This window comes from Streptomyces sp. CG 926 (genome assembly GCF_003148825.1).
Taxonomy (GTDB): Bacteria; Actinomycetota; Actinomycetes; order Streptomycetales; family Streptomycetaceae; genus Streptomyces.
The window spans coordinates 399978-455089 of the sequence record NZ_QGGZ01000006.1 but is presented as its reverse complement, the minus strand read 5'-3'; the positions used below and the strand labels follow the sequence as shown (position 1 = coordinate 455089).

The window sequence follows — 55112 nt, the reverse complement described above, 5'->3', positions numbered from 1 at the left end:
ATGGCTGGATGCAAGCGTCAGGGAGAAATGCCGGACTGGGCCTGGCCCTCGTCTCGGCGTTCGCGTTCGGTGGTTCCGGAGTAGCGGCGAAGCCGCTGATCGAGGCGGGTCTGGACCCCCTCCACATGGTCTGGCTCAGGGTGGCCGGGGCGGCGCTGGTGCTGTCCCCGCTGGCCTGGCGCCACCGTGACCTCGTGCTGCGCAGGCCCGCGCTGCTCGCGGGCTTCGGGCTGGTCGCCGTCGCGGGTGTGCAGGCCTTCTACTTCGCCTCCCTGTCCCGCATCCCCGTCGGCGTGGCCCTGCTGCTGGAGTACCTGGGGCCGGCGCTGCTGCTCGGCTACATCCGCTTCGTGCAGCGCAAGCCCGTGACGCGCGGCGCCGCCGCGGGCGCGGCCGTGGCCGTCGTCGGCCTGGCCTGCGTGGTCGAGATCTGGGCCGGGCTGAGCCTGGACCTGCTCGGCGTGCTCTTCGGCCTCGCCGCCGCCTGCTGCCAGGCCTTCTACTTCGTCTTCGCCGACCAGGGCGCCGACGGCGACGACGCTCCCGACCCGCTCGGGGTGATCGCGTACGGCATGCTCGTCGGCGCCCTGGTGATGACCGTGATCGCCCGGCCCTGGGAGATCGACTGGGCGGTGCTGGGCGGCGATGTCTCCGTGGGCGGCACGATGGTGTTCGCTCCCGTGCTGCTCGCGTGGGTGGTGCTGATCGCGACCGTCTTCGCCTACCTGACCGGTGTGGTCTCGGTACGTCGGCTCTCGCCCCAGGTCGCAGGCGTCGTGGCCTTCCTGGAGGCGGTCGTCGCCACCGTGTTCGCCTGGATCCTGCTCGGTGAGCACCTCTCCACCTGGCAGATCGTCGGTGGCGGTCTGGTGCTCGGCGGCGCCTTCATCGCCCAGTCCTCCCGCCCGGCGCCCGCGACCGCACCGGCCGCGGCGGTGGCGGCGACGACCGCACCCGATCCCCTCGACCTGGACCGCGAGCCGTCCCCGGCCGCCAAGGGTTAGGGTGGCGACCATGTACCTGACTGTGCTTTCGCCGCCGGCCGCCTAGCGCGGGCGGCGCCACCTCGTAGAAACCCGGCCCGGGGTCTCCCGGGCGGGTCCGTGCTGCCCGCGAAGCGATGACCTGCTTCTTTCATCCTTCACGCATGCGCGGAGACATCTCGTGTCGAACCATTCGCCCGCTGCCGGGCGCAGTCTGCTGTACCTCGTCGTCGCCGGAGCCGCCTGGGGCACCGCCGGGGCGGCCGCCTCCCTCCTCTTCCTGGCCAGTGACCTCGGCCCGCTCGCCCTGTCCTTCTGGCGGTGCGCGGGCGGGCTCGTGGTGCTGCTAGGCGTGCTCGCCGTACGCGGGTCCAGGCCCGTCCCGGGGCGGGTGCGGCCCTCGGCGGCTTCGCTGATCGGGACCGGGCTCCTCTTCACCCTCTTCCAGGCCGCGTACTTCGCCGCCGTGCGCGAGACCGGGCTCGCGGTGGGCACCGTGGTCACCCTCGGCGCCGGGCCCGTGATCATCGCGTTGGGGGCCCGGTACTGGATGGGCGAACGGCTCGGCCGCGGTGGCGTGACCGCCGTCGTGGGGGCGCTGGCCGGGCTCGCCGTACTGGTGCTGGGCAGCGGTGGCGGCGAGGTGCGGCCGCTCGGCGTCGGCTGGGCCCTGCTGTCGGCCGCCGGGTACGCGGGGATGACCCTGCGGGCCCGGTGGCTCGGGCAGCGCGGGGCGGGCGGGGACCCGCTGGTGACCACCGCCTGGTCGGTCGCGGTGGGCACGGTGTGCCTGCTGCCGCTCGCCGTGGTGGAGGGGCTGCTGCCGCACACCGCCGAACTCGGCCGGGTGCTCTGGCTGCTGGTGTACGTCGCCACCGTGCCGACCGCGCTGGCGTACGCGCTCTACTTCACCGGTGCCGCCGCGGTACGGGCCGCGACCGTGTCGGTGATCATGCTGATCGAGCCGGTGAGCGCGGCGGTGATCGCCGTCCTGCTGCTCGGGGAGCGGCTGACCGGCGCCGTGGTGCTGGGCACCGTACTGCTGTTGACGGCGGTGGGTGCGCTGATCGTGGCCGAGGCCCGTGGGCCGGTGACCGCGCCCACCCCCGAGCGGCGCACCCCTCAGAGCGCGCTGAGGTAGTCCGGGACGGCGGTGCCGGGGGCCAGGTCCGCGTCCGGCACCGGGGTTCCGTACGCGGGGGCCACCGGGACCACGCCCGCCCAGTGGGGGAGGTCCAGGTCCTCGGCGTCGTCGTTCACCGGGCCACTGCGGATCTTGGCGGACACCTCGGCGAGATCCACGCGGATCACCGCGGTGGCGGCGAGTTCCCGGGCGTTGGCGGGCCGGACGTCGGCGGAGCGGCCGGGGACGACGGCGTCGACCATGGCGTCCAGGGCGATCCGGCACTCCGCCTCGTCGGTGACCTGGTGGGCGGTGCCGTGGACGACCACAGAGCGGTAGTTGAGCGAGTGGTGGAAGGCCGAGCGGGCCAGGACCAGTGCGTCGACGTGCGTCACGGTCACACAGACCGGCAGCCCCGGGTCGCTGCGGCGGGCCGCGAGCAGGGGGCGGGAGCCGGTCGAGCCGTGCATGTAGAGCGATTCGCCGACCCGGGCGAACAGCGTCGGCAGCACCACGGGCGCGCCGTCGCGGACGAAGCCGAGGTGGCAGATGTAGGCCGCGTCGAGTATCGAGTGCACCGTCTCGCGGTCGTAGCGCGCCCGGTCGCGGGAGCGGCTGGGGACGGTGAGGTCGGTGGGCTCGTAGCTCCCGGTCCGGGTCGTGTCGGTCGACCCGGTCATGTCGGTCTTCTCGGCCGTCGTCCCGGGCGTCTCCGTGGCAGGCGTGGCGGTCATGATGCGAACTCCATTGCACTAGTGCATAATATTGTTTGTGCTAGGAGACTATCGGATCACAGGACGTCGTGCAGCTGACATCGCGGCCGGCGTGGAGGCGGGCGTGGCCTCGGGCGCGCTCCCGCCCGGTTCACTGCTACTGCCTATGCGGGAGCTGGCGGGCGATCTGGGGGTCAACCCCAACACCGTGGCCGCCGCCTACCGGACCCTGCGCGAGCGCGGGGTCATCGAGACCGACGGGCGGCGCGGCAGTCGCGTGCGGGCCCGCCCGTCGAGCACGCCGCGGGACGCGCTGCGCATGGCGGTGCCCGAGGGCGTACGGGACCTCGCGGAGGGCAGCCCGGACGTGTCCCTGCTCCCGTCGCTGGAGGGGCCGCTCGCGGCGGCCGCCCGGCGGTATGCGCAGGCGCCGACCCTCTACGGGGCGGGCCCGGTCGCCCCGGAGCTCGCCGAACTGGCCCGGGCCGGTTTCGACGCGGACGGGGTGCCGCCGGGGCAGGTGGCGGTGACCTCGGGCGCGCTGGACGCGATCGAACGGGTGCTCACCGCCCACCTGCGGGCGGGTGACGCGGTGGCGATCGAGGACCCGGGCTGGGGCGGGGCGCTGGACCTGGTCCCGGCGCTCGGCCTGCGCGTGCTGCCGGTGGCCGTGGACGACGACGGGCCCCGCGTCGACGCGGTGGCCCGGGCGTTGGAGGCCGGGGCGCGGGCGCTGGTGGTGACCTCGCGGGCGCAGAACCCGACCGGGGCCGCGGTCGGCGCGGAGCGGGCGCGGGAGCTGCGGGCCCTGCTGGCGGACCACCCCGAGGTGCTGCTGATCGAGGACGACCACGGGAACGGGTTCGTCGACCTGCCGTTGCATCCGCTGGGCGGGGTGACCCGGCACTGGGTGCTGGTGCGCTCCACGGCGAAGGCGTACGGGCCGGACCTTCGGCTCGCGGTGCTGACCGGCGACGCGGTCACGCTGGACCGGCTGCGGGGGCGGCAGCGGCTCGGGCCGGGCTGGGTGAGCCGGCTGCTGCAGTACGCGGTGGTGGAGCTGTGGACCTCGGGCGCGGTGGATCCGGCGACGGTCGCCCGGTCGTACGCGGCGCGACGGGACGCACTGGTCGAGGCCCTGCGGCAGCGGGGGGTCCGGGCGCACGGGCGTAGCGGCCTCAACGTCTGGGTGCCGGTGGTCGACGAGACGGTGGTGGTCACGCGGCTGCTCGCCGCCGGATGGGCGGTGTCGGCCGGGGCGATCTTCCGGGTCGAGTCGGGCCCCGGGGTGCGGCTGACGGTGTCGCAGCTGGCGGCCGAGGAGGTGCCGAGCCTGGCCGACGCGGTGGCCGCGGCGGTCAGCGTGGGTGCGGCGGGCGTGCGGTACGAGTGACCGCGGGCGGGGTCCCTTGCGGGGCCGTGGCCTACGGGTGACCGCGGGCGGTGGGGCCTTGGCGGGGCCGGGGCCTGCGGGTGACTGCGGGCGGCGGGCCCCTGGCGGGGTCGGGGTACATGGGCGACCGCGACGGTGGGGCCCTGGCGGGGCCGGGGCCTACGGGTGACTGCGGGCGGTGGGGCCTTGGCGGGGCCGGGGCCCACTGGTGACCGCGGGCGGCGGGGCTCCTGGCGGGGCTGGGGCACGTGGGTGACCGTGGGCGGTGGGGCCCCTGGCCGGGCCGGGGCCCACTGGTGACCGCGACGGTGGGGCCTTGGCGGGGCCGGGGCGCATGGGCGACCGCGACGGTGGGGCCCTGGCGGGGCCGGGGTCTACGGGTCGACCCGGCGGGCCCGCCGGGCCCGGTTCGGTCCTGTCCCGGTGACGGGACGTGGGGCCCCGGTCGGAGGCCGGGCCGGGTCCTGGCCCGGCCCGGCGCGGGTCAGGCGGGCTCGAGCAGGCCGCCCAGGGAGGACGATCCCGCAGAGGGCGATGACGGTGCCCGCGAAGCGGTAGAGGGCCGCGGGAGCCGCCCGACGGGCCGGGCCGAGGTCTCCCCGGGCGTGCGCCATGGGCTCGGCGTCGGAGGCCGCCCGGTGCTCCGGCGCGCGGGCGGCGCCACGGATGTTCCGGATGTTCAGCGCGACCCAGCCTCCGGCGAGGGAGGCGGCGGGTCCGGCGGTGAGCAGAACTGCGGCCGAACCACGGGGGTTCCTCCAGGCGTGGTGATGATCGCCCGGAGGTTATCGGGCCAGGTCAGGCGGGTCTACGGGCCCCGGGCCGGGTCTGGGTGAGGGCCGCGCCGGCCAGGACGATCGCGGCGCCGACCGGGGTGTTCCAGTGCAGCTGTTCGCCGAGCACCAGGACGCCCGCCGTGGTGGCGATGACCGGGATGAAGTACGTGACCATCTGGGCGGTGGTCGGACCGACCTCCGTCACCAGCCCGTACTGCATCTGCAGGGCCATGCCCGTGCCCAGGGCGCCCAGCGCGATCACCGACAGGGTCGGCCAGAGCGGGAACGAGGTCGGCGCCGAGGTGAAGGCGGCGCTCACGAGCGCCAGCTGCAGCGTGGAGATCATGAGCTGGCCACCGGTCAGGGCCACCGGGGAGCCGGGGGTCCCGGCCAGCGTACGGCGGACGTAGATCCAGCCGATGGGGTAGCAGAGGGACGCCAGCAGGGCGAACGCGGTGCCCTTGGCGTCGACGCCGGAGAAGCCCTGCCAGGCGCCGAGCACGGTCAGGACGCCGAGGAAGCCCAGGCCCAGCCCGGCGAAGCGGCGGCGCGTCGGGCGGTCCTCGGACAGGGCGACCAGCGACAGCGCCATGCCCCACAGCGGCGAGGTGGCGTTGCAGATGCCGGCCAGGCTGGACGGGATGCTCAGCTCCGCGTACGCGAAGAGCGAGAACGGGGCGGTGTTGAGCAGGAGCGCCGCCACGGTCAGATGGCCCCAGGTGCGCAGGCCCCGGGGGAGCGGCTCCCGGCGGACCAGCAGCACGGTGAGGAGGGCGAGCGCACCGAACAGGACCCGGCCCAGTGCCACCTGGAAGGGCGCGTACGCCTCGGTGCCGACCTTGATCAGGAGGAAGCTGAAGCCCCAGATCACCGAGAGGATCGCGAACCGGACCCGCCAGTCCAGCAGGCCGGCCCGGCGCCGGCCCGGGGTCGGGGCGACCGTGGTGGCGGCGGTGGCCGTGGCCGGGGCGGGGGAGACCGGGGAAGCGGAGGTCGGGGAAGGGGAGACCGGGGAGGGGGCGGCGGCCGGGAGGGTCGGCCCGGGGGTGGTCGGTGCGCTCATGCCCTTTACTGTGCTCGTATCAACTTCGTAGGACAAGCGAAAGTTTCTCTGGGTGACGCCGTAGCATTGCTTACATGTTGAACCTGGAGCGCCTACGCACCCTGGACGCCCTCGCCCGCCACGGCTCGGTCAGCGGCGCGGCCGACGGCCTCCACGTCACCACCTCCGCCGTGTCCCAGCAGCTGGCCAAGCTGGAGCGCGAGGTCGGACAGCCGCTGCTGGCCAGGAACGGGCGCGGGGTCCGGCTCACCGATGCCGGGCGGCTGCTCGCCGACCACGCCGCCCGGATCATCTCGCAGGTGGAACGCGCCCAGGCCGACGTCGAGGCCCAGCGGGGCTGCGCCGTGGGCGAGTTGCGGATCGGCGCCTTCCCGACCGCCATGCGCGGGCTGCTGCCCCAGGCCTTGGCCGCGCTGCGGGCCGGCCATCCGGAGCTGCGGGTGCGGGTGCGCGAACAGGAGCCCGAGGAGAGCATGGCGGCCGTCGTGCGCGGAGACCTCGACCTGGCCCTGGCGATCGACTGGAACAACAAGCGGATGCCGGTGCCCGCCGAGCTCACCCGGACCCACCTGCTCGACGACACCGTCGACATCGCCGTCCCGGCAGGCCACCGGCTGGCCGACCGGACCGCGAGCCCGGGCAGGGCCGGGATCTCCCTCGCCGAATTCGGCGACGACGACTGGATCTCCTGGAACGAGGGGCAGTTCTGCCACGAGTGGCTGGTCTTCACCCTGCGCGGGACGGGCATCGAGCCGCGCATCGCCCACATCGCCGAGGAGCACCACACCCAGCTGGCCTTCGTGGAAGCCGGTCTCGGTGTGTGCGTGGCGCCGAAACTGGGTCGCGGTCCGGTGCCGCCGGGCGTACGGCTGCTGCCGGTGTGCGACAGCGTACGCCGCCACGTGTACGTCGTATGGCGCGCGGACGCCGACCGTCGGCCCTCCGTCCGGGCCGCGGTCGACAGCCTGCGGCAGGCGGCCGCCGGCCTCCGCTGAGGGGGTCCGCTACAGCTTTCGGAAGTCCCAGGAGACCACCGACTCCGGGGTGAGGCGGATCCAGGCGTGCCGGCCGTCGTGCGGCATCTCCTGGATGCCGAAGTTCTTGACCGGGAAGATCCGCTCGGCCTCCGCGAGCTCGGGGCAGGGCTCGCCGGTGCGCGGCGCCTCACCCACGAAGACGGCGCTGCCGGACAGCTCCACCCCGCGCAGTTCGTCGTAGGACTCGCCGGAATCCACGACCACCGATATCCGAGGATCCTTGCGCAGGTCGGACCAGCGGCGGCTGCGTGTGATCGAGTACAGCCACAGCGAGTGGCCGTCCCACGCGAACCACAGGGCGCCCACGTGCGGGCGCCCGTCGGGGGAGACCGTCGCGACCCGGCAGGTCTTCTGCTCGCGCAGGAAGGCGTCCACCTCCGCGTCGCTCATCATGATGCGCCGGCCCCGCCGCTGCGAGGTTCCGGTTCGTGACTCGTCCAGGTCCATCCGTCCTGCACCCCTTCACATCTGACTGTGTGTCAGGAATCATGAGGGCTCTTCCGTCGCCACGCCAGGGGGAGCCATGCCCGATCTCGATCCCGCCACCACCGCGCTGCTCACCGTCGAGTGCCAGAACGGGGTCGTGGGCGAGGAGAGCGCGCTGCCCGAACTGGCCAAGGAGGCCAGGGACTCGGGGATGCTGGAGCGGGTGGCCGCACTGGTCGACGCCGCGCGCGGGGCGGGCGTCCAGGTGCTGCACGCGGTCGCCGAACGGCGGCCCGACGGGCTCGGCGCGAACGCCAACGCCCGGCTGTTCCGGGCCGCGGAGAGGCTGCCGGTGCGCCAGCTGACCGGGAGCCGCGCGGTCGAGGTCGCCGCGCCCATCGTGGTGGCCGAGCAGGACCTGGTGGTGCGCCGGCTGCACGGGCTCTCCCCGATGGCCGGCACCGATCTCGACGCCCTGCTCCGCAACCTCGGCATCCGCACCCTCGTCGTCACCGGGGTCTCCTCCAACATCGCCATCCCGAACACCGTCTTCGACGCCGTGAACCTCGGTTACCAGGTGGTGGTTCCGGCCGATGCCATCGCGGGTGTGCCCGCCTCCTGTACCGCCGAGGTGATCCGCAACTCCCTCGCGCTGGTGGCGTCCGTCACCACAGCCGAAGAACTGCTCGTGCGGTGGGCCCCCGCGACCTGACCGCCGTAACCTGGGCGGATGCTGTCCGAAGTGATCGCGACCCGCTATGTCACGCCTCTGCGCGAGGGCGGCTCGCTCCCGGGGATCGTCGAAGCCGACGACCTCGGTACCTACGTCATGAAATTCACCGGTGCCGGCCAGGGCCGCAAGACCCTGGTCGCCGAGGTCATCTGCGGCCGTCTCGCCCAGCGGTTGGGGCTGCGGGTCCCACGGCTGGTGCAGATGCAGCTCGACCCCGTGATCGGGCTCGGCGAGCCCGACCAGGAGGTCCAGGAGCTGCTCAAGGCCAGCGGCGGGCTCAACCTCGGCATGGACTACCTGCCCGGCTCGATCGGCTTCGATCCGCTGGCGTACCAGGTGGATCCGGTCGAGGCGGGGCGCGTGGTCTGGTTCGACGCCCTCATCAACAACGTCGACCGATCCTGGCGCAACCCGAACATGCTGGTCTGGCACGGGGACGTCTGGCTCATCGACCACGGCGCCACCATGATCTGGCACCACAACTGGCCCACCGCGGCGGCCGCGGCCGCCAAGCCCTACAACGCCTCCGACCACGTACTGGCCCCCGTGGGACCGGACATCGCCGCGGCGGCCGCCGCACTCGCGCCGCTGGTGACCGAGGAACTGTTGACGCAGGTCGCGGCCGACGTCCCCGACGAGTGGCTGGTCGACGAGCCGGGCTTCGACTCCACCGACGCGCTGCGGCGCGCCTATGTGGAGGCGTTGCTGCCGCGCGCGGCCACGATCCACGAGAGGATCACGATGGAGGCCGAGGTGAAGGTCAGGACGGGTCCGCCCGGCTGGCTCGCCGACCGCCTCGACCCCCGTCCCCGGAAGATGAAGAGCGACAGCGAGTGACCAAGCGGGACGTGTTCGAGTACGCGCTGGTGCGTGTGGTGCCCCGGATGGAACGGGGCGAGTGTTTCAACGCCGGCGTGATCGTCTACTGCCGGGCGCACACGTACGTCGCCGCGCGCACCCACCTCGACGAGGCGAAGCTCCTCGCGCTGGACCCCGGCGCCGATGTGGCCGGGGTACGGGCCGCCCTGCGCGGGGTCGAGGGCGTGTGCAGCGGCGGGGCCGACGCGGGGCAGGCGGCGGGTGACGACGCCGGGCGGCGGTTCCGCTGGCTGATCGCACCGCGGAGCACCGTGGTGCAGCCGGGCCCGGTGCACACCGGGCTGACGGCCGATCCGGCGGCGGAGGTGGAGCGGTTGCTGGACCTGCTGGTCCGCTGACAGGGGTCCGGGGCCGCGCCCTCGGGCCGTCGCCCCGGACCCCCGCCCCGGGCCCCGGCGTCTTCGACGCCGACGGGGTCGACCCGCCTGGCGTTGACACCGGGTGCCAGGGCTCCTAGCGTCTCCTCAGCTGAAGCTACTAAGCGGTTGCTCACCTCCGGGCGACCGCCTCTCAAGGGCGAGGAGATCCAGCATGTCCACCACCGAGCAGCGCGTCGCGATCGTGACCGGAGGGGCCCGGGGCATCGGCGCGGCCACCGCCGTACGGCTGGCCGCCGAGGGCCGTGCCGTCGCCGTACTCGACCTCGACGAGGCGGCCTGCAAGGACACCGTGGAGGCCATCACGGCCGCCGGCGGCAGGGCCCTGGCGGTCGGCTGCGACGTCTCCGACGGCGCCCAGGTGGAGGCGGCCGTCGCGCGCGTCGCGAGCGAGCTCGGCGCCCCGACCATCCTGGTCAACAACGCGGGTGTGCTGCGCGACAACCTGCTGTTCAAGATGACCGAGAACGACTGGGACACCGTCATGAACGTGCACCTGCGCGGTGCCTTCCTGATGTCCAAGGCCTGTCAGAAGTACATGGTGGAGGCCAAGTTCGGCCGCATCGTGAACCTCTCCAGCAGCTCGGCGCTCGGCAACCGCGGTCAGGTCAACTACTCCGCCGCCAAGGCCGGACTGCAGGGCTTCACCAAGACCCTGGCCATCGAGCTCGGCAAGTTCGGCGTCACCGCCAACGCCGTCGCGCCCGGCTTCATCGCCACCGAGATGACCGCCCAGACGGCCGCCCGCGTCGGCATGGGCTTCGAGGACTTCCAGGCGGCCGCCGCCACCCAGATCCCGGTCCAGCGCGTCGGCCGTCCGGACGACATCGCCAACGCCATCGCCTTCTTCACGGGGGAGGCCGCGGGCTTCGTCTCCGGCCAGGTCATGTACGTGGCCGGCGGCCCGCTCAACTGACGGTTCCCACGAGAGGCAGGGCGTAGGACATGACGTACAGCGGTATCGACAGCGGGAAGGTCGCGCTGATCACCGGGGCGAGCCGGGGCATCGGCTACGGCGTCGCCGAGGCGCTGGTCGCCCGCGGCGACCGGCTCTGCATCACCGGCCGTAACGAGGAGGCCCTCAAGGAGGCCGTCGAGCGGCTCGGTGCGGACCGGGTGATCGGCGTCGCGGGCAAGGCGCACGACGAGGCCCACCAGGCCGTCGCCGTCGAGCGCACGATGGAGGCCTTCGGCCGCGTCGACTTCCTGGTGAACAACGCCGGCACCAACCCCGTCTTCGGGCCGATCGCGGACCTGGACCTCGGGGTGGCACGGAAGGTCTTCGAGACCAACGTGATCTCGGCGCTCGGCTTCGCCCAGCGGACCTGGCACGCCTGGCAGAAGGACAACGGCGGCGCGATCGTGAACATCGCGTCCATCGCCGGGGTCTCCGCCTCGCCCTTCATCGGCGCCTACGGGATGAGCAAGGCCGCCATGGTCAACCTCACCCTCCAGCTCGCGCACGAGATGGCGCCCGGGGTGCGGGTGAACGCGATCGCGCCCGCGGTCGTCAAGACGAAGTTCGCGCAGGCGCTCTACGAGGGCCGGGAGCAGGAGGCCGCGGCGGCCTATCCGCTCGGCCGGCTGGGGCTCCCGGAGGACATCGGCGGGGCGGCCGCGTTCCTGACATCTGCACAAGCGGAATGGATCACCGGGCAAACTCTCGTCGTCGACGGCGGGATGTTCCTCAATGCCGGGGTCCACTGACCGATAATCGGACGTATTTGCCTCCGAAAGGGAGGTAAATGCATAACGAATATGCACGGAACCGGTCAAGTGCCTCACGAAACCAACCCATTGGATTCGTGGGGCACTGCGGTAGGGTCTGCCGCACCCCTGGCTGATCGAGGAGCGTGCACGTGTTCAACCGGACCAGATGCCTGCAGATCTCTGCGGCCCTTGCGTCCATATCCCTGCTCGCCGGATGCGGCCTGCTGTCGGAGGACGACGGCGACGATATGAAGAGGATCGTCGTCGGTACCACGAGCGCACCGAGCACCCTCGATCCCGCGGCCGCGTGGGACGGCTCCTGGGAGCTGTACCGGAATGTGTACCAGACCCTGCTGGCCTTCCCGACGGGCTCCAGCAAGCCCCAGCCCGACGCGGCCCAGAGCTGCGAGTTCACGGACGCGGCGAGCCAGGCCTACCGGTGCACGCTGCGCAAGGGCCTGAAGTTCTCCAACGGGGAGCCGCTGGACTCCAAGGCGGTCAAGTACTCCCTCGACCGGATCAGGACCATCGGCTCCAACGTCGGCCCCAAGGGTCTCTTCAGCACCCTTGACAAGATCGAGACCCCGGACGCGCTGACGGTCGTCTTCCACCTGAACACCTCGGACGCCACCTTCCCGTACGTCCTCGGTTCGCCCGCCGCCTCGCTCGTCGCGCCCAAGGAGTACCCGGCCGACAAGGTCCGCGAGGGCGACAAGGTCACCGGCTCCGGCCCCTACGTGCTCGACTCGTACAAGGAGGGCGCCGAGGCGGTGCTCACCACCAACACGAGCTACACGGGCTTCGCCAACCGCAAGAACAAGGCCGTCACCATCCGCTACTTCGCGGACTCCCCGAAGATGGTCGCGGCGCTGAAGGCCAAGGAGATCGACGCCACCTACCGAGGCCTGTCGGCCCCGGAGATCACCGACCTCCAGACCCCCGCGGCGCACGCCCTGGGCGTCCAGGTCGTCGAGAACGTCGGCGCCGAGATCCGCTACCTGGTCTTCAACCCCAAGGACCCCTCGGTCGCCAAGCTCCCGGTCCGCCAGGCCATCGCCCAGATCGTCGACCGCGGCGCGCTCGTCTCCAAGGTCTACCAGGGCACCGCGGAGCCGCTGTACTCGATGGTCCCCAAGGGGGTCGTCGGCCACAAGACGCCCTTCTACGACAAGTACGGCGCGGCGGACGTCGCCAAGGCCAAGAAGATCCTCAGGGACGCCGGGATCACCCAGCCGGTCGAGCTGACCTTCTGGTACACCACCGACCGCTACGGCTCCTCGACCGCCGACGAGTTCACCGAGCTCAAGCGGCAGCTGGACGAGAGCCAGCTGTTCCGGATCAACCTGCGCAGCCAGCCCTGGAAGACCTTCCAGACCGGCTACAAGAGCGGCGAGTACCCGATCTTCGGCCGCGGCTGGTTCCCCGACTTCCCGGACCCGGACAACTTCATCGCGCCGTTCGTCGGCAAGGAGAACGCGGTCGGTACCCCGTACGAGCCCACCGAGATCCTGAACGATCTGCTGCCCAAGACCCGCCGCGAGGGCGACCGCTCGGCCGGCGTCCAGGAGTTCGAGCAGGCCCAGAAGATCTTCGCCGACGACGTCCGGCTGCTGCCCCTGTGGCAGGGCAAGCTGTACGTCGCGGCCCGTGAGGACATCGCGGGCGCCGAGCGGGCGCTGGACCCGCAGACCGTCATGCAGATGTGGGAGTTCTACCGCAAGACCAGCTGGTAGCCGGTGTCCGGTAGCCGGTAGGAAGTGCACCGATGCGTCGGCCGCCCTGGGCGGCCGACGCATTGTCAGTGGGCCCCGGTAAGTTCTGGAGCAGTTGCACGAGCAGGTGCACGAACTTGTACCGGAGGTTGTCGCCGTGACCCAGATGCTGCCCGAGTCCTGGCTCCCCGTCCTCGGCGGGGAGCTGGACCAGCCCTACTTCAAAGAACTCACCGAGTTCGTCGAGAAGGAACGGGCGAACGGGCCGGTCTACCCGCCCCGCGAGCAGGTGTTCGCGGCCCTGGAGGCCACTCCCTTCGACCAGGTGAAGGTCCTCGTCCTCGGCCAGGACCCCTACCACGGCGCCGGCCAGGGCCACGGCCTGTGCTTCTCCGTGCAGCCCGGGGTCAAGACCCCGCCCTCGCTGCGCAACATCTACAAGGAGATGAAGGAGGAGCTCGACCTTCCGATCCCGGACAACGGGTACCTGATGCCGTGGGCCGAGCAGGGCGTCCTGCTGCTCAACGCGGTGCTCACGGTCCGGGAGGCCGAGCCCAATTCGCACAAGGGCAAGGGCTGGGAGAAGTTCACCGACGCCGTGATCCGCGCGGTGTCCGATCGGCCCGACCCGGCCGTCTTCGTCCTCTGGGGCGCCTACGCCCAGAAGAAGCTCCCGCTGATCGACGAGGAGCGGCACGTGGTCGTCAAGGGCGCCCACCCCTCCCCGCTGTCCGCCAAGAAGTTCTTCGGGTCCCGGCCCTTCACGCAGATCGACGAGGCCATCGCCGCCCAGGGACATGAGCCGATCGACTGGCGGATCCCCAACCTCGGCTGACGTCCCCCCGCGCCTCGGCGCCATTGCCGGTACCTCCGGCTAGCTTCTAGATGATCAGACCGGAGCAGGTCTGGCAGAGCAAGCCGGAGGCCGCCGTGACGGAGCAGCAGGAGGCGTCGGAGGACGCCGTCATGACCAGGATCGGCCAGGCGGTCATCCTGCTGCACGCCGGGGACCGCGAGGAGGCCCGCAACCGGCTCGGGGAGATCTGGTCCGAGATCGGCGAGGAGGGGGACTCCCTCCACCGGTGCACCTTGGCCCACTACATGGCCGACGCCCAGGACGACCCCGCCGACGAGCTGGCCTGGGACCTGCGCGCCCTGACCGCTGCCGCCGCCGACGGGCAGGAGGACGAGCCGCAGGACGAGCGGCAGGACGGGCCCGGGACCGGGTCGCCCCAGGACGGGCGGCCCGCGCGGTGGGAGCCGCATCCGGCGATGCGCGTGTTCTACCCGTCCCTGCACCTGAGCCTGGCCGCCGACTACGTGAAACTGCAGCGGCCGGAGGCGGCCCGGATCCACCTGGCCCGGGCCCGCGCGGCCACCGCGGCCCTGTCCGACGACGGATACGGGAACGGCGTACGGGCCGCCATCGCCCAGCTGGAGCGGCGGCTGGCCGCGGAACCGGGAGCCGGGCCGCGCCCTGGGTCCGGATCCGGACCTCGGCCGTTCCCCGAGCAGTCCCCGTAGGGCCCATGCCCGCGGGCGGTCAGTCCCCGTGCACGCCCGAGCAGATACGGGCCTCCGGACTGTCGGAATGCCAGTGGCCGTGCCGGCGGCCCGACGCGCACACGTCGGCCGGCCGCACCGGAAGCTTGCGGACCAGCTCACGCTCCACCTCGGCGTCGGGCCGGGGACGCTGCGGACGGCCGCCAGGGCGCCCGGAGACGGGCTCGGCGGCCCGTCGGGGCTCCGGGATGTCCGGGACCGGCAGAGCGTCCCGTACGGGCCCGCCGGAGCCGCCCGGTACGGGGCGCTGTGCGGACCGCTGGGCGGGCGCGGGGGCCGCCGGGGCCACGGGCGACCCGGGGGCGGGCTCCACCGCCTCCAGCGCCTCCAGGGCGGGCGCCCGGACGACCACGGGGGCGGCCCCGGGCCCGCCGCGCGGCTCGTGGCGGGGCGGTACCCCGGCGGCGGGGGCCGCCGCGGGCCGCACGGGTCCGGGGCTCACACTCACACAGCCGGAGACCGCCGAGACGGCGCAGGCGACTCCGAGCAGCAACGTTGTCGTGGTTCGGGTTGGATGCACCCGCGCAACTCTGCTGTGCGAGGACCCCGTTGCGAAAACCCGCGGCCGATATTCACCCCGCACGGGTGACGGACCCACCCGCCGTACAGGGCCTGGCGCGTGCCTCGGCACGACATCCCTAGTCGCCGGTGGCGCCGTCGATCTGCTCGCGCACCAGGTCCGCGTGGCCGTTGTGGCGCGCGTACTCCTCGATCATGTGGGTGTAGACCCAGCGCAGGCTGAACACCTCGCCCCGGTGGTGGCTCTCGGCCTGCGAGACCAGGTCCAGCGAACGGCCCGCGGAGGCCTGGCGGGCCAGCTCGACCTCGGTCTGCCAGACGTGCTCCGCCTCCGCCCAGGTGGCGTTCTCGGACAGGTGGAAATCGCCGTCCGGATCCTCGCTCGTGCAGTACAGCTCGGGGAGGTCCTCGCCCAGCATGATCTCCCGGAACCAGTACCGCTCCACCTCCGCCATATGCCGTACGAGGCCCAGGAGGCTCAGTTCGGACGGCGCGAGCGGGGTGCGGCGCAGCTGTTCGTCCTGGAGCCCCTCGCATTTCCAGACGAGGGTGGCACGGTGGTAGTCGAGCCATCCGTCCAGCATGTCCCGCTCGTCGGCGGTGGTGGCGGGTTCCTTGCGATGTGATCCTGAACTGATGCTCATGGGGCTCATCCTCGGCGAACAGCGCCCCCGCCACCAGGGATTAAGCTGCGGGAATCCCACAAGGAACCACTCTGGAGGCCCCGGTGAAGGTCGGCTGCATCGGACTCGGCGACATCGCGCAGAAGGCGTACCTGCCCGTCCTCACCACCCGCCCGGGCATCGAGCTGCACCTGCAGACCCGTAACCCCGACACCCTGGAACTGATCGGCGACACCCACCACGTCCCGGCCGCCCGCCGGCACACCGATCTCGACGCGCTGCTCGCCGAGGGGCTCGACGCGGCCTTCGTGCACGCCGCCACCGTGGCCCACCCCGAGATCGTCACCCGGCTGCTGGAGGCCGGCGTGCCCACCTACGTGGACAAGCCCCTCGCCTACGAACTCGCGTCGTCGCGACAGCTCGTGGAACGGGCCGAGCGGCTCGGGGTCTCCCTCGCCGTCGGCTTCAACCGCCGCTTCGCGCCCGCCTACGCGCAGTGCGCCGACCACCCCCGCGAGCTGATCGTCATGCAGAAGAACCGGGTCGGGCTGCCCGAGGACCCGCGGACGCTGGTGCTGGACGACTTCATCCACGTCGTCGACACCCTGCGGTTCCTCCTGCCCGGCGAGGCCGACCACTTCGACGTGCGGGCCGTGGTGCGCGAGGGGCTGATGCACCAGGTGGTGCTCCAGCTGTCCGGCGCCGGATTCACCGCCCTCGGCATCATGAACCGGCTGTCCGGCTCCACCGAGGAGATCCTGGAGGTGTCCGGGCGCGACACCAAGCGGCAGGTCGTCAATCTCGCCGAGGTCATCGACCACAAGGGCCAGCCGACCGTGCGGCGCCGCGGGGACTGGGTCCCCGTCGCCCGCCAGCGCGGCATCGAGCAGGTCGTCGACCACTTCCTGGAGGCGGTCGCGGCGGGCACCACGCTCAGCGCCCGCGACGCCCTGCGAACCCACGAGCTGTGCGAGCGGGTGGTGAGCTCGGCTCTGGAGCAGGCCTCCTGAGCGAACGGCTGCCGGCCACCGCGCAGTACGCCGCGAGGGCGGCGAGGGCCGCGGCCACCGGCCAGTCCCCGAAGCGGACGTAGAGGGTCGTGCCGCGGGCGAGCGGCACCTCGTACACGGCCGCGGCGCTCGCGGAGGTGGGCAGGGCGGCCCCGACCCGCGCGCCGGACGGGCCGTTCACGACGCTGATGCCGGTCAGGGTGGCGTGCACCATCGGGCGGCCGTTCTCGGCCGCCCGCAGCGCGGCCAGCGAGGCGTGCTGGGCCGGGGCCCAGCTCTTCTGGAACGAGGACGTCGCCGACTGGGCGACGAGCAGGGAGGCCCCGTCCAGGGTGAGGCGCCGGCTCATGTCGGGAAAGGCCGACTCGAAGCACACCAGCGGGCCGACCCGGACCCCGCCGGGCCCGTCCGGCCGGGCGGGCAGGTCCATGACCACCGGGGTGTCGCCGCGCACCCGGTCCTCGCCCGCCGCCTTGCCGACCGAGGTGGCCCAGCCGAACAGCGCACGGGCCGGGACGTACTCCCCGAACGGGACCAACCGCATCTTGTCGTACCGGTCACCGGTGGGGCCCTGGGGGCCCACGAGGACCGCGCTCTTGTAGATCCCGGGCCGGTCCGCCCGCCGCGCGTCCACGTTCACCAGCAGCGGAGCCCCGACCTCCGCGGACAGCGCGGCCAGCCGCCGGGCCAGGTCCGGGCGGGCGGTCAGGTCCGCGCCGACACTGCTCTCGCCCCACACCACCAGATCGACCCGCTGCCCGGCCAACGGCCGCGTCAGCCGCTCACCGACGTCGAACCGCCGCTCCGCACTGTCCGGGCCGTCCGTGACCGGGCCCGGCTGTACGACGGCCACGCGGAGCCGGCCCGATTCCTCGGGCCGCGCCGCCCACACCCACACCGCCCCCGTCAGCACCGCGCAGCCGGTCATCCCGGCCACCGCCGGGATCCGTGCCCCCGGCACCGCGATCAGCAGCACCAGCGCGCAGTTCACCGCCACCACCAGCAGGCTGACCAGCCACACCCCGCCCACCGAGGCCAGCCGCAGCGCCGGTGCCACCTGCCACTGGCTCGCCCCCAGCAGCCCCCACGGCCCGCCCAGCCCCTGCCAGGACCGCACCAGCTCGGAGAGCAGCCACGCCGCCGGTACGAGGACGAGCGCGCCGCAGGCCCGACCGGCCGCCGGAGCCCCGCCGAGGAGCTCCCGCACCAGGAGGGCCCAGGGGATCCAGAGCACCCCGAGCAGCGCGGCCACCGGTATCAGGAACACGTGCATGCTCGGCAGCAGCCAGTGGTGGACGGCCAGGATGAACCCGGCGCCGCCGAGCCAGCCCTCCAGCGCGGCCCGCCGACCGGTGGGGGCCGACCGCAGCAGCAGCATCCAGGGCACGAGGGCGACGTAGGCGAACCACCAGAGAGCGGGGGCCGGGAAGGCGAGGGCCGGTAGCGCCCCGGCGGCCGCGGCGGCGGGCGCACGCCATCGAGGGGACCACCACCGCATGCGCATCGTGATCATGGCGTGCCTCCGCTTCCAGTGTGGCAGTGCCGGACGTCCGGGCCGAGTCGAGCGGCTCCGATCGGCTCAGGCGGTCATGTGCCGCCACTTCTCGTGCACGGTGACGCGGGTGAGCAGCCAGCCGTCACGGGTGCGGGCCAGCGCGAAGCCGTAGCGCCCGGCGGCGACGAAGTTGGGCGAGGTGACCGCGGCGTCGGAATCCGGCCCCGCCAGCCGCATCGGATTGAGGAAGTCCGCCCGGACCTCGGCGCTGTCCCCGGGGGAGCCGCCGACGTCCTCCAGCCGGATCAGCCGGTTCACGATCAGGTGCTGGCGGACGGGGAACAGCGTCATCGTCTCCGCCAGCCAGTCCGCGACCTCCGCCACCGAGCCCTCGATCCCGCCGGCCGAGCGGTAGTCGACCCGCCCGGAGGCCGTGAAGAGGGCTCGGTACGCGGCCCAGTCGCCGTCGTCGACGGCCACCGCGTAGCCCGTGACCACCTCGTCGATCGCCAGCCGATCCATCACCGTCGCGAGATCCACACGCTGAGTCATCGGGTCAGTGTGGGGCTGCACGGGCCCGAGGCCAAGGGCCGTGCGCCCACCGGATCTTCCCGCGGGCGGTCAGTGACCGGAACGGGACTCCCGCTGCCGGACCACGACGAGGAACGCGTCGCTGTCCAGATCCATGACCACCTCCGCCGGTACGCCCTCGCGCATCCGCTGCGCCGCGTACTCCTCGGCGGGCCAGCTTCCCCGCGGACTTCCGGCGGGAAACCGCTCCAGCACCACTCGACCCATGGGACACCCCCTGCTGATTCTTCCGCTCTCTTCAGGCACAACGACGCGCAGGCCGCCCGGGAACGTTCCCGGACGGCCTGCGGTTCACGCGAAGAGGTGGTGCGGAGCTCCGTCAGGAGCCGGACTCACCCGCGTGCGGGCTCAGCACGTCCGTGCCGATCAGGGCGAACAGCAGGATGCCCAGGAGGATCCGGTAGATCACGAAGGGCATGAAGCTCTTGGTCGAGATGAACTTCATGAACCACGCGATCACGGCGTAGCCCACGAAGAAGGCGATGACCGTGGCGAAGATCGTCGGGCCCCAGGAGATGTGCCCCGGGTTCTCCACGACGTCCTTGATCTCGAACGCTCCCGAGGCCAGCACGGCCGGGATCGCGAGGAGGAAGGAGTAGCGGGCCGCGGCCTCACGGGTGAAGCCGAGCAGCAGACCGCCGGAGATGGTCGCGCCGGACCGGGAGACGCCGGGGATCAGGGCCATCGCCTGGCAGACACCGAAGATCAGACCGTCCTTGACGCCCAGCTGCTGCAGCGTCTTGCGCTCGCGGATCGCGCGGTGCCTGCCGCCTTCCTCGTCGCGGGCCGCCAGGCGGTCGGCGACGCCGAGCACGATGCCCATGAGGATCAGGGTGGTGGCCGTCAGCCGCAGGTCGCGGGCCGGGCCCACGATCGCGTCCTTGAAGACCAGACCGAGGACGCCGATCGGGATCGAGCCGACGATCACCAGCCAGCCCATCTTCGCGTCCTGCTCGGAGCGCAGCGCCTTGTCGAACAAGGAGCGGAACCAGGTGGAGACGATCCGCGCGATGTCCTTGCGGAAGTAGATCAGCACGGCGGCCTCGGTGCCGATCTGGGTGATCGCGGTGAAGGCCGCTCCTGGGTCGTGCCAGCCGGCGAACGCCGCGGTCAGCCGCAGGTGGGCGCTGGAGGAGATCGGGAGGAACTCCGTAAGCCCCTGGACGAGACCGAGGATTAGGGATTCGAACCAGCTCATGTCGGGGTGCGCTCGTCCTTGTGATCGTCGGGCAGTTCGCGTCCGATGCTAGGGCCCGTGCGAAGCGGCGCTGACCACAGGGGGGTGCTGGGGCACCAGTTCGGGTACTCGATCCTCGGTTCGACGGGGTGCCAGGCGGTGTCGTTTGCGCCAACCGAAGACCGCGCCGCCCACCACCGAGACGACGATGAAGCCGAACGAGACGAGGAACGCGGGCGATCCGGGCGAGGAGGCGCTCGCGCCGGCGATCACGTACGCGGCGGTGTTCGGGACGACCCCGATCGCCGTCGCGAGGAGGAAGGGACCCCAGCCGCACCGCGACACCGCGGCGCAGTAGTTGGCCACCACGAAGGGCAGCCCGGGGAAGAGCCGGACCGCGAGCATCGAGCGGAAGCCGTGCCGGCTGAGCTGCCCGTCGGCCGCCTGGAGCCAGCGTCCGCGCAGGAACGGCCGCAAAGCCTCCTGGCCCATGATCCGGCCCAGCCCGAAGGAGATGGCGCCGCCCAACACGGTGCCGCCGACCGCCGCGACGAGGCCGAACTGGCTCCCGAAGACGGCTCCCGCGGCCAGATTGAGCAGGGGTCGCGGCACCAGGGCCGCCGTGCACACACCGTACGCGGCTGCGAACAGCAGGACCGCCGTCCCCACCGGAAGCCCCGGGGGCCAGCCCTCCGAGAGGATGCGCTGGGGCTCGTACAGCAGCACGCACACGCCGGCCGCGGCGAGCAGCACGACGAGCACCGACAGCCGGGTCCACGGCGCGAGGAGGAGGGACATCCCGGGAGACTAGCCCACGTATACGGCGGTGCGCCGTAATCTGGGCCTCATGCAGTCGAACGACCGGCGCCCCCCGCGAGTTCCCCGCAGCGCGCTCGCGGACACCCTGCTGGAGCGGCTGCCGGAGGCGTACGCGGCCGCCGCCGATCCGGTACGGGCCCGGGCCATGACCGCCTACATGAAGGACGTCGCGCCCTTCCTCGGCATCCCCACCCCGCTGCGCCGGGAACTGTCGAGGACCGTGACGAAGGACACTCCGAAACCGTCCGAGGCGGACTGTGCGGCGCTCGCACTGCGCTGCTGGCTCCTTCCCGAGCGCGAGTACCAGTACTTCGCGGTGGACTACCTGCGCCGGCACGTCGCCCGCTGCTCCTCCGGCTTCCTGCCGGTGGTCCGGCACCTGATCGTCACCGTCCCCTGGTGGGACACCGTCGACCTGCTGGCCGCGCACACGGTCGGCCCGTTGGTGGCCGCCGACCCCGAACTCGCGGCCGCGATGGACGAGTGGATCGAGGACGAGAACCTCTGGCTCGCCCGCACCGCACTGCTCCACCAGCTCCGCTTCAAGTCCGCCACCGACACCGGCCGGCTCTTCGGCTACTGCCGCGGCCGGGCCGACCACCCGGACTTCTTCGTGCGCAAGGCCATCGGCTGGGCCCTGCGCGAGTACGCGAAGACGGACCCGGAAGCCGTACGCGCCTTCGTCGAGGCCGAACGCGGCTCCCTGGCCCCGCTGTCCGTACACGAGGCGCTCAGGAACGTGGCCCAGGCCCCCGCGTCCTCCTGACCGTCTCCCGGACGGGACGACCCGACCGCCCCGGTCGACCGCCCGGGTGTCCGCCCCGGGTGTCCGCCCGAGGTGTCCGCCCGAGGTGTCCGCGACCACGCCGAAATTCATTCGACGGGTCCCGGACCGTCCGGCAGGATCAGCGCCATGAACCGGTATGCCTTCCTCGCAGTGCGGTCCGCGGTCGCGGACGCGCCGAAGGCTGCCGCCGTCGCGGAAGCACCCGCAGGCGCAACCGCGTTCGCACCCGTCCTCGCCGCATTCGACGGCGCACGAAGCTGACCCTTCCCGGATCGTCCGGCGGACCCCGCAGGGGGAGGGTCGGCTCGCTCTCGGGGTCCCGTTCCAGCTTCCAGACACGGGAATGAATCATGGCCAAGACGGCCTTCGTGCGCACCAAGCCGCACCTCAACATCGGCACCATGGGTCACGTCGACCACGGCAAGACCACCCTCACCGCCGCCATCACCAAGGTCCTCGCCGAGCACGGCGGCGCCTCCTTCGTGCCCTTCGACCGCATCGACCGGGCCCCCGAGGAGTCCCGGCGCGGCATCACCATCAACCTCACGCACGTCGAGTACGAGACCGACACCCGGCACTACGCCCACGTGGACATGCCAGGGCACGCCGACTACATCAAGAACATGGTCACGGGCGCCGCCCAACTCGACGGCGCGATCCTCGTCGTCTCCGCGCTCGACGGGGTCATGCCCCAGACCGCCGAGCACGTGCTCCTCGCCCGGCAGGTCGGCGTCGACCACATCGTGGTGGCGCTGAACAAGGCCGACGCCGGGGACCCCGAGCTCACCGACCTGGTCGAGCTGGAGGTCCGCGAGCTGCTCACCGCGCACGGGTACGGCGGTGACGCCGCGCCGGTCGTACGGGTCTCCGGACTCGGGGCGCTGGAGGGCGACCCGCGGTGGACGGAGGCGATCCAGGCACTGCTGGACGCGGTGGACACGTACGTACCGACCCCGGTGCGCTACACGGACGCGCCGTTCCTGCTGCCGGTGGAGAACGTGCTGACCATCACCGGGCGCGGGACCGTGGTGACCGGGGCCGTCGAGCGCGGCACCGTACGCCTCGGGGACCGCGTGGCGGTCCTCGGCGGTGACGGCGAGCCGGCCGAGACGGTCGTCACCGGGCTGGAGACCTTCGGCAAGCCGATGGAGTCCGCCGAGGCCGGGGACAACGTCGCGCTGCTGCTGCGCGGGGTGCCGCGCGACGGCGTGCGCCGTGGGCACGTGGTGGCCGCGCCGGGCAGCGTCACACCGCAGCGCCGCTTCACGGCGCAGGTGTACGTGCTCTCCGGGCGGGAGGGCGGCCGCACGACACCGGTCGCCAGCGGCTACCGGCCGCAGTTCTACATCCGTACCGCCGATGTGGTGGGGGACGTGGACCTGGGCGAGGTCGCCGTGGCCCGGCCCGGGGAGACGGTGACGATGACCGTCGAGCTCGGCCGGGACGTCCCGTTGGAGTCGGGGCTCGGCTTCGCGATCCGCGAGGGCGGGCGGACCGTCGGCGCGGGGACGGTGACGGCCGTACTGGGGTGATCCGGATCTGATCCGGTTCGATCCGGATCAGGTTCCGGACCACCCCGACCGGACCCGATCCGGACCCCGATCCGGACCCCTCTGTGGTGGCGGTGGCCCGGCTGCGCCAGACTGCCGTCACCACAGGCATGCGCAAAGGGGTGGGCGGGGATGAGCGGCGACACGGCACTGGTGCTCGGCGGCGGGGGACTGACCGGCATCGGCTGGGAGTGCGGAATCCTGTACGGCCTCGCCCGCGCGGGCGTGGACCTCACCACCGCCGACCTCGTCGTCGGCACCTCCGCCGGCTCCGTCGTCGGGGCGCAGCTCACCTCCGGACTGCTCACGGCGCAGGAGCTGTACGAGCGCCAGCTCGGGGACCCCACCGGCGAGTCCACGGCGAAACTGGGGGCCGGTCTCCTCGCCCGGTACGCCGTCGCGATGGCGCGCTCGCGCACCGCGACGGCCTACCGGCAGCGGGTCGGCGCCATGGCCCTGGCCGCCGACACCGGCGTGGGCGCCGAGGCCGAGCGGCGCAAGGTACTGGCCGCCCGGTTGGTCTCGCACGAGTGGCCCGAGCGGCGGCTCGTCGTCACGGCGGTGGACGCCCTCACCGGTGAGCTCAAGGCGTTCGACCGGGGGAGCGGCGACGGGCTCGTCGACGCGGTCTCGGCGAGCTGTGCGGTGCCCGGGGTGTGGCCGCCGGTCACGGTCGGCGGCCGCCGCTTCATCGACGGCGGAATCCGCTCGGCCACCAATGCCGACCTGGCCGCCGGGTACGCCCGGGTGGTGATCCTCGCCCCGATGTCGCTCGGTTCCGGGCTGGTCCCCTCGCCGTCGGCGCAGGCCGAGGGACTGCGGGAGGCGGGTGCGCGGGTGGTGCTGATCACCCCCTCCGCGGCCGCCCGCAAGGCCTTCGGGCGCAACGTGCTGGATCCGGCGCGGCGTGAGCCGGCCGCCCGGGCGGGCCTCGACCAGGCCGCGGAGCACGCGCGGGAGGCGGCTGCGGTCTGGTCGGCCGGGGCGGCCTGAGGGCTGTTCGAAGCCCGCCCGACCGCTGCCGGACAATGGAGCGGTGAGCGACGAACAGATCCCGGTCGTCCGGGACGTGGGCCAGGGCACCGCCAAGCTGATGCCGGACGTGGACCGGGACCGGGCCTGGCTGCTGACCGTCGACGGGGCCCCGCAGTCGTATGTGGACCTGGACGATCCGCACCACCTGGAGTTCGAGTACGTACGCCGGCTCGCGCACGTCCTGGACTGTGCCGCCGAACCCGGGCTCGCGCTGGACCTGCTGCATCTCGGCGGCGGCGCGCTCACCCTGCCGCGCTACGCCGCGGCCACCCGGGCCGGATCCCGGCAGACGGTCGTCGAGTTCGACGCGGGCCTGGTCGACCTGGTGACCGAACACCTGCCGCTCGCGGCGGACTCGGGGGTCACCGTCCACACGGCCGACGCCCGGGCCTGGCTGGAGGCCGCGCCCGCCGCGAGCGCGGACCTGGTGGTGGCCGACGTGTTCGGCGGCTCGCGGGTGCCGGCCCAACTCACGTCGGTGGAGTACGCCCGGGCGGCCGCGCGGGTGCTGCGGCCCGGCGGGCTGTACGCGGCGAACCTGGCCGACGGGGCGCCCTTCGACTTCCTGCGGGCGCAGGTGGCCAACTTCGCCGACGCGTTCGCGGAGCTGGCGTTGATCGCCGAACCTGCGGTACTGCGGGGGAGGCGGTTCGGGAACGCCGTACTGCTGGCCTCGGACGCCCCGCTCCCGGTGGGGGCGCTGGCCAGGAAGTGCGCGGCCGACCCGTTTCCGGCGCGGGTGGAGTACGGGGACGGGCCCGCCCGGTTCCGCAAGGGCGCGGCGCCGGTGGCCGACGCGGACGCGGCTCCTTCCCCGGCGCCGCCGGAGGGCGCGTTCAGCCTGGGGTGAGCGGCCGGCGCCGCGGCCCCCGGCGCGGCGGCCGCCGGCCGGGCCTCAGTTCCCGACGGCGTCGGCAGGGGCAGCTACCGGGGTCGGTTCGGCCGCGGCCGCCGGGGAGATGGTCTTGGTGTGCGCCCTGCGGGTCATCCGGCGGACGTCCGGGACCAGCAGCACGAGGGCGGTGGGCACGACGACCAGCACCGCGCAGCCCCACAGGGACTGGGTGCGACCGAAGGCCGATTCGGCGGGCCCGGCCAAGGCGGTGGCCAGCGGAAGCATCGACACCGAGCCGAACCAGTCGTAGGCGGTGACCCGGGAGAACTTCTCCTCCGGGATCTCCTGGTGCATGGCGGTCATCCAGTTCACGCCGAACACCTCTATCGCGGCGCCGCTGACGAACATCACCACGCACAGGCCCCACACGGGCAGCGGCACGGCGAGTCCCGCCGAGGGCAGCGCCAGCGGGAACACGCACAGGGTGCCGACGAGCAGGAGCCTGCGCGGCTTCCACGCCATCATCAGGACGGCGCCGGCGATGGTGCCCACGCCGAAGAAGGCCAGGGCCACGCCCCAGGGCGCGGGCCCGCCCAGTCGGTCCCGGGCGACCAGAGGTCCGTAGACCGCGTCGGCGGCGCCGACGACGGCGACCACGACGGAGAACTGGAGCACGATGCTCCACAGCCAGGGGCGGGTCCGGACCTCCACCCAGCCCTCGCGCAGATCGGACAACAGGCCGCCGCCGGGAGCCCGGTCGGGCACGTGGCCGACGTCGAGGAAGGTCCGCAGGGCGCCCGCGACCGCGAAGGCCGCGGCGTCGGCGGCCAGTACCCAGCCCGGGCCCACCGCGGCGATCATCGCGCCGCCGAGGGCCGCGCCGCCGATGCCGGCGCCGTTGATCGCCATGCGGAAGAGCGCGAAGGCGCGGTTGGAGTGCTCGCCGGAGACGGTGGAGAGCAGCATGCCCTCGGCCGCGGGATTGAAGAAGGCCGTACCGGTGCCGCACAGGGCGGTGAGCAGCATCATCTGCCACAGCTGGGGTTCGCCCGCGAGGACGAGGACGGCGAAGGCGGCCTGCGAGAGGCAGTTCAGGACGTTGGCCGCGACCATCACGCGGTGGCGGGGCAGCCGGTCGGCTATGGCACCGCCGATGAGCAGGAAGAGGACGAGCGGCAGCGTGCGGGCGGCGGCGATCAGTCCGACGTCGCCGACGGATCCGCCGGATTCCATGACCGCGAACGCGGCCGCGATGTGCGCGCCGTGGCTCCCCAGGTTCGTGATGATCGCCGCACCCGTGAGCAGGCTGTAGTTGCGGCCGGCCCACTCGGGTCGGCGGCGGTTCACGGGCGTACGGGGTGCGGGGCGGGGAGAGCTCACCCCCGGACTATCCCCGTCCCGGGCCGAGAATCCAAACGGATAGGTCGGCCCGGGACGTGGGACGGAGGATCACGGGGTGGTGAGCCGGATGGAGCTGATGATCTTGTCGGAGACGTCGTTCGGAACCTCGTCCTTCACACCGGCCGCGCTGATGAGCACGAAGCTGGCGAAGTCACCGACGGCGTTCTTGAAGCCGAAGCCGACCGTCTTGCCGTCGGTGGAGCACTTGTGCTCCTTCTTCAGGTTCGGAGCGGTCGCCACCACGATGTGGCCCTTGATCCCGGAGGTGGTCGTGTACTCCTTGGCCGCGCCCACCTTGACCGTTCCCTTGGGCTCCTTCTGGGCGAAGGCCGCCCAGGCCCAGGCGCCGGTGTTGTCGGTGGCCACCTGCGCGGTGTCCTTGGCGCCCTGGGCGCCCTTGACGCCGGTGTCCGCGAGCGAGAACTTCTCGACCCTGCCGTCCGCGTCCTTGTCGACGGTGCACCACTCCTCCTTGAGGGTGGCGGTGCCGCTCATCGTGATGATCGGGCTGCCGTCGTTCTTGACCTCGTCGTGGAAGGAGAGGCTCACGCCGGACTCGTTGACGTTCCACTCGGCGGGCACGTCGTAGCTGACGCCGTACTTGGTGTTGACGACGACCTTCCAGCCCGGGATGACGGGCTGGGCGTTGCCGCCGGCCCGCGGGTTCGGGCTGCTGCCGGCCGGGGCGGGCGTCTCGGGGGCCGGCGCCGAGGGGCTCGCCGCCGGCTTGTCGTCGGCCTCGGTCTTCTTGTCGTCCCGGGTCAGGACGAACGCGCCGGTCGCGGCGGCCACCACGACGACGGCGGCCGCGGCGACGATCGCCACGGTCTTGGTCGAGTACGGGCTCCCGCCGCCGCCGGTGGCGGCGGGCTGGGGCTGCTGCGGCAGCTGGGGCTGACCCCACTGCTGGCCGGGAGCGCCTTGGGGCTGCTGGTAACCCGGCTGCTGCGGGTATCCGTAGCCGGGCTGCTGCTGGTACGGGTTCGGCTGCCCCGGCTGTCCCGGCTGCTGCTGGTACGGGTTCTGTTGCGCGTCCTGAGGGTTCTGTTCGCCCCCGGGCGGCTGCTGCTGTCCTGGCCACATGGCCGGTAACGATAGTGGCCGTGGGTGCGGGGAGCCACGGCCGCCCCCTTGGGAGCTCTGGTCAATCGGTACTACTCGTGGGTAACATCGCGTTCCATGAGCGCAGACCAGATGAACGTGGGCGAACTGCTCGCCGCGACCGTACCCATGGCCCGGACCCTGAACCTCCAGTTCCTGGAGACCACCCCCGAGCGCGCGGTCGTCCGGCTTCCGGACCAGCCCGACTACCACAACCACGTCGGCGGCCCGCACGCCGGCGCGATGTTCACCCTGGCCGAGTCCGCGAGCGGCGCGATCGTCCTGGCCGCCTTCGGCGACCAGCTCTCGCGCGCCGTCCCGCTCGCCGTGAAGGCCGAGATCGGCTACAAGAAGCTCGCCAAGGGCGTCGTCACCGCCACCGCCACCCTCGGCCGCCCGGCCGCGGAGGTCATCGCCGAACTCGACGCCGGCGGCCGCCCCGAATTCCCCGTCACCATCGCCATCCAGCGCGAGGACGAGGCCGTGACGGGCGAGATGACGGTCGTCTGGACCCTGCGCCCCAACGCCTGACCACCGGCGCACCACAACCGCCGCGTCCTCGGGTCGGCACGGCCCGGGCTCCCTCGCGCGACGCGGTGGAGGCCGTCGTACGGGACCGCATCGCGTGCGGCCACCGCACCGGGCACGGGTGCTCGGCGCCCATGACGGGCCCCCGGCGCGCCGCCGACAGGCCGCCGCCGCTGCCGGAGGGCTGAACCTCCGAGCCGCGGTGGCGCGTCTCGGTGGACCCGGCGGGCGCGCGGCGCACAGTGGGCGCGGGAGCGGTCCGGCGCGGGCCGCTCCCGCCGACCCACGGCGCAGGGAGCACCCATGAGCGAGGCCGTGTCCAGACGTTCCGCGATGCGACTGCTCGCGGCGGCGGCGGGCACGGCGGGCACGGCCCTCGGAGCGGGTGCCTGCGCGCCAGGGGTGCCGCCGGGCGCGGGCGCCCCCAGGACGCCGCTCGCCGCCCCGGCCGGCGCCGAGGCCAAGGGCCCCGCCCGCGTCGACGCCCTGCTGGAGCGACTCACCCTCGACGAGAAGACCGCCCTGCTGCACGGCGCCCCCGACCCCACCTCCCTCGGCCAGGCCGGCTACGTACCCGGCGTACCGCGCCTGGGCATCCCGCCGCTACGCCTGACCGACGGGCCCGCCGGGGTACGCGTCGCCCGGCCCGCCACCGCACTGCCCGCGCCGGTCCTGCTCGCCTCCGCCTTCGACCCGGCGCTGGCCCGCGAGTACGGCCGCGTCATCGGCCGCGAGGGCCGGGCGCTGGGCCAGGACGTCGTGCTGGCCCCCATGGTCAACCTCATCCGCACCCCGTACGCGGGTCGGAACTTCGAGACCTTCGCCGAGGACCCGCGCCTGACCGCCGACCTCGTGGGCGAGATGATTCGCGGCATCCAGGACGAGGGCCTGATCGCCACTGTCAAGCACTTCGCCCTCAACAACCAGGAACACGGCCGCGACACCGTCGACGTGATCGCCGCCGAGCAGACCCTCCACGAGACCGAGCTACGGGGCTTCGAGGCCGCCGTGGCGGCCGGCGCGGGCGCCGTCATGGGCGCCTACAACAAGGTCAACGGCGTCCACGCCTGCGAGAGCAAGCCGCTGCTCGAAGAACTGCTGCGCAACAGCTGGGGGTTCGACGGCTGGGTGATGTCCGACCGGGACGCCACCCACAGCACCGTCGCCGCCATCGGCGCCGGCCTCGACATGGAGATGCCCGCCGGAACCCACTTCGGCGGACCGCTGCGCGAGGCGGTGCGCGGCGGCTCCGTATCCGAGAGCGCCGTCGACCTCGCGGTCCACCGGATCCTGGCCACCATGGACCGCTTCGGGTTGCTGGCGGCCCGGCCCGCCGCCCGGCCCCCGCGCGACTCTGCCGCCGGAGCCCGGACCGCCCGCAAGGTGGCCACCGCCGGTGCCGTGCTGCTGCGCAACGAACACGGCACCCTGCCCCTGACCGGCGCCGCCGCCCGCTCGATCGCGGTGATCGGACCGACCGGACAGGTACCCTTCGTCGGCGGCGGTGGCAGCGCGCACGTGGTCCCCGACGGGGCAGAGGCCCCGCTCACCGCCATCCGGCGCCGGGCCGGGAACGGTTCGACCGTCCGCCACGCCCTCGGGGAGGACCTGTACGGGCGGCCGCTCCCGGCGAAGCTGCTGACCCCGACCGCCGACCTGGACACGCGGGCCGTGGAACCCGGGCAGGTCTGGAGCCACGAGGGGGAGTTCCACCTCACGGCCGACGACGAGTGGACCCTGCTCGTCCACTACACCGGGAAGCGGCCCGTCGTACGCCTCGACGGCCAGGAGCTGTTCCCCGTCAGGCAGGGCGTGGCCGAGTACTTCGCCGGCGGACTGCTCGGCTCGGCACCCGACGGGATGAGCGTCCGGCGCACCACTCTCGCCCTCAAGGCGGGCACCCACCGGCTCGCCGTGACCGCCGAGGGCGGGGACAAGGGCCAGCGCTTGCGCCTGCGGCACACCACCGGGGCGACCCGCGCCGCGGACCTCGCCGAGGCCGTGAAGATCGCGAAGGCGGCCCGCAGCGTGGTGCTGTTCGCCTACGAGGACGCCACCGAGGGCCGGGACCGTACCTCCCTGGCGCTCCCGGGCGGGCAGGAGCGGCTGATCGAGGCTGTGACCGCCGTGAACCCCCGGACGACCGTCGTGCTCAACACCTCCTCCGGCACGACCATGCCGTGGCTCTCGCGTACCGGAGCGGTCCTCCAGATGTACTACCCGGGCCAGGAGGGCGCGGGAGCCACCGCCGACCTCCTCTTCGGGGACGTGGACCCCGGCGGCCGCCTCACCCAGACCTTCCCGGCCGACGAGCGGGCCACCCCGGTCGGCGGGGAGCCGCTGCGCTACCCCGGCGTGGGCGGCCGGCAGGAGTACTCCGAGGGCATCCACGTCGGCCACCGCTGGTACGACGCCCAGCGGGTGACCCCGCTGTTCCCCTTCGGGCACGGGCTCTCGTACACCACCTGGCAGTACGACAAGCTCACCGTCCGGCCGCAGCGCGGTGGACTGCGCGTGGAGTTCACCGTCCGCAACACCGGTCGCCGCAAGGGCACCGAGGTGGCGCAGGTGTACGTCGGCCCGTCCGCGGAGCTGGAGCTCGACCAGCCGGTACGCGCGCTGGCCGGCTACCGGCGGCTCCTCCTGGCACCGGGCGAGGCGCAGCGGGTCACCCTCGACATCACCGCGCGGGCCCTGTCGTCGTGGGACCCCGAGCAGCACGCCTGGGTGCTGGGTTCCGGCCGACGACAGGTGTTCGTGGGCCGTTCGTCGCGTGAACTGCCACTGAGGTCCAAGGCGGTCGTGACGAGCCGATAGGCTGCCCGTTCGGCGTGTCACAGGGGGCGCGCCGGGACGACACGGGAGGACGTACCGGTGCACATCCAGGAATGGCTGGAGACGATTCCGGCGGTCAGCATCTATCTCCTGGTGGGTCTGGTCATCGGGCTGGAAAGCCTCGGCATCCCGCTGCCGGGAGAGATCGTCCTGGTCAGCTCGGCGCTGTTGGCCTCGCAGCACGGGGAGATCGACCCCGTGATCCTGGGGCTCTGCGCGATCACCGGGGCGATCGTGGGCGACTCGATCGGCTACGCGATCGGCCGCCGGGGCGGCAAGCCGCTGCTGGAGCGGCTGGGCCGGCGCTTTCCCAAGCACTTCGGACCCCAGCAGGTGGCGCTGGCGGAACGCTCCTTCGAGAAGTGGGGCATGTGGGCCGTCTTCTTCGGGCGGTTCGTGGCCCTGCTGCGGATCTTCGCCGGACCGCTGGCGGGCGTGCTGCGCATGCCGTACTGGCGCTTCCTGATCGCCAACGTCCTCGGCGGCATCCTCTGGGCCGGCGGCACGACGGCCGTCATCTACTCGGTCGGCATCGTCGCCGAGCCGTGGCTGAAGCGCTTCTCCTGGCTGGCCCTGGGGCTGGCCGTGCTGTTCGGGCTCGCCGTGACGCTCGTGGTGCGCAGCCGGATGAAGAAGGCGGCCGCTGCCGCCGACGCCGCCGAGGCGGAGATCCCCGCCCAGCAGTCGGCCCCGGCCACCGTCGGCGAGTGACGGCGGCGGAGCGCCGGCGACCGGATTCGGACTGGTCCGACGAAGGCCGATCCGACCACTACCACCCCCTGGCGAACGGGCTCGGCAGGGCGGCGGAGCAGGGCGACACGGCCGCGGTGCGGTCCCTGCTGGCCGGGGGAGCGGAGGTCGACGCCTGGGTCCTCGGCGGCCGACGGGCGCTGGACCTGGCCGTGTGCGCCGGGCACGCGGAGGTCGTCCGGCTGCTCCTCGCGGCGGGCGCCGACCCCCGGGTCGACGCGGGCCCGTACGGTGAGGCGACGCCGCTGACCATGGCCACGATGCTCGGGCACACGGAGGTCGCCCGCGCCCTCCTCGACGCCGGCGCCCCACCGGGCGGCCCCGCGGGCCGGGCGGGATACGTACCGCTGATCCATGCGGCCGTCGCGCGTGGGGAGGGGGACCCGGAGACGGTGGACCTGCTGCTGGACCGGGGCGCCGACATCGAGGAGACGAGGCGGGGCTGCACCCCGCTCGACTGGGCCGCCCGCTTCGGCTGCCCGGCCACGGTCGAACGGCTCCTCGCCCGCGGCGCGGCCCTCACCGAGCGGACCTTCCGCGAAGGCGCGGCGGGAGCACGGTTCACCGCCCGTGCGACATCCGGCACGGCCCGCCCCGCGTACGAGGCCGTCAGAGCCCTGCTCGTGGCCGCCGCGGAGTCCCGGCGGCCGATCCCCGACGCGCGGGGCACGCAGGAGCGTTGACGGCACCGGGACACGACTCCTGGTCCCCTCGGCCGCACGCGGTGCTGCCCGCCCTGCCGCTTCCTAGTGCTCCGGCTCCCAGGCGCGGAGCAGGTCGAGCAGCCCCGCGTCTCCGTCGACGCGCAAGGATTCGAGGGGGATGCGGTCGTACAAGTAGATGATCAACTCGCCCGCCGTGCCATGGATGGATGCGCCGACTTCGTCCGAGTCCTCGCCGGGCGCGGGGATGCGGGTGGTGCGTGCGCCGTCGCCGTCGAGGGTGAGGCGCCAGGAGCGGCCCTCGGTGGCGTGGAAGTCGAAGGCCGTGGGCTTGTGCGGCCAGGCGCAGGGCGTCGCGACGCAGGTGAACAGGAACTCCTCGACACCGTCGAGGGCGACCTCGGTCGGCAGCGGCTGCGGTGCGTCCGATGCGAGCTGCGCGTCGTAGGTGTGCACCGCGCTCTCCTGGACCCGGTGCCGGGCGACTCCGCCAGAGGTCCGCGGCGTCTGCAGGGGACTCCACCACGCCCAGCAACCGGCGTCCGGGCCCGCCTCGCGCAGGGCGCTCAGCAGAAGCTCCGTCGACGCGGCCAGCCAGGCCATCAGGGCCTCGCGGTCCCGCGGCACCTCCAGAGCGGCGCGCGCGGCGGCGGCCCCGGCCGGGGGACCGTCGGCCGGCCCCGCGCCGACTATGGCGGCCCAGAACCGGTCGCCCCCGCCCAGGTGCTGCACCAGATCGAACAGCGTCCACTCGGGGCAGGTCGGCACCTGTGCGTCGAGGCTGGGCGCGGCGGCGACCGTGGCGCGGAAGGCGGTCGACCGTTCGTCGATCAGTCGCAGGAGGTCGGAGAATTCAAGATTCTTTTCCACGTCGGATGTCTATCACCTTGATCCGATGATCGGACAGCAAATTTTCACGGTCGCCGCGGGCTCGGCCGACACGATCCGAAAGAGGCGGCCTAGGCGTCCGGAGTCACCGAGGCGCGGTGCTGCTCAGCCAGCTCCACGTACATCAGGGCGTTGACCTTGATGCCCTCGCGCTCCTCGGCGGTCAGCTCACGGCGCACCTTGGCGGGTACGCCCGCGACCAGTGAGCCGGGCGGGACGACCATGCCCTGCGGGACGAGGGCCTGGGCGGCCACCAGCGAACCGGCGCCGATCACCGCGCCGTTCAGCACGGTCGCACCCATGCCGATCAGACAGTCGTCCTCGACGGTGCAGCCGTGCACGACGGCGTTGTGGCCGATGGACACGCGCTCGCCGATCGAGACGGGGAAGCCGGGGTCCACGTGCACCGTGCAGTTGTCCTGCACGTTGCTGTCGGCGCCGAGCGTGATCGGGCCGCAGTCGGCGCGCAGCACCGCCGAGTACCAGATGCTCGCGCCGGCGGCGAGGGTGACGTCGCCGACCACGACCGAGGTCGGAGCCGTGAAGGCCGTCGGGTCGATCTGAGGGTTCTTGCCGCCGACACCCGCCACGAGTGCCTGGGCCGCCTGGTACGTCATGTTCTCTTCCTCTGCCGTCTGTCGTCCGGTTGCCGCGCTAACGGCACCGTAGGCCACGCGCGGTGCCGTGCCCGCGATGGGGTGAAGATCACAGGAGTGGGGTCGGGGTGACGCGGGTCCGGCGCACTACCGTGGCCGGGTGCCGAAGAAACAGAACACGTTCTCATCTCTGACGGCCGCGCGCCGCCGGCTGGCGAGCCGCGTGGTCCACACCGGCTGGCGCTGGATGCAGCAGGCCGGCGCGGTCACCGCGCAGACCCCCGGGCGGCTGAGGTTCGGGGCGATCGGGGACGGCACCCGGCTCGCCTTCCCCCAGGGCACGGTCTTCGGTGAGCGCTGGATAGAGCTCGGCGGGCACTGCATCATCGGCGAACAGGTCACCCTCACCGCCGGGATGATGCCGGACCTCGACCTGGGATCCGAGCCGATGCTGATCCTCGGCGACGGGGTGGTCATCGGCCGGAACAGCCACGTCATCGCCGACGCCCGGATCACGATCGGGTCGAACACCTTCTGCGGCCCCGACGTCTACATCACGTCCACCAACCACAGCTACGACGACCCGCACGAGCCCGTAGGCCGGCAGTGGCCGCGCAGCGAACCCGTGGAGATCGGCCCGGGGTGCTGGCTCGGCACCGGCGCGGTGATCCTGCCGGGCGCGCGCCTCGGCCGGAACGTGGTGGTGGCCGCGGGCGCCGTCGTACGGGGCGAGGTGCCCGACCATGCCGTGGTGGCGGGGGCGCCGGCGCGCGTCGTACGGCGTTGGCAGCCCGAGACGGGCTGGCAGCCGCCCCTGCGCACGCCGACGCCGGTGCCGATCCCGGACGGGACGACCCCGGAGCAGCTGCGCGGTCTGGCCGAGCTGACGGAGGCCGAGCTCGCCGAGCTCGCCGAGGTCGAACGCGCGGGGGTCGAAGGTGCGGAGGTCGAACGCGCGGAGGTCGAGCTCGCCGAGGCCGAGCACTCGTAGGGCCGGGCACTCGTGGGCCCCGGAGTCGGAACCGCTCAGCCGGCGGCCAGGAGAACCGTTCCGGCGAGGGCCAGGCCGGCGCCCGCCGCCTGGACCGTTCGCAGTCGTTCCTTGAGTACGGCGAAGGCGGCGAGCGCAGTGATCACCGGGTAGAGCGAGGACAGTACGGCGGCCATGGTGACCGGGCCGTTCTGGGCGGCTATGGAGTACGTGCCGTTCGCCGCGACGTCCGCGAGGCCGACGAAGGCCAGGGCGGGCAGCAGTCCCCACAGGAGCTTCGGGTCGGCGCCGGCCGGGAGGGCGGGTATGCCGCGCCGGGTCTGGGTCCACAGGGCGGCGCCGCCGACGGCGACGTTGGTGACCCGCTGTACGAACAGCGCGAGGAACAGGCCGGTGACGGTGCTGGACGCCTCCGAGATCAGGGCCATCACCGCGCCGAAGCCGAAGGCCGCGACCAGGGTGAGGACGACGGCCTGCCGCTGGACGGGCGCGCCGCGCAGTTCCGGACCGCCCGCGAGCACGATGCCGACGACCGCCACGGCGATCCCCGCGAACTGGCCGAGCCCGGGCCGCTCGCCCAAGATCAGCCCGGCGGTGACGGGTACGACCACGCCGAGGGAGCCCAGCGGCGAGACCACGCCCATCGGGCCGAGGGCCAGCGCCTTGTAGAAGCTGAGCATGGCGATCGGCCCGACCAGGCCGGCGCCGACCGCGAACCACAGCTGCGGGCCGGCCTCCCGCCAGGCGCCGGTGCCGAGGACCACCGCACCGAGCACGACCACGGCCACGATCTGCGAGACGACGACCACCGTGAGCGCCGGGATCCGGCGGGTCAGCAGCCCGCCGCCGAAGTCGGCGAGCCCCCACAGCACGGCTGTGGCCAGGGCGAAGAGGGCGGTCATACGGAGCCTCGCAGTACAGTGCGGTGAACGCTGGAGTGCAGCATCGAATACAGAACACGTTAGTTCACTCTGTTGGACTGTGTCATCCAAAATATTGGACGGAATGGTGTCGGACCTCGAACAGCTCACCCAGGCGCTCGCCCGGAACCTCAAGCGGTGGCGCGGCGAGCGCGGTTTCACCCTGGACTCCCTGGCCGCTCGCGCGGGAGTGAGCCGCGGGATGATCATCCAGATCGAGCAGGCCCGTACGAACCCCAGCGTGGGCACCACGGTCAGGCTGGCCGACGCGCTGGGCGTCAGCATCTCCGCGCTCCTCGACCACGACCGGGGCCCGCAGGTCCGGATCGTCCCGCCGGACCAGGTGGTGCGGATCTGGTCCAGCGAGGCGGGCAGTTCGACGACGATGCTGATCGGCACCGACGAGCGCGGGCCGATGGAGCTGTGGACCTGGCACCTGGTGCCGGGCGAGGGGACGGACTCCGTCGCGCACCCGTCCGGCACCATCGAGATGCTGCACGTCACAGCCGGGGAGCTGACCTTGGTGGTCGGCGAGGAGGAGTTCCGCGTCCCGGCCGGGGCCGCGGCCACCTTCGAGGCGAACCTCACGCACACCTACCGCAACGACGGCTCCGTACCGATGGAGATGACCCTCGCCGTGTCGGTCCCCCCGGTCTCGGCGCCCCTCCCCGCGCACACGCACGGGGGCGCGTCGGACACCCGCTAGAGCGCCGGGATCTCGATCGCGGGGCAGCGGTCCATGACCATCGTCAGCCCTGCCTCGCGGGTGCGGGCGTAGGCGGCCTCGTCGATCACACCGAGCTGGAACCACACGGCCTCGGCGCCGATCGCGGCCGCCTGGTCCGCGACCGGACCGGCCAGCTCGCTGTTCACGAAGACGTCCACCACGTCCACCTCGAACGGGATCTCCGCCAGCGAGGCGTACCCGGGCTCGCCGTGCACGGTCTCGGCCTTGGGGTGCACGGGGATCACGCGCTTGCCGAACCGTTGGAGCACGCGGGCCACCCCGTAGGCCGCGCGGTCCTGGTTGTTCGACAGGCCCACCACGGCCCAGGTGTCGCCGAGCTCGGTGAGGATCTTGCGGATGGTTGCCGGATCGCCGTACACGTGTGCCGCCTCCTGGTGTTCTGGTCCCCGCCGGCCCGGACCGCGGCTTCCCCGCCGCCGCCTCGGACCGACGCTCTGACCGGTCAACCGCAACGGCCCGCGCGCGATTCCCCCGTTCCAGGTCACGGGCCCCCGCCCAGCGGTCCCCGGGAGTCGGTCGGCCACCCGGCCGACGGGTCCACGTTCCACCGCCGCGGAAGCGGACCGTCGCAGAAGACGCAGACGAAGTCCTCGTCCCGGACGATGTTCAGCTGCTCGCAGGTGGGGCACCTGCGGAACACCACCTCGTGGGTGAAGCCGCCCGGGTGCCCGATCCCGGCGGCGTCCAAGGCGTCCGCGACCGCCGGCCACGAGCGGGTGTCCGGGCAGTATCCGGTCGACTGGTTGCTCACCTCACGGACCGCCCACCGCCCGGCCTCCCACCCGAAGGTCATCTCCCCGGCGCTCAGCACGGTGCCACCGCCGGCGCACACCACGTGCTCGCTCCGCCGCGGCGCGAGCCGCAGCACACCGGCACGGTCGACGACGAACGTGACGGGCTCGGACAGCTCGGCCGCCGCCGGGCCCGAGGCCCAGTCCTCGAACTCCTCGGCGGAGCGGATGCGCCGACCCTCACCCTCCGGCCGGACGAGCGTCCGCAGCTCGACCGGCCCCACGTACCGGTAAGCCCACCCCCGCGGTTCCATGCCCCCGAACCTAGGCGATGCCCCGAGCCCGCGACGGGCGCAGGGGGTCCCTTCTGCACCGCTTAGGGTGGTGAGGTGAAGGCAGACCAGTACGTGACGGTGGCCCGTGAGGGCATGCACGAGTCCGAGATCAACCGCTCGCGCTTCCTCTGCTCGCTCGCGCCCGCCGCGACCGAACAGGAGGCCCAGGATTTCGTCGCGCGCATCCGCAAGGAGCACCCCACCGCCTCGCACAACTGCTTCGCCTACGTCGTCGGCGCCGACGCGTCGGTCCAGAAGGCGAGCGACGACGGCGAACCCGGCGGCACCGCCGGGGTGCCCATCCTGCAGATGCTCATGCGCCGCGACATCCGCTACGCGGTCGCCGTCGTCACCCGCTACTACGGTGGTGTGAAACTCGGCGCCGGCGGGCTGATCAGGGCCTACGGCGGTGTCGTCGGCGAGGCGCTCGACGAGCTCGGCACCGTCACCCGCCGCCGCTACCGGCTGGCCACCGTCACCGTCGACCACCAGCGGGCCGGTAAGACCCAGAACGATCTGCGCTCCACCGGCCGGACCGTCGTGGACCTGCGCTACGGCGCCGAGGTGGAGATCGAGGTGGCCCTCCCGGAGGCGGACCTGCCGGCCTTCGAGGCCTGGCTCGCCGACACCACCGCGGGCAGCGCCGGTCTCACCCTCGGCGGAGAGACGTACGCGCCCTGAGCGCCCCCGGGGACGGGTTAGCGTAGAGGGGTTCAGCGAGCGGGAGACGACCAGGGGGAGACGGCATGCGCGGCGGGGCCGGCGAGTGAAGTTCCTGCACACCTCCGACTGGCACCTCGGCCGGGCCTTCCACCGGGTCAACCTGCTCGGCGCCCAGGCGGTCTTCATCGACCACCTGATCGAGACCGTGCGCGAACGCGAGGTCGACGCCGTCCTCGTCGCCGGTGACATCTACGACCGAGCCGTGCCCCCGCTGCCCGCCGTCGAGCTGTACGACCGGGCCCTGCACCGCCTCGCCGACCTCGGCGTGCCCACCGTGATGATCTCCGGCAACCACGACTCCGCGCGCCGGCTCGGGGTCGGCGCGGGACTGATCGGCCGGGCCGGGATCCACCTGCGCACCGACCCGGACGGCTGCGCCGACCCCGTCGTCCTGGCCGACGTACACGGTGACGTGGCGCTGTACGGCCTGCCGTATCTGGAGCCCGCCCTGGTCAAGGACCGGTTCGAGGCGGAGAAGGTGAGCCACGAGGCGGTCCTCGGCGCCGCCATGGACCGGATCCGGGCCGATCTGGCCGGCCGCGCGCCCGGCACCCGTTCGATCGTCCTCGCGCACGCCTTCGTCACCGGCGGACAGGCCAGCGACAGCGAGCGCGACATCACCGTCGGCGGGGTCGAGGCCGTGCCCACCTCGGTCTTCGACGGCGTGGACTACGTCGCCCTCGGCCACCTCCACGGCAGCCAGATGATCGACGAACGGGTCCGCTACTCCGGTTCCCCGCTCGCCTACTCCTTCTCCGAGGCCGACCACCGCAAGACCATGTGGCTGATCGAACTGGGTGCGGAAGGGGAGATCGTCCACGCCGAGCGCGTCGACACCCCCGTACCCCGCACCCTCGCCCGGCTGCGCGGACGGCTGGAGGACCTGCTGAGGGATCCGGCGCACCAGCCGCACGAGGACGCCTGGGTCGAGGCCACCCTCACCGACCCGGTCCGGCCCGACGACCCCATGGCCCGCCTCGCCGCCCGCTTCCCGCACACCCTCAGCCTCGCCTTCGACCCCGAAGGCCGCCAGGAGGAGACCGGCGCCTCCTACGCCCAGCGGCTCAAGGGCCGCAGCGACCAGGAGATCGCCGAGGACTTCGTCGCGCACGTACGCGGCGGCGGCCACGCCGACGAGGCCGAACGGGCCGTACTGCAGGGCGCCTTCGACGACGTACGGGCCGACGACAGCCGACGGGAGACCCACCGATGAGGCTGCACCGGCTGGCCGTGACCGCCTTCGGACCCTTCGCCGAGCCCCAGGAGATCGATTTCGACGCCCTGTCCGGCGCGGGCATCTTCCTGCTGCACGGACCCACCGGAGCCGGTAAGACCTCCGTGCTCGACGCCGTCTGCTACGCGCTCTACGGTTCCGTGCCCGGCCCCCGTCAGGCCCCCGGCACCAGCCTGCGCAGCGACCACGCCGCCGCCGACACCCCCACCGAGGTCACCCTCGAACTCACCGCGGGCGGACGCCGGTTGGAGATCAGCCGGCGGCCCGAACAGGAACGCCCGAAGAAGCGCGGCACAGGCACCACCAAGGACAAGGCCCAGAGCCGACTGCGCGAGCACACCGGCGAGGGCTGGGAGCCGCTGAGTCGCTCCCACCAGGAGATCGGCGAGGAGATCGAGCAGCTGCTCGGCATGAGCCGCGAGCAGTTCTGCCAGGTCGTGCTGCTGCCCCAGGGCGAGTTCGCGAAGTTCCTGCGCGCCGACGAGGCGGCCCGCGGCCGACTGCTCGGCCGGCTCTTCGACACCCGCCGCTTCGCCGCCGTCGAGGCCCTGCTCGGCGAGCGCCGCCGGGCCGCCGAGGCCAAGGTCCGGGCCGGCGACGAGAAGGTGCTCCACACCGCCCAGCGGCTCGCCCAGGCCGCCGGCGACAGCGCCGACCTGCGGGCCTGGCCGATGCCCGGCCACCAGCCGGGCGACCCCGGACTCGCCGAGGCCGTGCGGGCCTGGGCGGCCGTCGCCCGGTGCGCGGCCCGCGAACGCCAGGGCGTTGCCGAGTACGCGCTGGCAGCCGTCGAAAGCCGGCACGCCGCCGCCCGACGGGCCGCCGAGGACGCGCGGGAGCTCGACCGGCTGCAGCGCCGACACGCGGAGACCCTCCGACGGGCCGCGCTACTGGCGGAGGCCGAGCCCGAACGGGACCGCGTACGCGACCTGCTGGACCGGGCTCGGCGCGGCGCCCTGGTGGCCCCCGCCCTGGAACTGCGCGGCGCCGCCTCCGCCGCACACCTGGCCGCAGCCCACGCCGAGACCTCCGCCCGGACACAGCTCCCGCCCACGCTGAAGGAAGCGGGGGTCGAGCAGCTCGCCGACGTCGAGCAGCGCCTGCGCGAGGCCCTGGGCGCGCTCGGCGCGGCGCAGCGCGCCGAACAGCGCAGCGCCGAGATCGGCCGCGAACGGGCCGACCTGGAACGGGAGTCCCGCGCCGCCGAGGAGCAGCACCAGGAGTCCGCCGAGTGGCTGGAGCGCTGGGAGGCGACCCGTACGGCACTGCAGGAGCGCGTGGACACCGCCCAGCAGGCCGCGACCCTCGCCGAGCAGCTCGCGGGCCGACTGGAGCCGGCCCGCATGCAGCTGAACGCCGCCGGGCGACGGGACGAGCTCGACGCCGACGCGGCGCGCGCCGCAGGCGAACTGCTCACCCTGCGCGAGGAGTCGGCCGCCGCCCGGGAGCGCTGGCTGGAGCTCAAGGAGGCCCGACTGCGCGGGATCGCCGCAGAGCTCGCCGAAGCACTGGTCGCGGGGAAGGCCTGCACCGTGTGCGGGTCCGCGGAGCACCCCGCTCCGGCCCGCCCGGCCCCCGGCCACGTCGACCGCGCGGCCGAGGACGCCGCCCACGCCCACCTCGAACGGGCCGAGCAGGCCCGGGCCGCCGTCGAGCGCCGGCTCGCCGCCGCGCAGGAGGCCCGCGCCGAGGCCGCGGCCGCCGCAGGAGACGCCACCACCACCGAACTGCTAGGCCTGACCGCCAACCTGAGTGACCGTCATGCCGCCGCCCACGCCGCGGCCGCCGGTCTGCACGCCGCCCGCGAACAGCTCGCCCGGGCCGAGCGGGAGCACACCGCGCGCAGCGCCGACCGGCAGGGCGCCGAGACCCGGGCCGCCGCCAGGGCCTCCCGGCGCGAGGCCCTGGACCGCGAACAGGCCGGGCTGGAGGCCGAACTCGCCCTCGTACGGGACGGCGCGCCCACCGTCGCGGCCCGCGCCCGCACCCTGGAGGACCGGGTCCGGCTGGTCTCCGGCGCGGCCACCTTGCTGCGCCGGGCCGAGGCCACCGCCGCCCGACTGAAGGAGGCCGACGACCAGCTCGCCGACGCCTCGTTCAAGGCCGGGTTCGACACCATCGAGGCCGCCGCCGACGCGGTGCTCCCCGAGTACGAACGCACCGCGCTCCAACACCGGATGGACGCCTGGCAGACGGAGGAGACCCTGCTGGCGGACCGCCGTCGCGAGACCGGCGCCGCCGAGGCGGCAGCCCTGCCTCCGGCCGCGCCGGATGCGGCCGAGGCCGCTGCGACCTTCGCCGCGGCGAAGCTTCGTACGGCGGGGTCGGCGGCCGACGCGGCCCGGGTGCGCTGCGCGGAGCTCGACCGGCTCTCCCGGCGGGCCGAGCAGGAACTGCGCGCGCTCGGTCCGCTGCGCGAGGCCTACGACCGGGTCGCCCGGCTGGCCGGACTCACCGCCGGCACCTCCGCCGACAACGAGCGCAAGATGCGCCTGGAGGCCTACGTGCTGGCCGCCCGCCTGGAGCAGGTGGCCGCCGCCGCGACGGTACGCCTGCTGCGCATGTCCGGCGGCCGCTACACCTTGGTCCACTCCGACGCGCGCGCGAGCGGACGGGGCCGCTCCGGGCTCGGACTGCACGTGGTCGACGCGTGGACCGGCAGCGAGCGCGACACCGCCACCCTGTCGGGCGGCGAGACCTTCTTCGCCTCGCTCGCCCTGGCGCTCGGCCTCGCGGACGTGGTCACGGACGAAGCGGGCGGGATGCGGCTCGACACCCTCTTCATCGACGAGGGCTTCGGCAGCCTCGACGACCAGGCGCTGGACGAGGTGCTCGACGTCCTGGACTCGCTGCGCGAGCGGGACCGCAGCGTCGGCATCGTCAGCCACGTCGCCGACCTGCGGACCCGCGTCCAGACCCAGCTGGAGATCGTCAAGCAGCGCGGCGGATCCGTGGTGCGCCACCGCACGGCGGCGTTCACGGACTGAGGGTCCAGGGGTTCGAAGGCTCAGGGCCCGAAGGCTCAGGGGACCGAGGGCCCGAGGGCTCAGGGGCTGAGCGGTCTGCGGGGCAGCGGCGAGGAGTACACGATGCTCGTCGTCACCGGTCCGAGGCCCGAGATCCGGCCCGTGACCTCCTCTAGGTGCGCCATCGAGCGCGCCGCGACCTTGAGGACGAAACAGTCGTCCCCGGTCACGTGATGGGCCTCCAGGATCTCCGGGGCCGCCTCCAGGAAGTCGTGGAACGGCTTGTAGTTCCCGTGCGGGTAGCGCAGCCGCACCAGCGCGAGGATCGACTTGCCGAGCTTCTCCGGATCCACCACCGCCGTGTAGCCCGTGATGATGCCGCTCTCCTCCAGCCGGCGGACCCGCTCGGTGACGGCGCTCGCGGACATGGACACGGTACGGGCGAGCTCGGTGAAACTGGCGCGCCCGTCCCGCTGGAGGGCTTCGAGGATCCGCCAGTCGGTGGCGTCGGGGGAATAGTCGGTCATGGTGCAGGTCTAGCAGGGGATTCCCCGGTCGGACAAGGAAAAGGCCGGGGAAAGCCACTTCCGGCGATGATCAACAGATCGTAGATTTCTGGCCATGACGACGACGCAGAACACCGCACCCGCACCCGCTACCGCCCCCGGTACCGCCCCGGCCCCCGCCCTCATCAACCCCGTGCTCCGCGTGCCCCCGGCCTCCCCGGCCGCGGCGGCCGCGTACTTCTCCGCGAGCCTGGCCTTCCACGCGGACGTGTCGGATGTCGCCGCCGCCTTCAAGGCCCACCGTGAGCAGGGCGCCGAGCTCGGCTTCCAGCTCGTCGACTCCCGCTCCACCCCGTCCTGGGACCAGGCCCATGTGCCCGGCGCCGTCCACCTGCCCACCGCCCTCGTCCCCGAGCAGGCCGAGCGGCTCCTGGACAAGAACGTCCCCGTGGTCACGTATTGCTGGGGCCCCGGCTGCAACGGCGGCACCCGCTCGGCCCTCGCCCTGGCCGAACTCGGCTTCCAGGTCAAGGAGATGCTCGGCGGCATCGAGTACTGGATCCGCGAGGGCTTCGAGGTCGAGACCTGGCAGGGCAGCCAACAGCGCGCCGAGGCCGACCCGCTGACCGCGCCGACCGACTCGGACGACTGCGGCTGCTGAGGTGTGCGTCCTACGTCGCCGACGGGGACGGGCCGCCCATCCCCGAGGATGAGCGGCCCGTCCGGCGTCGGTCGTCCGGCGTCGGTCGTCCGGTGTTCGCCCGCCGACGCGGCCGAGTCGTCAGAGCTTGGACAGCTCGTCCACCAGATCGTCCAGACCCAGCGAGCCCTGCGACAGCGCCGCCATGTGCCAGGCCTTCAGGTCGAACCCGTCGCCGCGCGCGGCACGGGCGTTGTCCCGGCCCAGCAGCCAGGCGCGCTCGCCCAGCTTGTAGCCGATGGCCTGCCCCGGCATCGACAGGTAGCGGGTCAGCTCGCTCTCGACGAAGTCCGCCGGCCGGCCGCTGTGCAGGCCGAAGAACTCCTGCGCCAGGTCCACCGTCCACTGCTCACCCGGGTGGAACGGCGAGTCCGCCGGGATCTCCAGACCCACGTGCATACCGATGTCCACGATGACCCGCGCCGCGCGCATCATCTGGCAGTCCAGGTAACCCAGGCGCTGCTCGGCGTCCTTGAGGTAGCCCAGCTCGTCCATCAGCCGCTCCGCGTACAGCGCCCAGCCCTCGGCGTTGGCGCTGACCATGCCGACGGTGGCCTGGTAGCGCGAGAGCTGGTCCGCGACGTGCGTCCACTGCGCGAGCTGCAGGTGGTGGCCCGGCACGCCCTCGTGGTACCAGGTGGACACCAGGTCGTACACGGCGAAGCGGGTCTGGCCCATGGTGGGCAGCCAGGTGCGACCCGGGCGGGAGAAGTCCTCGGAGGGGGACGTGTAGTACGGGGCCGCGGGGCCGCCCGGCGGGGCGATGCGGGACTCCACCTCGCGCACGCGCTCGGCGAGTTCGAAGTGGGTGCCGTCGAGGTTCTCGATGGCCTCGTCCATCAGGCCCTGGAGCCAGGCCCGGACCTCGTCCACGCCCTCGATGTGCGTGCCGTGCTCGTCCAGGTGCTTCAGCGCCTCCCAGGGGCCGGCGCCCGGAAGGATCTTGGCCGCCTCGGACTTCATCTCGGCGAGCAGACGGTGGTACTCGGACCAGCCGTAGGCGTACGCCTCTTCCAGGTCCAGGTCGGTGCCGTTGAAGAAGCGGGCCCAGCGGGCGTACCGCTCGCGGCCCACGGTGTCGGGCTTGCCCTCGACGGCCGGGGCGTACACCGAGTCCATCCAGTCGCGGAGTTCGACGACGGCGGCCGTCGCGCCCGCGGCCGCGGCGTCGAGTTCGGCGCGCAGGGAGTCGGGACCGGCGGAGACGAAGCCCTCGAAGAAGGGCGCCTCGGAGCCGTCCTGGCCGACCCAGGTGGTGAGCTGGCCGATCATGGTGGTGGTGGCCCGGGGGCCGCCGTACAGGCCGCGCTCCAAGCCCAGCCCGAGGCTCTCGCGGTAGCCGGCGAAGGCGGCCGGTACGGCCCGCAGCCGCTCGGCGATCGCCGCCCAGTCCTCATCGGTGTCGGCGGGGGTCAGGGAGAAGATCTCACGGATCGAGTGCGCCGGGCTGTGGATGTTGCTGACGGCGCACAGGTCCTCGTCGGCCTCCACCACGGCGAGTTCGGCGGTGAGGCGCTCGCGCAGCAGCCGGGCGCAGCGGCGTTCGGCGTCGCTGTCGGCGCCGGGCGCCGACTCGGCGGCGTCGAGGCGCGTGAGGGTCTCGCGGATGAGCTCGGCCAGGGCCGCACGGCCCGCCGGAGAGAAGTCCGGGAGCTTGCTCGAACTCGCGGCGACACCGAGGTAGGTGCCGGTGATCGGGTCGAGGGCGATGAGGTCGTCGACGTACGCGTCGGCCACCTGGCGGGGCAGCCGAAGTGCACTGCCGTTGTGGAGGGTCTCTGACATGCGGACATCTTCGTATGCGAGACGGGTTCCCGTCATCACCGATTGCCGTCGGACTGCTGACGCGGGCCGGAGCGGGGTCGGCCATCCGTGCGAAAAATCTTCAACCACCTTGCTGGACAAGCGACTTCGCGTCCCCGGCGGAAAGCTCGCCGGGGACGGTACGCGCGCAGCTTGGCCGGATCCCGCCGGAACCGCCGCCCCCGCCGGAGCCGGCACCCGGTCGGGGTCCCGGTCCGGACGGAGCTCTCAGCGGTGGCGGCGCGGGGCCGACTGCTCGCGGGGGAGTTCGTGCGGGAGCGCGCGGTGCAGCTCGCGGTCCGCCTCGTAGGGCGGCTGGTGGGCGGGCTCGTAGGGCGTCTCGTAGGGCAGGCGGGAGCCGACCGGGGTCGCGTCCAGCCGGGCCGTGATCACCAGGGTGCCCTCCTCGATCTGGTAGTCGAGGGGGAGGCCGAGGCCGCGCATGGCGGCGACCATGCCGGTGTTGGCGGCCTGGGTGACGGCGTACACGCTGTCGCACCCGGCCTCGACGGCCATCGCGAGGAGTCGGCCCAGGAGCTCGGAACCGATGCCGCGGCGCTGCCAGTCGTCCTCGATGAGCAGCGCGACCTCGGTCTCGTCGCCGTCCCACAGCAGGTGGCCGAGGGCGACGAGCTTGCCGGACGCGGTGGTCGCGGCGAGGGTGCGGCCGAAGCGGGGGCTCAACAGGTGGCCGAGGTAGCGGTCGGCGTCGTGGACGGGCCCGTGGTAGCGCAGCGACAGGGTGCGCTCGGAGCAGCGGTCGTGCATGGCGCGGGCCGCCGGCAGGTCGGAGCCGTCGGCACGGCGCACGGTGATCTCGTTGCCCTCGGGCAGGGTCAGTACGTCTTGGCTGCGCGGGACGCGGGGGCCGAGGCGGGCGTCGAGTTCGACGAGGGCGCGGGCCCGCGCGAACTCGGTCGGGGTGAAGGGCAGGTAGGGCCGCTCCACGGTGATCGCACCGCCCGAAGGGTCGCGCAGCCGCATGACCGTGGCCTCCAGGACCCCCTCGACCGGGGCGTCCGCGCCGGCGTTGGGGCGGCCGGACAGGGTGGTCGCCGGGATGGAGTGGATCGTGCAGCGGCCGAGCAGTTGACGCAGGGCGAGGGGCAGCTCGGCGGCGTCGAGGGCGGTACGGGTGGCGAGGCCCAGGACCCGCGTCGGGGTGTCGACCAGGTCGTGGGCGTCGGCGCGCTCGATCCAGGTGCTGTGGCCGCCGGCCCGGGCGACGGCCCGGCCGAGGTCGGCGGAGGGCAGTTCCTGCGGGGCGCGCAGCAGGAACTCGTCGACGGTGCCGCCCTCGGGGAGCGGGTGCGTCTGGAGGGTCAGGATGTCCACGCTGTTACGGGCGAGAGCGGTGCAGAGGGCGGCCAGGGACCCCGGCTCGTCCCGTACGGTCGTGCGCATCCGCCAGAGGCTGGTGCTGCTCGCGGTGGCCGTCGACGTCGACGTCGACGGGAGCGGCTGCGGATCGGTCGGGGCTGTGCTCGGCGGCGGGGGCGCATGGCTGTGGCGTCGGGCCCACCAGGTGTGGAAGGCCGCCGTCACCAGGAGTGCGACGGCCGAGGCCACGAGCAGGACCGGGCCCCTCGGGCCGTGCACGACGAGATTGGCGATGGCGTCGGCGACCGCGACGGCGCAGAACATCGCGGCGAGCTCGACGACGTCACGGCGCCAGTGGTGACGGTGGGGACGGTGGACGGAGGCGGGGTTACGGTCAGTCATGCACACCACTGTGGCGCAGGGGTGTTGCGTGATCACGAACGATCTGTGACCGACTGGTTAAGTGTCCATCTGGCCGATTTCACCCAGTTTTCCGGCTCATAACCGGATCGCAGGTCCGACCGGCCGGTCCTCCGCGAGATCCCGTGAGATCCGGGGCCGCGGGGCCGCGAGGCTGCGGGGCCTCACTGACCCACGCGTCCGGGCTGGAGCGTCCGCGTGAAGAGTACGCCCCCGCCCTGGCGGCGCAGGCGGACGGTGAGCTCCCCACTGCCGCCGTCGATGTCGACCTCGCCGTAGTACGGCGGGTTCTCGGACGGTGACATGTTGGCGAAGGGGGCCGACTGCACGTAGGCCGTCTCCGGGCCGAAGGTGGCGTCGAGCCGCCCGGCCGGGAAGGCGCCGGCGCCGATCGGGCCGGACACGAACTCCCAGAACGGCGCGAAGTCGGTGAAGGCGGCCCGCTCCGGCGCGTAGTGGTTCGCGGCGGTGTAGTGCACGTCGGCCGTGACCCAGAGGGTGCCCGTGATGCGCTGGTGCTTGATGTGCCGCAGGAGCTCGGCGATCTGGAGCTCGCGGCCCAGCGGAGCGCCGGGGTCGCCCTGGGCGACGGCCTCGAAGTTCGCGGCGCCGTCGGGGACGACGATGCCCAGCGGCATGTCGGCGGCGATGACCTTCCAGGTGGCGCGGGAGCGGGACAGCTCGCGCTTGACCCAGGCCAGCTGCTCGGGGCCGAGGATGCCGATGGGGTCCTCGGTCTGGGCGTCGGGGGAGTTGGCGTTCCGGTAGGCGCGCATGTCGAGGACGAAGACGTCGAGCAGCGGGCCGTACCGCATCACCCGGTACATCCGGCCCTCGGCGCGGCCGCCGCGCAGGTCGGTGACGGGGAAGTACTCGCCGAAGGCTTGGCGGGCGCGGGAGGCGAGGACGTCGGCCTCCTTGACGGTGTAGCGGGGGTCGTCGATGAGCTGGCCGGGGTACCAGTTGTTGCGCACCTCGTGGTCGTCCCACTGGGCGAGGACCGGGACCTGGGCGTTGAAGCCGAGCAGATTGCGGTCGAGCAGGTTGTAGCGGAAGTTCCCGCGGAACTCGGCGAGCGTCTCGGCGACCTTCGCCTTCTCCTCGGTCGTGACGTTGCGCCACAGGCTGCCGTCGCGCAGTGGCGCGGTGGCGTTGATCGGCCCGTCGGCGTAGACGGTGTCCCCGCTGAAGAGGAAGAAGTCGGGGTCGCGCAGCCGCATCTCCTCGAAGACGCGGTAGCCGCCGAGATCGGGGTTGATGCCCCAGCCCTGGCCCGCGAGATCGCCGGACCACAGGAAGCGCACGTCGTGGCGGCGGGAGACGGGCGTGGTGCGGAAGCTGCCGTGGACCGGTGCAGAGCTGCGGCGGGGGTCGTCGGGGTCGGTCAGGACGACCCGGTAGTGGATCTGCCGGCCGGGCGGCAGGTCGCGCAGCACGGTGGTGCCGGTGAAGTCGCTCGACGGGCCGAGCAGGGGGCCGTGGTGGCGGCGTACGGCGTAGCGGAACGCCTCGCTCGGGGAGGTCTCGACGTACATCCGCGCCAGGCGGTCGGAACGGGTCCACACGGTGGCCGAGTGGGCGGTGATCTCGCCGGACTGGACGCCCCAGAGCGCGGCGGGCCGGCCGGAGCGAGCGAAGGCGGGGACGGCGAGCGCAGGGGCGGCGATCAGCGCGGAGGACAGGGCGAGGGAACCGCCGATGAGGGACCGTCGGGTGTGCGGGATCGATGCCATCGGTTCGTCTCCTGGGGCCGGCGAGGACGGGTCGGACCAGCGTGCCGTCGCACACCGGCCCGGCCGCGTCGCCCACGCGAACCCCGGATGAACAGCCGTCAGCCGCTCATTCGTTCATGTGTTCAGGTGTTCGGCCGACCAGGACCTGATCCGGCCGATCCTGGACCTGATCCGGCCGACGCGGGATCCGGGCCGGGACCTGGGGTGAGACCCGGGCCAGGACCCGGGCCGGGATCCCGCGTCGGCCTTTCAGGCGGCGACGAGCCGCGCGCTGCGGGCCGTGTCCAGTACCACCCGGGACACGAGCGCCGGATCGTCGTTCATCGGGACGTGGCCGCAGCCCGGGAGTCGCACCAGCCGGGCGCCGGGGACCGTGTGCTTGGCGCGGATGCCCTGGCGGCGCAGCAGCAGCCGGTCGCGGGTGCCCCAGGCGATGGTGACGGGCATGCCGGGCACGTCGTCCGTGAAGCGTACGGAGCCGCCCGCGGCCAGGGTGTCCTCGAATCCGGTGGCATCGCGCAGGGCGAGGGTCTCCGCGACGACCGCCTCGGCCGGGCGGCGGGACGGGCGTGCATAGATGGTGCCGGTGAGCGCGGCACGGCCGGCGGCGGTGCGCGAGAGCCGCCGGACGGCGGGCAGGGGCAGCGCCCTGGCGCCGGCGCGCATCGCCAGGAGGGTGGCGAAGGCGTAGCGGCGTTCGGCCTCGGTCCAGAACCCGGCGGGGGAGAGGGCGGTGACGGAGCGGACGAGGTTGCTCCGGCCCATTTCGAGGGCGAGCAGACCGCCGAGCGAATTGCCCGCGACGTGCGGGCGCTCGACGCCGAGGGCCGCGCAGAGCGCCCCGAGGGCCGGAGCCACCGTTCCCAGGGAGTACGGAACCCCTTGGGGCAGGGGCTCCGAGGCGCCGAAGCCGGGCAGGTCGACGGCGATCACGTCGTGCTCGGTGGCCAGGATGTCGATCACCGGGTGCCAGGCCTGGAGGTGATGACCGATGCCGTGCAGCAGGAGTAGGGGTTCGCCGGCGCCTTTGCGCTCGTAGGCGATCGTGGTGGGGCGGGGGCCGAGCGGCGAATCGATCGTGAAGGAGACCGTGGCGGTCATGCTGCTCCTCGTCGGTTGGACGCGTGCGAGACAGGATGTCAGTAGTGCCTACCGCCATGATTACCGTCCGGTAGCCCTTGACTACAAGCCTTCCGTGCCTACGAGAACATCCCATGAACGGCTTGATACATATGCCCGTTCTGCCCGGCAAAGGTATGAGCATTGGTCTTGACCAAGGGGGTGTGCCGTCCTATCGTCGCAGGGATAGTGCAGGAACCTTTAATAAACAAAGGCGCGGAACTGCCGCCGGAACACACGGCGAGTGCGGCGATGGCAGGAGGAGTCAGGGTGGGGACCACGCAGCTCGAAACGGCACCGGAGCCGAAGTACTGGCACCTCAAGACCGTCCTCAGCGAGGCGCTCGACCAGGACTTCGCCGTCGGCGAGGTGCTGCCCAACGAGCGTGAGCTCGCCGCCCGTTTCGGTGTCGCCCGCGCGACACTGCGTCAGGCGCTGGAGCAGCTGGAGCTCGAAGGCCGGCTGCAGCGCCGCCGTGGTGTGGGCACCACCGTCGCCCCGCCGCGCGTCGGCGTCGCCGTGGGCAGCGCGCAGCACAGTTGGCCCGGCGAGAGCGTCGACGGCTGGGAGCCGGTGGACGCGGCCGAGACCGTGCCGACGGCCGCGGTGCTGAAACTCCTCGGAACCGGTGGCGCCTTCGCCGCCGACCAGCCGGTGCACACGGTGCGCCGGACCCGGGTCACCCACGGTCAGGCCGTCGCCGCCGAACTGCTCTACGTCCCCGCCGCGTCGGTGCCCGGACTCCCCGCCATCGAGGCCCCAGCCGGCCCGGCCCGTGCCCGCGCCGTCCTGCGCGAACTGCAGCGGCTGGTGCTCGACGGGCAGGACCGCTCGGTGGAGCTCGGCTCCGCCCGCGCCGACGACGCCAAGGAACTGGACCGCCTGCCCGGCGCCCCGGTACTCGTGGTCACCACGCGCTACTTCACCGCCGCCGGCACGGCGGCGGTCTCGGTCGCCACCTACCGCGCCGACACCTGCCGCCTCACCTTCGGCGATTCGGGCAACGTCGAGATCACCCACGAGCCGCGCGTCGCCTCCTGACGAGGCCTTGCGCGCGGGATTTGCGGTCACCGCGGCGTCGGACAGCCGACGGCGGCGACGGGCATGATGCCCGGCCCGGCCACGTGGCCCGAGCCGGTCTGCGGGCCGCTCTGCCGTTCGAGCTGCGTCGTGCCTGGCCGCCCCGTGCGGGCGCGGCGCCGCGTACGCGTGTCCTGAGAGTCGCGCCCGCCCTGGAACTGCCCGGGCGCGATCGTCGGGTGGCGGGCCAGGGCGGCGACCGGATGGCGAGGCATCCGGACGCCCGATGCGAGCAACGAGGACGTGCGGAGCCTGGCCTGACGGGGCATCGGTGGAGCGCGACGCACTCCCGTGCCTCGTCCCCGTGCCTCGTCCCCCGCCCCTCGTCCCCCCGCGCCTCGTACCTTGGCGCCTCGTACCTTGGCGCCTCGGCCCGCCGACTCCTCGGCCGCTGACGCCGAGCCCGCATGGCCGATAGGCGCCCTGACACGGAGGGCTCGGGCTGTGGTCAGCTTTCTCCGGGCCCGTGGCACCGGCACGCGCACCACCGTGGCACCCCGGCCTGCCGCTGCGCCTCCCGCACGCACCCGAAGAGCCTGGAGGGAAAGAACGTGCCTCGCCTCATCCGATCGGTGGCGGTCACCGCAGCCACCGTCGCGGTCCTCGTCACCGCTCTCGCCGGAACCGCCGACGCAGACCCCACCGGCACGAATGCCGTCACGGACCGAAGCGTGCCCCGGCCCGTGCACTGGAGCGTTCCGGAGCCCGGAGTGACGGCTCCCGCGCCGCAGCGATTACTGAACCAGCCCGTGCGGATCACCAACGACTTCGCCAAACGCCCCACCACGCAGTGTCTGGACGTGGACGCGAACGGCGGCGGCAACGGCACGGTCGTCCAGATCTGGCAGTGCAACGGTTCCACCCAGCAGCGGTGGTACCTCTGGAACAACGGCGCGCTGGAGAGCTACCGCTTCCCCGGCAAATGCTTGGACGCCGACCTCAACGGCGGCGGCCGCAACGGCACCAAGGTGCAGATCTGGGACTGCAACAACACCCCGCAGCAGAGCTGGTCCCACCCGTCCGGCGACCGCGCGCTCTACAACGCCCGCTTCTACAGCGGCGGCAACATCGTCATGGACCGCGACGCGAACGTCGTGGGCAACGGAGCCCGGGTCCAGCTGTGGCAGAAGAACTTCCAGTCGCAGCAGTGGTGGGACGTCTGGACCGACTGACCACAAGATCCGGTCACGGTGATCATCCTCGGGTCGCCCGCCGAGGTGGGGCGACCCGAGGAGCCCGTGCCGGACCCGGATCCACGGCGGGGTCAGCGGCGGGCCGTGACCGTCTTCTCCACCGCGAAGAGCTCCTCCTCGACGTGGTCCAGCGCGAGCCGCAGGGCGCCGGTCGCCACGGCGGCCTCGCCGAGCATCGACTGGGCCACCCTCGGCGGGCGCAGGCAGTAGCGCTCCAGTTCCCGGCGGAGGGGCTCCAGGACCCCGTCCAGGCCGGCCGCCCAGCCGCCGACGACCACCAACTCCGGGTCCATCGCCAGGACCAGTGCCGCCACGTCGTGCACCAGCCGCTGCAGGAACCGCTCCACGGCCGCCACCGCCCGCTCGTCGCCGCGCTTGGCCATCGCGAAGACCTCGGCGACGGCGGGCTCGTCCAGCGGATGCAGCGGCTCACCGGTGGTCGACAGCAACCGCTCGGGCGTGACCTCGCGACCCAGCAGGTGCAGGGCGCCGATCTCTCCGGCCGCTCCACCGAAGCCCCGGTGCAGCCTGCCGCCGATCAGCGAGCCGGCGCCGGGGCTGAGCCCGGCCATCACGAACACCATGTCGCCGGTGTCCCGCGCGGCACCCTTCCAGTGCTCGGCGACCGCGGCGGCGTTGGCGTCGTTCTCCACCTGCACCGGGCAGCGGAACGAGCGGCGTAGCCGTTCGCCGAGCGGCAGCCCGGTCCAGCCGGGCAGCGCGGTACCGAGGCGGACGGTGCCGTCCGCCTCCACGATCCCGGGACTGCCGACGCCCACCGCGCGCAGCGAGTCCCGCGGCACGCCGGCGCGGCGCAGCAGATCGGCGACGGCCGCCCGTACCTTCTCCAGCCGCTCATCGGCGGACGCCGTCTCCGCGACGTCCTTGGTGCCGGCGCCGATGACACGGCCGTCGAGCCCGGACAGCAGCACCGCGATCCGGTGCGAGCCGATCTCGATGCCCAGCAGGTGCCCCGCCTCGGTCCGGAACCGGAACCGCCTGGCCGGGCGGCCCTGTCGCCGCGCGCCCTCCTCCGCATCCGCCTCGACCACGAGCCCGGTGGCGATCAGCCCCTCCACGACACCCTCGACGGTCGGCCGGGAGAGCCCGGTCAGCCGTGTGAGGTCGGTGAGGGTCGGCGATCCGGCCGTCCGCAGTGCGCGCAGCACCACGGCGGAATTGATCCGCCGGAGCAGAGAGGGGTCCCCGCCGGTCAGCTGCCCCAACGTGTGTCCTCCCAGGTAGCGAGCTTGTCAGCCGGATCGTACTGCCCGCCCGGTGCGTCGGCGAGAAGCAGCCCCCCATCGGCCGGAAGCAGACCTTCCCTCATGCGGGGGAGACGAACCCCGACGCGTACGCCGTGATCACCGTCCGGGTGCGGTCCCGCGCCCCCGGCTTCGCCAGGATCGCGCTGACGTGGGACGTGACCGTCCGAGCAGCTCGGCAGCCTCGCCGCCCGAGAAGGGTCCCTGTCGGAGCTGTCCGACGAGCGCGCCTCGCTCGAGCAGGTCTACCTCGACTCACCGCCGATCACGCGCAGTTCACCGCAACCCACTGACCGACCCCGGGCGGTGCGCCGCCGGGACGTGTGACGTCGGGCCAGTTGTCAGTGGCCCTCGGGATACTGACGGTATGACCACGGCAGAGCACCTCGACACGATCGACCGGCTCAGGGCGAAGGAGTTCCCGCCCGAGCCGGTCCGGACCGGAGGAGACAGCAGCGGCCCGGGATTCCATCTGGTCCAGCTCGCCAGGACACAGGACTTCTGGGACGACGACGGCACGGGCCGGATCGAGGCGGCCGACCAGATCGGTGCCGAGTACGGGGCGCTCGCCCAGGCGGTGACGGACCGGTGGGGGGAGCCGCAGGTCTTCGGCCTGGGATCGCTGAGGGACCGCGGATTCGACGGGGAGGAGATACCGCAGCCCTGGGGAGAGATCGGCGACAGCACCGACCACGTGCACCTGTGGCGGGTCGGAGCCCGCTGGCTGGTGGCCTACGTGGCGCAGTGGTCCGGCGAGGACCCCTACCGGCTGATGGCAGGGGTCACGGTCACCGATCCGCCTTAGCCCTCGGCGCCTTCGGCGGCTTCGGCGGTCGCGCGGAGGCGGGCGTACTCCTGGGCCATGGACTCGGCGGTCCAGTGGGCGTTGAGGCCGCTCGGGTTGGGGAGGGCCCAGACGCGGGTGGCACCGATGGTCCGGTCCTGGGGGCCGATCTGCGCCTTCCGGTCGCCGAAGGCCGTGCGGTAGGCGGTCACTCCCACCACCGCCAGCCACTGGGGGCGCAACAGTTCCACCTTGGCCGTCAGGATGCGGCCGCCCTCGCGGAACTCCTCGGCGCTCAGTTCGTCGGCGCGGGCCGTGGCCCGGGCCACGACGTTGGTGATGCCGAGGCGGTAGGTCAGCAGCTCTTCCTGTTCCGCCGGGGCCAGCCGGCGCGGGGTGAAGCCGGACAGGTGCAGGACGGGCCAGAACCGGTTGCCGGGGCGGGCGAAGTGGTGGCCCGTCGCGGCGGAGAGGAGTCCGGGGTTGATCCCGCAGAAGAGCACACGCAGACCGCCCGCGACCACGTCCGGGAGGACGCGGTCACGGGCGGCGTTCAGCTCGTCGGGGGTCAGAGGATCGACCCCGGCGCGTACCCGGCGGCCTCCGGGTGCTGCTTGGCGATCGCCTCGATACGGGAGATCACCGCCGCGACCTGGTCGCCCGCGGCGCCCGTGAAGGACAGCTTGTCGGCCATCAGGGCGTCGAGCTGGGCCCGGTCCAGCGGCATCCGCTCGTCGGCGGCCAGCTTGTCGAGCAGCTCGTTGCGCTCGGCGCCCTGCTCGCGCATGGCGAGGGCGGAGGCCACGGCGTGCTCCTTGATGACCTCGTGTGCGGCCTCGCGACCCACGCCG

The 55112-nt window shown here is 73.1% G+C and carries 56 protein-coding genes and 1 pseudogene (1 of these 57 only partly in view); 30 read left to right on the top strand and 27 right to left on the bottom strand.

The window, feature by feature from the left end; translation table 11 throughout:
* Positions 1-8 precede the first annotated feature (8 nt).
* Both BCL76_RS19035 and BCL76_RS19030 read left to right on the top strand, forming a co-directional pair.
* Complete coding sequence (locus BCL76_RS19035) at positions 9-1004, top strand: EamA family transporter (RefSeq protein WP_258309788.1); 996 nt, start codon at positions 9-11, stop codon at positions 1002-1004.
* Between the two features lie 160 nt (positions 1005-1164).
* Entirely contained in the window at positions 1165-2124 is a 960-nt protein-coding gene (locus BCL76_RS19030; RefSeq protein ID WP_258309787.1) for a DMT family transporter, read from the top strand.
* Here BCL76_RS19030 and BCL76_RS19025 read toward each other — a convergent pair.
* The gene (locus tag BCL76_RS19025) at positions 2106-2786 is read right to left on the bottom strand and encodes a pyridoxamine 5'-phosphate oxidase family protein (RefSeq protein ID WP_109780721.1); all 681 of its coding nucleotides are present in this window, start codon (positions 2784-2786) and stop codon (positions 2106-2108) included. The two genes, BCL76_RS19030 and BCL76_RS19025, sit on opposite strands and share 19 nt — an antisense overlap.
* Before the next feature lie 91 nt (positions 2787-2877).
* Between BCL76_RS19025 and BCL76_RS19020 the strand changes: the two genes are divergently transcribed.
* Positions 2878-4212: an aminotransferase class I/II-fold pyridoxal phosphate-dependent enzyme gene (locus tag BCL76_RS19020; protein ID WP_109780665.1), complete on the top strand. Its 1335-nt coding sequence runs from the start codon at positions 2878-2880 to the stop codon at positions 4210-4212.
* A gap of 798 nt (positions 4213-5010) precedes the next feature.
* On the opposite strand, the gene BCL76_RS19015 is transcribed toward BCL76_RS19020, so the two are convergent.
* Positions 5011-6051, bottom strand: a complete 1041-nt coding sequence (locus BCL76_RS19015) for a DMT family transporter (RefSeq protein ID WP_258309786.1) — start codon at positions 6049-6051, stop codon at positions 5011-5013.
* 74 nt (positions 6052-6125) lie between these two features.
* On the opposite strand from BCL76_RS19015, the gene BCL76_RS19010 reads away from it, so the two are divergent.
* Positions 6126-7046 (top strand): LysR family transcriptional regulator, encoded by a 921-nt coding sequence (locus tag BCL76_RS19010; protein WP_109780663.1) that lies wholly within the window; start codon positions 6126-6128, stop codon positions 7044-7046.
* Positions 7047-7055: 9 nt separating this feature from the next.
* Here the strand turns inward: BCL76_RS19010 and BCL76_RS19005 are convergent, their stop codons facing one another.
* Positions 7056-7535: a pyridoxamine 5'-phosphate oxidase family protein gene (locus BCL76_RS19005; RefSeq protein ID WP_109780662.1), complete on the bottom strand. Its 480-nt coding sequence runs from the start codon at positions 7533-7535 to the stop codon at positions 7056-7058.
* Between the two features lie 76 nt (positions 7536-7611).
* Here BCL76_RS19005 and BCL76_RS19000 point away from each other — a divergent pair, with 76 nt between their 5' ends.
* From BCL76_RS19000 to BCL76_RS18965, 8 genes are all read left to right on the top strand, one after another.
* Positions 7612-8226, top strand: a complete 615-nt coding sequence (locus tag BCL76_RS19000) for a cysteine hydrolase (protein ID WP_109780661.1) — start codon at positions 7612-7614, stop codon at positions 8224-8226.
* An 18-nt stretch (positions 8227-8244) separates the two neighbouring features.
* Positions 8245-9084, top strand: coding sequence for a HipA family kinase (locus BCL76_RS18995; RefSeq protein WP_109780660.1), 840 nt, complete (start codon positions 8245-8247; stop codon positions 9082-9084).
* The gene (locus tag BCL76_RS18990) at positions 9081-9464 is read left to right on the top strand and encodes a DUF3037 domain-containing protein (protein WP_030718859.1); all 384 of its coding nucleotides are present in this window, start codon (positions 9081-9083) and stop codon (positions 9462-9464) included. Before BCL76_RS18995 ends, BCL76_RS18990 begins: the two co-directional genes overlap by 4 nt.
* Positions 9465-9657: 193 nt before the next feature.
* On the top strand, positions 9658-10419 hold the full coding sequence (gene fabG, locus BCL76_RS18985) for a 3-oxoacyl-ACP reductase FabG (protein WP_030770410.1): 762 nt from the start codon (positions 9658-9660) through the stop codon (positions 10417-10419).
* 29 nt (positions 10420-10448) lie between these two features.
* Positions 10449-11210 carry an SDR family oxidoreductase gene (locus tag BCL76_RS18980; RefSeq protein WP_030770413.1) on the top strand — a complete coding sequence of 254 codons (762 nt, stop codon included), beginning with the start codon at positions 10449-10451 and terminating at the stop codon, positions 11208-11210.
* A gap of 152 nt (positions 11211-11362) precedes the next feature.
* Complete coding sequence (locus BCL76_RS18975) at positions 11363-12946, top strand: ABC transporter substrate-binding protein (RefSeq protein ID WP_109780659.1); 1584 nt, start codon at positions 11363-11365, stop codon at positions 12944-12946.
* 145 nt (positions 12947-13091) lie between these two features.
* Positions 13092-13760: a uracil-DNA glycosylase gene (locus tag BCL76_RS18970; protein WP_109780720.1), complete on the top strand. Its 669-nt coding sequence runs from the start codon at positions 13092-13094 to the stop codon at positions 13758-13760.
* Positions 13761-13855: 95 nt separating this feature from the next.
* Positions 13856-14449: a hypothetical protein gene (locus tag BCL76_RS18965; RefSeq protein WP_258309794.1), complete on the top strand. Its 594-nt coding sequence runs from the start codon at positions 13856-13858 to the stop codon at positions 14447-14449.
* A gap of 19 nt (positions 14450-14468) precedes the next feature.
* Here BCL76_RS18965 and BCL76_RS18960 read toward each other — a convergent pair whose 3' ends face one another.
* Together BCL76_RS18960 and BCL76_RS18955 are read right to left on the bottom strand one after the other, a co-directional pair.
* On the bottom strand, positions 14469-15008 hold the full coding sequence (locus BCL76_RS18960; protein ID WP_146228404.1) for a hypothetical protein: 540 nt from the start codon (positions 15006-15008) through the stop codon (positions 14469-14471).
* 118 nt (positions 15009-15126) lie between these two features.
* Positions 15127-15651: a DinB family protein gene (locus BCL76_RS18955; RefSeq protein ID WP_109780656.1), complete on the bottom strand. Its 525-nt coding sequence runs from the start codon at positions 15649-15651 to the stop codon at positions 15127-15129.
* 83 nt (positions 15652-15734) lie between these two features.
* Here BCL76_RS18955 and BCL76_RS18950 point away from each other — a divergent pair, with 83 nt between their 5' ends.
* Positions 15735-16640: a Gfo/Idh/MocA family protein gene (locus tag BCL76_RS18950; protein ID WP_109780655.1), complete on the top strand. Its 906-nt coding sequence runs from the start codon at positions 15735-15737 to the stop codon at positions 16638-16640.
* Here BCL76_RS18950 and lnt read toward each other — a convergent pair.
* The 5 genes from lnt to BCL76_RS18930 form a co-directional block, all read right to left on the bottom strand.
* Positions 16564-18153, bottom strand: a complete 1590-nt coding sequence (gene lnt, locus BCL76_RS18945) for an apolipoprotein N-acyltransferase (RefSeq protein ID WP_109780654.1) — start codon at positions 18151-18153, stop codon at positions 16564-16566. The two genes, BCL76_RS18950 and lnt, sit on opposite strands and share 77 nt — an antisense overlap.
* A gap of 66 nt (positions 18154-18219) precedes the next feature.
* On the bottom strand, positions 18220-18687 hold the full coding sequence (locus BCL76_RS18940) for a nuclear transport factor 2 family protein (RefSeq protein WP_109780653.1): 468 nt from the start codon (positions 18685-18687) through the stop codon (positions 18220-18222).
* A 69-nt stretch (positions 18688-18756) separates the two neighbouring features.
* Positions 18757-18933, bottom strand: coding sequence for a hypothetical protein (locus BCL76_RS39010; protein ID WP_181382610.1), 177 nt, complete (start codon positions 18931-18933; stop codon positions 18757-18759).
* Between the two features lie 112 nt (positions 18934-19045).
* Positions 19046-19924 (bottom strand): undecaprenyl-diphosphate phosphatase, encoded by an 879-nt coding sequence (locus BCL76_RS18935; protein ID WP_109780652.1) that lies wholly within the window; start codon positions 19922-19924, stop codon positions 19046-19048.
* Positions 19925-19972: 48 nt separating this feature from the next.
* Entirely contained in the window at positions 19973-20701 is a 729-nt protein-coding gene (locus BCL76_RS18930) for a TVP38/TMEM64 family protein (RefSeq protein ID WP_109780651.1), read from the bottom strand.
* Between the two features lie 49 nt (positions 20702-20750).
* Between BCL76_RS18930 and BCL76_RS18925 the strand changes: the two genes are divergently transcribed.
* The 4 genes from BCL76_RS18925 (at position 20751) to BCL76_RS18910 (ending at position 24944) form a co-directional block, all read left to right on the top strand.
* Positions 20751-21488: a DNA alkylation repair protein gene (locus BCL76_RS18925; protein ID WP_109780719.1), complete on the top strand. Its 738-nt coding sequence runs from the start codon at positions 20751-20753 to the stop codon at positions 21486-21488.
* A gap of 371 nt (positions 21489-21859) precedes the next feature.
* The gene (gene tuf, locus BCL76_RS18920; RefSeq protein ID WP_109780650.1) at positions 21860-23041 is read left to right on the top strand and encodes an elongation factor Tu; all 1182 of its coding nucleotides are present in this window, start codon (positions 21860-21862) and stop codon (positions 23039-23041) included.
* A 150-nt stretch (positions 23042-23191) separates the two neighbouring features.
* Positions 23192-24052, top strand: a complete 861-nt coding sequence (locus BCL76_RS18915; protein ID WP_109780649.1) for a patatin-like phospholipase family protein — start codon at positions 23192-23194, stop codon at positions 24050-24052.
* A gap of 100 nt (positions 24053-24152) precedes the next feature.
* Positions 24153-24944: a spermidine synthase gene (locus tag BCL76_RS18910; protein WP_109780718.1), complete on the top strand. Its 792-nt coding sequence runs from the start codon at positions 24153-24155 to the stop codon at positions 24942-24944.
* A gap of 45 nt (positions 24945-24989) precedes the next feature.
* Here the strand turns inward: BCL76_RS18910 and BCL76_RS18905 are convergent, their stop codons facing one another.
* Together BCL76_RS18905 and BCL76_RS18900 are read right to left on the bottom strand one after the other, a co-directional pair.
* A complete protein-coding gene (locus BCL76_RS18905; RefSeq protein WP_109780648.1) occupies positions 24990-26309 on the bottom strand; it encodes an MFS transporter in 1320 nt (439 codons plus the stop codon).
* 69 nt (positions 26310-26378) lie between these two features.
* Positions 26379-27413, bottom strand: a complete 1035-nt coding sequence (locus tag BCL76_RS18900) for a hypothetical protein (protein ID WP_109780647.1) — start codon at positions 27411-27413, stop codon at positions 26379-26381.
* Positions 27414-27509: 96 nt separating this feature from the next.
* On the opposite strand from BCL76_RS18900, the gene BCL76_RS18895 reads away from it, so the two are divergent.
* From BCL76_RS18895 to BCL76_RS18880, 4 genes are all read left to right on the top strand, one after another.
* Positions 27510-27962 (top strand): DUF4442 domain-containing protein, encoded by a 453-nt coding sequence (locus BCL76_RS18895; protein ID WP_181382609.1) that lies wholly within the window; start codon positions 27510-27512, stop codon positions 27960-27962.
* Between the two features lie 300 nt (positions 27963-28262).
* Complete coding sequence (locus tag BCL76_RS18890) at positions 28263-30776, top strand: glycoside hydrolase family 3 protein (RefSeq protein WP_109780646.1); 2514 nt, start codon at positions 28263-28265, stop codon at positions 30774-30776.
* Between the two features lie 57 nt (positions 30777-30833).
* Positions 30834-31505 (top strand): DedA family protein, encoded by a 672-nt coding sequence (locus BCL76_RS18885; RefSeq protein ID WP_109780645.1) that lies wholly within the window; start codon positions 30834-30836, stop codon positions 31503-31505.
* Positions 31502-32227, top strand: a complete 726-nt coding sequence (locus BCL76_RS18880) for an ankyrin repeat domain-containing protein (RefSeq protein WP_109780644.1) — start codon at positions 31502-31504, stop codon at positions 32225-32227. The genes BCL76_RS18885 and BCL76_RS18880 overlap by 4 nt, the downstream gene beginning before the upstream one ends.
* A gap of 63 nt (positions 32228-32290) precedes the next feature.
* On the opposite strand, the gene BCL76_RS18875 is transcribed toward BCL76_RS18880, so the two are convergent.
* Complete coding sequence (locus BCL76_RS18875; RefSeq protein WP_109780643.1) at positions 32291-33076, bottom strand: maleylpyruvate isomerase family mycothiol-dependent enzyme; 786 nt, start codon at positions 33074-33076, stop codon at positions 32291-32293.
* 89 nt (positions 33077-33165) lie between these two features.
* Complete coding sequence (locus tag BCL76_RS18870) at positions 33166-33711, bottom strand: gamma carbonic anhydrase family protein (protein ID WP_109780642.1); 546 nt, start codon at positions 33709-33711, stop codon at positions 33166-33168.
* A 139-nt stretch (positions 33712-33850) separates the two neighbouring features.
* Between BCL76_RS18870 and BCL76_RS18865 the strand changes: the two genes are divergently transcribed.
* Positions 33851-34681, top strand: a complete 831-nt coding sequence (locus tag BCL76_RS18865; RefSeq protein ID WP_109780641.1) for an acyltransferase — start codon at positions 33851-33853, stop codon at positions 34679-34681.
* Between the two features lie 35 nt (positions 34682-34716).
* Here the strand turns inward: BCL76_RS18865 and BCL76_RS18860 are convergent, their stop codons facing one another.
* Positions 34717-35583: a DMT family transporter gene (locus tag BCL76_RS18860; RefSeq protein WP_109780640.1), complete on the bottom strand. Its 867-nt coding sequence runs from the start codon at positions 35581-35583 to the stop codon at positions 34717-34719.
* A 106-nt stretch (positions 35584-35689) separates the two neighbouring features.
* Between BCL76_RS18860 and BCL76_RS18855 the strand changes: the two genes are divergently transcribed.
* Positions 35690-36307 carry a helix-turn-helix domain-containing protein gene (locus BCL76_RS18855; protein ID WP_109780639.1) on the top strand — a complete coding sequence of 206 codons (618 nt, stop codon included), beginning with the start codon at positions 35690-35692 and terminating at the stop codon, positions 36305-36307.
* Here BCL76_RS18855 and BCL76_RS18850 read toward each other — a convergent pair.
* Together BCL76_RS18850 and BCL76_RS18845 are read right to left on the bottom strand one after the other, a co-directional pair.
* Positions 36304-36708, bottom strand: a complete 405-nt coding sequence (locus BCL76_RS18850) for a CoA-binding protein (RefSeq protein WP_109780638.1) — start codon at positions 36706-36708, stop codon at positions 36304-36306. The genes BCL76_RS18855 and BCL76_RS18850 overlap by 4 nt on opposite strands.
* A 122-nt stretch (positions 36709-36830) precedes the next feature.
* On the bottom strand, positions 36831-37394 hold the full coding sequence (locus BCL76_RS18845; protein ID WP_109780637.1) for a hypothetical protein: 564 nt from the start codon (positions 37392-37394) through the stop codon (positions 36831-36833).
* 75 nt (positions 37395-37469) lie between these two features.
* Here BCL76_RS18845 and BCL76_RS18840 point away from each other — a divergent pair, with 75 nt between their 5' ends.
* From BCL76_RS18840 to BCL76_RS18830, 3 genes are all read left to right on the top strand, one after another.
* Complete coding sequence (locus BCL76_RS18840) at positions 37470-38096, top strand: YigZ family protein (RefSeq protein WP_109780636.1); 627 nt, start codon at positions 37470-37472, stop codon at positions 38094-38096.
* An 85-nt stretch (positions 38097-38181) separates the two neighbouring features.
* The gene (locus BCL76_RS18835; protein ID WP_109780635.1) at positions 38182-39351 is read left to right on the top strand and encodes an exonuclease SbcCD subunit D; all 1170 of its coding nucleotides are present in this window, start codon (positions 38182-38184) and stop codon (positions 39349-39351) included.
* A complete protein-coding gene (locus tag BCL76_RS18830; RefSeq protein WP_109780634.1) occupies positions 39348-42359 on the top strand; it encodes an AAA family ATPase in 3012 nt (1003 codons plus the stop codon). The genes BCL76_RS18835 and BCL76_RS18830 overlap by 4 nt, the downstream gene beginning before the upstream one ends.
* 59 nt (positions 42360-42418) lie before the next feature.
* Here BCL76_RS18830 and BCL76_RS18825 read toward each other — a convergent pair whose 3' ends face one another.
* Positions 42419-42865 carry an Lrp/AsnC family transcriptional regulator gene (locus tag BCL76_RS18825; RefSeq protein ID WP_109780633.1) on the bottom strand — a complete coding sequence of 149 codons (447 nt, stop codon included), beginning with the start codon at positions 42863-42865 and terminating at the stop codon, positions 42419-42421.
* A 94-nt stretch (positions 42866-42959) separates the two neighbouring features.
* Between BCL76_RS18825 and BCL76_RS18820 the strand changes: the two genes are divergently transcribed.
* On the top strand, positions 42960-43505 hold the full coding sequence (locus BCL76_RS18820; protein WP_109780632.1) for a rhodanese-like domain-containing protein: 546 nt from the start codon (positions 42960-42962) through the stop codon (positions 43503-43505).
* Positions 43506-43625: 120 nt separating this feature from the next.
* Here BCL76_RS18820 and BCL76_RS18815 read toward each other — a convergent pair whose 3' ends face one another.
* The 4 genes from BCL76_RS18815 to BCL76_RS18800 form a co-directional block, all read right to left on the bottom strand.
* Positions 43626-45329: a DUF885 domain-containing protein gene (locus BCL76_RS18815; RefSeq protein ID WP_109780631.1), complete on the bottom strand. Its 1704-nt coding sequence runs from the start codon at positions 45327-45329 to the stop codon at positions 43626-43628.
* Between the two features lie 246 nt (positions 45330-45575).
* Positions 45576-47069: a GNAT family N-acetyltransferase gene (locus tag BCL76_RS18810; RefSeq protein ID WP_109780630.1), complete on the bottom strand. Its 1494-nt coding sequence runs from the start codon at positions 47067-47069 to the stop codon at positions 45576-45578.
* Positions 47070-47251: 182 nt separating this feature from the next.
* On the bottom strand, positions 47252-48820 hold the full coding sequence (locus BCL76_RS18805; protein ID WP_181382608.1) for an alkaline phosphatase D family protein: 1569 nt from the start codon (positions 48818-48820) through the stop codon (positions 47252-47254).
* Positions 48821-49069: 249 nt separating this feature from the next.
* Positions 49070-49921, bottom strand: coding sequence for an alpha/beta fold hydrolase (locus tag BCL76_RS18800; protein WP_109780629.1), 852 nt, complete (start codon positions 49919-49921; stop codon positions 49070-49072).
* 288 nt (positions 49922-50209) lie between these two features.
* Between BCL76_RS18800 and BCL76_RS18795 the strand changes: the two genes are divergently transcribed.
* On the top strand, positions 50210-50980 hold the full coding sequence (locus tag BCL76_RS18795; protein ID WP_109780628.1) for a GntR family transcriptional regulator: 771 nt from the start codon (positions 50210-50212) through the stop codon (positions 50978-50980).
* A gap of 26 nt (positions 50981-51006) precedes the next feature.
* Here BCL76_RS18795 and BCL76_RS18790 read toward each other — a convergent pair whose 3' ends face one another.
* Positions 51007-51234, bottom strand: coding sequence for a hypothetical protein (locus tag BCL76_RS18790; protein WP_146228403.1), 228 nt, complete (start codon positions 51232-51234; stop codon positions 51007-51009).
* A 336-nt stretch (positions 51235-51570) separates the two neighbouring features.
* On the opposite strand from BCL76_RS18790, the gene BCL76_RS18785 reads away from it, so the two are divergent.
* Entirely contained in the window at positions 51571-52191 is a 621-nt protein-coding gene (locus tag BCL76_RS18785) for an RICIN domain-containing protein (RefSeq protein ID WP_181382607.1), read from the top strand.
* Between the two features lie 92 nt (positions 52192-52283).
* Here BCL76_RS18785 and BCL76_RS18780 read toward each other — a convergent pair whose 3' ends face one another.
* Both BCL76_RS18780 and BCL76_RS40510 read right to left on the bottom strand, forming a co-directional pair.
* Positions 52284-53438 carry an ROK family transcriptional regulator gene (locus BCL76_RS18780; RefSeq protein ID WP_030767986.1) on the bottom strand — a complete coding sequence of 385 codons (1155 nt, stop codon included), beginning with the start codon at positions 53436-53438 and terminating at the stop codon, positions 52284-52286.
* Between the two features lie 100 nt (positions 53439-53538).
* Positions 53539-53643: pseudogene (locus BCL76_RS40510) on the bottom strand (DNA-binding response regulator); the annotation flags it as partial.
* A gap of 201 nt (positions 53644-53844) precedes the next feature.
* Here BCL76_RS40510 and BCL76_RS18765 point away from each other — a divergent pair.
* Positions 53845-54282, top strand: a complete 438-nt coding sequence (locus BCL76_RS18765) for a hypothetical protein (RefSeq protein ID WP_109780625.1) — start codon at positions 53845-53847, stop codon at positions 54280-54282.
* Here the strand turns inward: BCL76_RS18765 and mug are convergent.
* Both mug and purB read right to left on the bottom strand, forming a co-directional pair.
* The gene (gene mug / locus BCL76_RS18760) at positions 54279-54833 is read right to left on the bottom strand and encodes a G/U mismatch-specific DNA glycosylase (protein ID WP_109780716.1); all 555 of its coding nucleotides are present in this window, start codon (positions 54831-54833) and stop codon (positions 54279-54281) included. The genes BCL76_RS18765 and mug overlap by 4 nt on opposite strands.
* Positions 54830-55112: the 3' end of an adenylosuccinate lyase gene (gene purB / locus BCL76_RS18755; protein WP_109780624.1), read on the bottom strand. Its footprint extends 1151 nt past the window's final position; only the last 283 of its 1434 coding nucleotides appear in the window; its start codon lies beyond the right edge, outside the window; the stop codon is at positions 54830-54832. Before purB ends, mug begins: the two co-directional genes overlap by 4 nt.

Excerpts from the sequence above, each read along its gene's own strand:
- BCL76_RS19005 (WP_109780662.1), bottom strand. The coding sequence starts at position 7,535 with ATGGACCTGGACGAGTCACGAACCGGAACCTCGCAGCGGCGGGGCCGG.
- BCL76_RS19025 (WP_109780721.1), bottom strand. The coding sequence starts at position 2,786 with ATGACCGGGTCGACCGACACGACCCGGACCGGGAGCTACGAGCCCACC.
- BCL76_RS18820 (WP_109780632.1), top strand. The coding sequence starts at position 42,960 with ATGACGACGACGCAGAACACCGCACCCGCACCCGCTACCGCCCCCGGT.
- BCL76_RS18995 (WP_109780660.1), top strand. The coding sequence starts at position 8,245 with ATGCTGTCCGAAGTGATCGCGACCCGCTATGTCACGCCTCTGCGCGAG.
- BCL76_RS19000 (WP_109780661.1), top strand. The coding sequence starts at position 7,612 with ATGCCCGATCTCGATCCCGCCACCACCGCGCTGCTCACCGTCGAGTGC.
- BCL76_RS18930 (WP_109780651.1), bottom strand. The coding sequence starts at position 20,701 with ATGTCCCTCCTCCTCGCGCCGTGGACCCGGCTGTCGGTGCTCGTCGTG.
- BCL76_RS18910 (WP_109780718.1), top strand. The coding sequence starts at position 24,153 with ATGCCGGACGTGGACCGGGACCGGGCCTGGCTGCTGACCGTCGACGGG.
- fabG (WP_030770410.1), top strand. The coding sequence starts at position 9,658 with ATGTCCACCACCGAGCAGCGCGTCGCGATCGTGACCGGAGGGGCCCGG.
- BCL76_RS19015 (WP_258309786.1), bottom strand. The coding sequence starts at position 6,051 with ATGAGCGCACCGACCACCCCCGGGCCGACCCTCCCGGCCGCCGCCCCC.
- BCL76_RS18815 (WP_109780631.1), bottom strand. The coding sequence starts at position 45,329 with ATGTCAGAGACCCTCCACAACGGCAGTGCACTTCGGCTGCCCCGCCAG.
- BCL76_RS19035 (WP_258309788.1), top strand. The coding sequence starts at position 9 with ATGCAAGCGTCAGGGAGAAATGCCGGACTGGGCCTGGCCCTCGTCTCG.
- BCL76_RS18980 (WP_030770413.1), top strand. The coding sequence starts at position 10,449 with ATGACGTACAGCGGTATCGACAGCGGGAAGGTCGCGCTGATCACCGGG.
- BCL76_RS18900 (WP_109780647.1), bottom strand. The coding sequence starts at position 27,413 with ATGTGGCCAGGACAGCAGCAGCCGCCCGGGGGCGAACAGAACCCTCAG.
- BCL76_RS18935 (WP_109780652.1), bottom strand. The coding sequence starts at position 19,924 with ATGAGCTGGTTCGAATCCCTAATCCTCGGTCTCGTCCAGGGGCTTACG.
- BCL76_RS18800 (WP_109780629.1), bottom strand. The coding sequence starts at position 49,921 with ATGACCGCCACGGTCTCCTTCACGATCGATTCGCCGCTCGGCCCCCGC.
- lnt (WP_109780654.1), bottom strand. The coding sequence starts at position 18,153 with ATGATCACGATGCGCATGCGGTGGTGGTCCCCTCGATGGCGTGCGCCC.
- BCL76_RS18805 (WP_181382608.1), bottom strand. The coding sequence starts at position 48,820 with ATGGCATCGATCCCGCACACCCGACGGTCCCTCATCGGCGGTTCCCTC.
- BCL76_RS18845 (WP_109780637.1), bottom strand. The coding sequence starts at position 37,394 with ATGGAACCGCGGGGGTGGGCTTACCGGTACGTGGGGCCGGTCGAGCTG.
- BCL76_RS19010 (WP_109780663.1), top strand. The coding sequence starts at position 6,126 with ATGTTGAACCTGGAGCGCCTACGCACCCTGGACGCCCTCGCCCGCCAC.
- BCL76_RS18870 (WP_109780642.1), bottom strand. The coding sequence starts at position 33,711 with ATGACGTACCAGGCGGCCCAGGCACTCGTGGCGGGTGTCGGCGGCAAG.
- BCL76_RS18765 (WP_109780625.1), top strand. The coding sequence starts at position 53,845 with ATGACCACGGCAGAGCACCTCGACACGATCGACCGGCTCAGGGCGAAG.
- BCL76_RS18810 (WP_109780630.1), bottom strand. The coding sequence starts at position 47,069 with ATGACTGACCGTAACCCCGCCTCCGTCCACCGTCCCCACCGTCACCAC.
- BCL76_RS18895 (WP_181382609.1), top strand. The coding sequence starts at position 27,510 with ATGAGCGCAGACCAGATGAACGTGGGCGAACTGCTCGCCGCGACCGTA.
- BCL76_RS18830 (WP_109780634.1), top strand. The coding sequence starts at position 39,348 with ATGAGGCTGCACCGGCTGGCCGTGACCGCCTTCGGACCCTTCGCCGAG.
- BCL76_RS18940 (WP_109780653.1), bottom strand. The coding sequence starts at position 18,687 with ATGACTCAGCGTGTGGATCTCGCGACGGTGATGGATCGGCTGGCGATC.
- BCL76_RS18890 (WP_109780646.1), top strand. The coding sequence starts at position 28,263 with ATGAGCGAGGCCGTGTCCAGACGTTCCGCGATGCGACTGCTCGCGGCG.
- BCL76_RS18970 (WP_109780720.1), top strand. The coding sequence starts at position 13,092 with ATGCTGCCCGAGTCCTGGCTCCCCGTCCTCGGCGGGGAGCTGGACCAG.
- BCL76_RS18925 (WP_109780719.1), top strand. The coding sequence starts at position 20,751 with ATGCAGTCGAACGACCGGCGCCCCCCGCGAGTTCCCCGCAGCGCGCTC.
- tuf (WP_109780650.1), top strand. The coding sequence starts at position 21,860 with ATGGCCAAGACGGCCTTCGTGCGCACCAAGCCGCACCTCAACATCGGC.
- BCL76_RS18825 (WP_109780633.1), bottom strand. The coding sequence starts at position 42,865 with ATGACCGACTATTCCCCCGACGCCACCGACTGGCGGATCCTCGAAGCC.
- BCL76_RS18955 (WP_109780656.1), bottom strand. The coding sequence starts at position 15,651 with ATGAGCATCAGTTCAGGATCACATCGCAAGGAACCCGCCACCACCGCC.
- BCL76_RS18915 (WP_109780649.1), top strand. The coding sequence starts at position 23,192 with ATGAGCGGCGACACGGCACTGGTGCTCGGCGGCGGGGGACTGACCGGC.
- BCL76_RS18790 (WP_146228403.1), bottom strand. The coding sequence starts at position 51,234 with ATGCCTCGCCATCCGGTCGCCGCCCTGGCCCGCCACCCGACGATCGCG.
- BCL76_RS18860 (WP_109780640.1), bottom strand. The coding sequence starts at position 35,583 with ATGACCGCCCTCTTCGCCCTGGCCACAGCCGTGCTGTGGGGGCTCGCC.
- BCL76_RS39010 (WP_181382610.1), bottom strand. The coding sequence starts at position 18,933 with ATGGGTCGAGTGGTGCTGGAGCGGTTTCCCGCCGGAAGTCCGCGGGGA.